The following is a 55,402-nucleotide window of genomic DNA, read 5'->3' on the forward strand; positions in this document are numbered from 1 at the left end:
CGTGATACTGCGCGATAACGCTCGAGTTGTTTTCCATGTCAGGGATTCCAAGGGCTAAAGGGAACAACGTCGTCGCCACCGTCTCTCACACCGTCATTCCAATTGTGAGCATGCGGACGAAGGCCATTGTGCACATGGTCGAAATCGAGGTCGATCACTGGCGCACCAGTGTCTCCGTACAAGCGCATTTGGCCGCTGCCGGGGTTCGTGTACCACGCCCACGAGTCCCCTGTGTTCGGCGTTTTTGTTTCCTGTGATGCGATGTCGAAGACATCGCTAGAGGCTGAACCGGGCCGATACTCGAAAGGCGCGGCGTCCCCGAGCGAATCATGTTCGACGTCCCGAAGACTCTGCAACATTGAACCGCCTTTTGCGCCGATGGCGGTGGCTATTCTGCCATCCGGAAGCACATCCCCGGGCCTGGCAAGCCACGCGGCCATGCAGTCGTCAGCGAAGAGCCTTATGGGTGCCGGGCGGTCGAAGGAGCCGGCGCTCGATATGCGCGGCGCGCCCTTGAAAAGTTGTGATGGCGTGAAAGTCACCGAACGCGGCTTCGGCATGTCGACGCCGTGACTACAACAGACGCCGCTGCGCCGTAGGTCGGGTACCGTCACGATCTCGCCTGTTTCGATAGCGCGTCGAATCTTCCAGCGTGCGTTCGAAGTGTCGGCCTCATCGATGCCCAGTAGCGCTCGCAGCTTCGCCATGATCGCCCGATCGCGCATCCAATCAGATGCGTCAGCCAGAAACCTGCGAGCGCTTTCGGCGGCGCGCTGCTTTTCGTCCGAGTTGACGAAACACCTGTCGCGCCTGAGGTACAACGTGAGCGACCACTTGTCCGCTCTGATTCCGCTTGGCAACTGTGCGTCCTCCCCAATATCGAATCAGAGAGAATTACCACGCCGCAGCAAGCGGACGGTAGGGCGTTATTCCGAAAGTTATTGCAGTGACGGCCAGTTCTAGCGCAACTGCGTACCTCGCCGGCTCAAACCACCCCCTCATCACACCGCGCCTCGCCCCACTGCGCGAGCCGCCCCACCTCCACCCGATTGCCGCCGCCCGCCTTCGCCGCATACAAGGCCCGATCCGCCGCGCCGAGCACATCGGCGAGCGCGCTCGCGGGCGTGCCGGACCGCGCGAGGCCGATGCTCACCGTCGCCCGCAACTCCGCGCCGTTCGCGCCGCGAGAGGTCGTCGCGGCGAAGCGTCCGACGACGTCCTCCGCGAGTTCTTTCGCGCGATCGCCGTGCGGCCCGGCGAGCACCGCCGCGAACTCTTCGCCGCCGATGCGCGCGAGAACCGCATCGGGTCCCAGCACGTTTCGCGCGATGAGCGCGAATGTCTTCAGCACTTCGTCGCCGGCCTGATGGCCGTATCGGTCATTGATGGTCTTGAAGTGGTCGAGGTCGATGGCGAGCACCGACACGTCGCGCCCCGCGGCCGCGCGCCCGCCTTCTTCGAAGAACGAGCGGCGATTGCCGAGTCCGGTCAGATAGTCGGTCTGCGATTGCCGCAAAAGCTGCGCGTGAGCTTCGTCGCGGACGAGCCGCAAGAGCGTCATCGGCAAGAGGACGGAATAGAGCACGCCCTCGTACATCGTGATCTTGGCGAGCAGCATCAAGAGCGGCGTGCCGAGCGCCGCCATCCACGGAAGAATGCACGCGCGCGCGGCGTAGAGGAGCGCATGCGCGGCACAGACGATCACCGCGATGCGCCGCGCCTGTCCCCAGTGCATGCGGTCGCTGCGCAGCAGTTCGCGCGATGTCATTGCGGCTGCGGCGGCGATAGGAAGCGCGCTCGCATAGCTCCACACGGTCTCCTGCCAGCGCGCGCCGCCGATCGCCCAGGCGAGCGCCTGCACGGCGAAAAGGCCGATCGAGAACCGCCGGCAACGCCGCCCGTTCAACGCCGCGACGCCGTGCAGGATCAACAGATACCCCGCCTCGATGACGAGGTTGCTCAACGCCGAGCCGAGCACGCCCGGCACCGCGTGCCGGAACGACGCCGCCGCGCAGCCGATGGCGAGCGTGCCGTATCCCGCCGCGAGGATCTTGAGTTCCCTGCTGCGTCCGGGGTTCGTGCGATGCTCCCAGAACGTCATCCCGCAACTGACGAGAAGCGTTCCGATAGCTAGGACGTAGAGGGTGATGAGGTCGACATGCATGCGCTCGCTTGCCTGATATCTGCGGAGAACGACGGTTTCATAGAACGCGTTAACGGCTGCGGCATGGAATGCTGAAGGCCGCGGGCAGCCGTGAATCGCCGCGTGGCGGTACCATGTCCGTTTCGCCGCTCGGCCGTCACATGGAACTGAAGCAGATCCAGTACTTCATCGCGCTATTCGAGGAAGGCACCGTCACGCGGGCGGCCAAGCGCCTCAATATTGCACAGCCTGCGTTGAGCATGCAGATCGCGAAGCTCGAAGCCGAACTGCGGCAGACGCTCTTCGAACGCGGGCCGCACGGCATGGCGCCGACCGAAGCCGCGCGCCTCATGTACCGGCTCTACACGCCGATCATGCGCGACATCGGTCATGCGCGCGAGCAGTTGAGCCGGCGCGATGTCATCGTGACGGGGCGCGTGTCGCTCGGGATGGTGTCGTCGGAGGCGCAGAGCGTCTTGCCCGAATCGCTCGCGCGCTTCGACGCCCTCTTTCCGCAAGTGGAAGTGTCGGTAGCGGACGGCTTCAGCGCGCAACTCATCGACGCCGTGGAATCCGGCCGGCTCGATGCCGCGATCATCAACAAGCCGCGCGGCCGCCTCGCGCTCGATGTCGAGCCGCTACTTGTCGAAGAAATGGTGCTTGTGACGAGCGCGGCGCACGGGCCGGATTTGCCGGAGACGATCGACCTCGTCGCGCAGTCCGACATCGAACTCGTGCTGCCCACGCGGCGCAACGGCCTGCGCGGCGCGCTCGACGCCGCGCTGATGGCGGCCGATGTCGTCATCAAGCCGAAGTTCGAAATCGATCTTCTCAGCACGATCGTGCAGTTCGTCGAGCAAAGCAGCGTCGCGACGATCCTGCCGCGCGTCGTCGTGCAATCGAAGGTGGACGAAGGGCGGCTGCGCGTTCGCACCATCGACAAGCCGCCGATCGTGCGTCACATCATTCAGGTCACGCATCCCAAGCGGCCCATCGGGCCGGCGGCGCAGGCGCTCATCGCCATCATCACCGAGGAGATCCGGCGCGTGACCACGGGCGCGCCGGCTCCTCCTGCATGATGCGAATCAGCCGCGACGCGCAGTGGAAGGCACCGTGCGCGGCGCATCGCTGCGCGTGCCGAACAGCGTGTCGCAGATCGGGAAGGTGAGATTGAAGTTCTGCGTCGCCATCTGCTCCGGATCGTGATGCGTCACATGCAGGCGCCGCACCGTGTTGACGAACGGCACGCGGTCTAGAAACGGACTGTCCGTGACGTGCGAGAGCGTGTGCAGCCCTTCGTACATCAGGTAGTACGCCGCCATCGTGAGAAGCGCGATATAGCCTGCGTTGCGCGTGAACACGAAGCCGATCAGCAACGCGAGCGGCGCGGCCGCGAGCACGAACGCGACCGGCGCGAACGGCGGAAACAGCAGCGCGCGCCAGTGCTTGTGGCCTTTGTACTCCAGCGTCACATGCGTGAAGAAGCGGTGATGCACCGCGCAGTGGCGCTTGTAGACCATGCTGAAATACTTCGTCGGCCGATGCAGCACATACCGGTGCGCGGCCCATTCCGCCCAGTTGCCGAAGAGAAAGAGCGGCACGACCGCGAGCCATTCCGCGAACGTCGGCGCGTGAAGCTGCGCGGCGCAATACACGATCACCGCCGTCGTGAAGACGAGCGTGAAGCCCAGATGCATCTCTCCGCGATACCACTTCGGCGTCGCTTCCACGTAATCGTCGCGAAACTTGTACGAGCGCGCGCGAACGTCCTCGTCATACTTCATGATGAGCGTCTCCAGTGTCTGTATTGAACGATGCGGGTGTGGGCGCGTGCGTCGCGCGCCCACCGGTGACTGCCTGCTTCAGGACGGATTGCGCGCCGCGCTGTTGTCCAGCTTGCCGAGCGTTTCCGGCACGACGAACGCGCCGACGAGGAAGATGATGCTGATCGCGCCGACGAAGATCGCGAGCGTCGACGGCAACTGGCTCGCGTCCTTCGCGACGAGCGAAACGAAGGTCGGCATCATCCCGCCGATCGCGAAGCCGATGTTCCACGAGAGACCGGTGCCGGTCGCGCGGATCGCGGTCGGGAAGCGTTCGTTCAGGAAGATCAGAATCGGCGCATAGCCCGCGCTGCCGAGCGCGGAGAGCAGCACCGCGTAGACGCCGATCATGGTGATGCTTTGCGCCGTCGGCAGCAGCAGGAACAGGCCGGGCAGCGCGACGAGCCGAATGAGGCCGATCCACACGAACGCGCTCTTGCGTCCGATGAATGTGGAGAGATGCCCCGCCGCGATCGATGCGAACACCACCGCGACGCTGCAGATCATCAGGATCGCGGCGGCCGCGCCGTTCGGCGCATGGCTCACGACCTTGAGGAACGTCGGCAGATAGCCCGAAGTGAGGTAATAGCCGCTGCCGCCGCCGATCGTGAGCAGCAGGTTCACGAACAGCACCCCGCGATACTCGCGCGAAAACAGCGTGCGAATGGGCGAGCGCACGACTTCGACCGGCGCGGTCTTGACCTGCGCAGCCGCCTTCGCCGCCTTCTCCGCCGCGAGCTTCTTCCAGAGCGGCGATTCTTCGAGGCTGTTGAACACGAAGAGCCCGAGCACCGAACTCACGATGCCGGTGAAGAACATGCAGCGCCAGCCCCACGCATCGAAGAGTTCGCCCGGAAAGATGGACGACATCGCCAGATACGTGAGCGAGGCGAGCAACGCGCCGAGGCCCGCGCCGCCGCCGCCGATCAGCCCCGACACCGCGCCGCGATACTTCGGCGCGACCGATTCGGTGCCGATGGTATGCGTCGATGCCACGACGCCGCCGACGAACACGCCCTGCACGAGACGCAGCAGCAGGAACAGGATCGGCGCGACGAGGCCGGCCTGCGCGACGGTCGGCAGCACGCCGAACGCCGCCGTCGAGATGCCGACGCCGACCACCGCGAAGATCATCGCGCCCTTGCGGCCGTGGCGGTCCGCGTAGGAGCCGAAGAGCGCGGAGCCGAGCGGACGCATGAGCAGCGTCACCGCGAACGACGCATACACCGCCGCGAGCGATAGCATCGCGTGTTCGGACGGGAAGAAGAGACGCCCGACCACCGGCGCGACGTACAACAACACGAAGAGGTCGAACAGATCGAGCGCCCAGCCCATGCACGAGGCCAGCACCGCGCCCATGATCTGCCGCTGATTCACCGGAAGCGCGGCGGCCCCGTCTTGTGCAGCTACGGACATGTGTATCTCCTAGTTTGTCACCGGGCCGTCTTTCGATCGCCCCGGTTTCGCAGGCACGTTTCTTATTGCGTGCTCTTGTCGAGGTTAAAAAAAATCGTTAGTGGGCGGCGGCGAGCGGCGGCGACCCCGATACATCGAGTTCCGCGCGTTCGCGCCGCGCCGCGACCATCGCGTCGGCAATCTTCTCGGCGATCATGATGGTCGGTATGTTCGTATTGGCCGATGGCAGCTTCGGCATCAGCGATGCATCCACCACGCGCAAGCCTCGCGCGCCATGCACGCGCCCTTGCCCGTCCGTGACGGCATCGCGGTCCTTTGCGCCGCCCATGCGGCAGGTGCCGCTCGCGTGCCACACGCCGAACACGTTCGCGCGGATAAAGTCCGCGAGCGCGCGGTCGTCGGCGAGCAGCGCGTTCATCTTCAGGCCGCGCGTGAAGAAGCGTTCGATCAACATCCGGCGCACGGGCGCGGGCGTGTCCAGCAGAAGCCCGAGCGCGGACGTCAAGAGCGCGTTGCCCTCGCCGACCTTGCTCAACGCCTTCACGCGCGGCGAGAAGGCAGCCGGGAAGAAGTCGCGTTCATCGCGGCTCAGACCCGACGCTTCCACGATGCGCGCAAGCATGCGCACGCCGACGGCGAGCCGCTCTACATCGCGTTCGTCGTCCAGCAGATTCAGATCGACGCGCGGCGCGGCGGCGGCATCGGCGGAAACGAGCTGCACGCGGCCGCGCGAATACGGCCGGTTGCACCACAGAAAGAACAGCCCCAGCCGGTTGCCGAGCGCATGCCATGCGGCGCGTGTCGCGCTCGACAGATACAGGTCCGACTCGTCGCAGCCCGCGACGCCCGAACTGAGACGCGCGGCCATCATGCTGGCGCGGCGTCGCGCGAGCGGCATGCGAAAGCGCGGCTCGAGAAAATGACAGAACGTGAGCGACGGATGATCCTGCAGATTGCGTCCGACGCCCGGCAGATCCACCGCGCACGCAATGCCGAGCGCCGCGAGTTCGCGCGCATCGCCGATGCCGGCGCGCATCAAAAGCGCCGGCGATTGCAGCGCGCCCGCGCTCACGACCACTTCGCCCGCATCGAAGCGCAGGCGCTCGCCGTCTTCGTCCACCGCGATTACGCCGCGCGCCGTCGCGCCTTCCATCACGATGCGCTCGACACGCAGCTTCGGGTACACCGCGAGATTGGGGCGCTTGCGCGTCGCTTCGTCCAGATAGGCGATGGCCGTGGACACGCGCTTGTCGTCCTCGTTCGAGAACGCGCCGGGAAAAAAGCCGTCGCCGAACTCGCCGTTTTGATCCTGCAACTCGGCGACGTCCTGCGCGCGCAAGCCCTGGCCGAACGCATGACAGAACGCCGGCCAGTCCTTCGGCATGATGCGGCGGATCGGCACCGGGCCGTCGCCGCCGTGCAGTTCGCCGCCGGGAAAGTCGAGGTCGCGTTCCAGCTTGCGAAAGTACGGCAGCACGTCGCGCCACGCCCAGCCGTCGGCGCCCGTCGCGGCCCAGTCGTCGTAATCGCGCGGCAAGCCGCGATTGGCCGACTGCACGTTGATGCTCGACCCGCCGCCCATCACGCGGCCCTGCTCGTACACGCGCGGCGCGGCCTGCTTCGTGGCTTTCGCTTTCAGGTCCGGCCAGATGTACGTGTCGCCGCAGAAGACCGGCATCGGATAGCTGTCGAGAATGGCCTCGGGCACCGCGCCCGGCGGCGTGTCCGCGCCCGCCTCGATCAGCGCGACACGCAGCGACGGCAACGCCGACAGCCGATGCGCGAGCACGCATCCCGCCGAACCGCCGCCCACGATCACGTAATCGAAGCGTCTCATGTCGTCTTCCTTTGTCTGCGTTGTCAGAAGCCGCGGAACACCGGCTTGCGCTTGCCGTGGAACGCCTCGACGCCTTCTCGGAAGTCGTCCGACGAGCGCAGGCGGCTATAGCAATGCCCTTCCAGTTCGATCGCGATGGAAAGCGGCGCGTCTTCCGAATCGTTCAGGAGCTTCTTCGCGGTGCGCTGCGCGAGCGGCGAGAACGCGCGCAGTTCGTCGACCAGCGCGTCCGTCGCGGCTTCGAGTTCGGCGTCGGGCACGCAGTCCACCGCAATGCCCCACTCGTACGCCTGCTTGCCGGGAATGCGGCGCGAGCGCATCACGATGTCCTTGGTCCGGCCGATGCCGACCATCGCCTGCAAGCGCGCCGAGCCGCCCGAGCCGGGAATCTGGCCGAGCTTCTGTTCGGGCAGCGCGTAGAACGTCGTATCCGTGACGATGCGGAAATCGCACGCGAGCGACAACTCGAAGCCCACGCCGAAGCAGAAGCCGCGATTGGCTGCGATCACCGGCTTCGAGCAGCGCGCGGGCGCCGCGATGTTCCATGCGAGCTTCGACACGTGTTCGGGCGACGCTTCCAGGAAGCCCTTGATGTCGCCGCCGCTCGAAAAGTGCTCGCCGTTCGCGCGCACGACGATCACGCGCACGCGCTCGTCGTCGTCCAGTGCTTCGAATGCGGCGCGCAACTGGTCGCGGGCGTGCATCGAAATGACGTTGAACGGCGGCCGGTGCAGGATGATGTCGGCACGTTCGCGTTCGGCGTCGATCTCGACCGAGAAGCCGTCGAGGTCTTGCAGCAGCGTCTGGCCGCGGTGGTTCAGGTCGGTCATGTGGGGTTACTCCTTCGTGGTTTCCATACGTTGTGCGAGCGGCGCGCTGTCGGGCGTAGCATCGGGCACGTACTCGCCCGCCGAGAGCTTGCGGCGCAGGATCTTGCCGACCGGCGACTTCGGAATGTCATCGACGAACACGTAGTCGCGCGGGCGCTTGAAGTTGACGAGGTCGGACTGGCGGCACCAGGCGTCGAGCCCTTCGGCATCGACATATTCGCGGCGCTTGATGAACGCGACCACGCGCTGGCCCCAGCGCTCGTCCTTCACGCCTGCGACCGCGACTTCATCGACGGCGGGATGCAGCGAGAGCACCGACTCGATATCCACGGGCGAAATGTTTTCGCCGCCGCTGATGATCATGTCGTCCACGCGGCCGGTCACGTAGAGGTCGCCGTCAGCGTCGAAATAGCCGGTGTCGCCGGTGAAGTACCAGCCGTCGCGCAGAGACTTCGCGTTCGCGTCCGGGCGGTTCCAGTAGCCTTCGAATGCTTCGTCGCCGAGCAGGTCCGCGATGATCTGCCCTTCCTCGCCGGCGGCCGCCGTCTGCTCGGGCGAGACGGCATCGAGCTTCACCACGCGCAGCCGCGTGTTGATGCCCGCGCGCCCCGCGCTGCCCGGCTTTCGGGTCGCGTCCTGATCGATGCTGAACGTGTAGACCTCGGACGAGCCGTAGTGATTGACGAACAGTTCCGGCTGGAACGCGGCCGAGAGGCGCTTGAGCAGGCCGTCGTTCATCGGCGCGCCCGCGAAGCCGAGCTTTCTGACCGACGACGTATCCGTGCTCGCGAAACCGCTGTCGGCGAGCAGGTCGTGATAGAGCGTCGGCACGAGATAGAGGCACGTCAGCCGGTGCGTTGCGATGGAGTCGAGCGCGAGCTTCGCGTTCCAGCGGCGCACGCAGACGAACACGCCATCGACGAGCGCCATCGCAAGCAGCGAGCGCACGCCCATCGTGTGATAGAGCGGCATCACGCCGAGCGTGCGTTCGCCGCGCCGGTACAGGTTCTGCGCGACGTGCGCGAGCGCGCCCGCGCGTTCGTGGCGGTGGCGGCGCGGCACGCCCTTCGGCTTGCCGGTGGTGCCCGACGTGTAGAGGATCAGCGAGATGTCGTCGGCGGTGGCATGGGCGCTGTCGTCGATGCGCCCGGCTGTGCAGTCGCTCGCGCATTCCGGCGCGCGCTCGGCGGTCAGCGCGTCGAACGTCAGCGTGCCGCCGGATACGTCGTCCAGTCCGATGCGCGGCAGGTTCTGCGCCGACGCGCTCTGCATCACGGCATCGGCGGAAACGGGTTCGTAGACGATCGCCTTCACGCCTGCGTCCGTCACGCAGTATTCGACTTCTTCCGGCTTCGCGCGCCAGTTGAGCGGCACGATCACGATGCCCGCGAACTGCCCTGCCCAATGCAGCGTCGCCATTTCCCAGCGGTTTTGCAGCACGACGAGCAGCCGGTCGCCGCGTCGCACGCCGAGCGCGCGCAGGCCATCCGCGACATTCAGGATCACGCGATGCCACGCCGCGTACGTGAGTTGCAGGTCGCCGTCGACCAGCGCGAGCGCATTCGGACTGCGCTCGACGCTTTGAAGGAAAGTGCGCCCGAGATCAAGCATGTTCGGTCTCCTTCGAGTTTGCCTTCGCCTGACGGCGCGCGGCGACATCGAGCACGGCCGCGACGATGGGCGTATAGCCCGTGCAGCGGCAGATGTGGCCCGAAAGCATCTCGCGCACCTGTTCCTCTGTCGGGTCCGGCACGCGTTGCAGATAATCCGCGCACGACATCAGAATGCCCGCCGTGCAAAAGCCGCACTGCAACGCGTGATGCCGCTGAAACGCCTGCTGCAAGTCGCCGAGCGTCTGCTCCGGCGCGAGACCTTCGACGGTGTCGATGCGCCGTCCGTCCGCCTGCAACGCGAGCATCAGGCACGAGCGCGCGGCGATGCCGTCGACATGCACCGTGCATGCGCCGCAGACGCCGTGCTCGCAGCCGACGTGCGTGCCCGTCGCGCCGAGTTCGTGCCGGATGAAATCCGACAGCAGTTCGCGCGGCTCGCAATAGCCGCTGCGTTCGCGGCCGTTGAGCGTCAGCGTGATGCGCTGCTGCTCGCCGTGCCGCATGATGTTCTCCGCCGTGTTGCTCACTTCGCCTCCTCGATCACGCGCCATCCCAGTTGCCGGACCAGATTCCGGCGATACTTCGCGCTGATGTGCGCGTCGTCCTGCGCGTTCAGTTTCCAGCTCAGGTCGTTCAATGCGCCGCGCAGGTCGTCGCCTGTCAGACGCGGCCAGGTCTCGGCAACCGGCCGGTCCGCGACGCCGCCTACCGCGATGCGGATCGCGTCGTCGGTCACGATCGCCGCGCACGCGACCACCGCGAAATCGCCATGCCGCGCCGAGAACTCGGCGAACCCGTGACGCTCGCCGGGCTTTCTCAACGGAAAGCGCACGGCTTCCACCACTTCGTCGGGCTCGCGCGCCGTCATCAGCATTCCCTGAAAGAAGTCCTGCGCGGCGAGCGTGCGGCGCTTCTTCTTCGAGCGCAGCACGACGTCGCCGCCGAGCGCGGCCAGCACGAGCGGCAGTTCCGCGCTCGGATCGGCATGCGCGATGGAACCGCACACCGTCCCGCGATTGCGGATCTGAAAATGCGAGATGTTCGGAAACGCCATCGCGAGCAACGGCACTTCGTCGCGCAACGAGCGGCGCCACTCGACGCCGCCTTGCGTCGCCGCCGCGCTCACGACGAGATGGCCCGTTTTGTCATCGACGCGCACGGCGTCCAGCTCGGCGGTGCGCGAGATATCGACCAACACGCGCGGCTGCGCGAGCCGCATGTTGAGCACCGCCATCAGCGACTGCCCGCCCGCCAGCACGCGGGCGTCTTCGCCGTGTTGCGCGAGCGCGTCGAGCGCGTGTTGCGTCGTCATCGCGCGTAGATAATCGAACGGCGCGGGTTTCATGCGTTCCTCCTGAAACGGCCGAGGAGCCGCGCGATCCACGAGCTGCGCTGCGCCACCGGCTTGCCCGCCGCCTGCCGGCCGAGCGATTCGAACAACTGCCTGAGCACCACTTTCGCCGCGCCTTCGAGCATGCGGCCGCCGACCGCCGCGACCTTGCCGGAGACCTGCGCTTCGTAGTCGTATGCGAGGCGCGTGCCGCCGCCATGCGGCGTCAGTTCGACGAGACCGTTGCCGCGCGCGCTGCCGAGCGGCGAGATGCCCGCGCCCGCGAGACGCAGGCGGCGCGGCGCGTCGATCTCCGACAAGCCGATGCGCGCCTCGAAACGCGCCTTGATCATGCCGACGCCCACCGTCACGTCCGCGCGATACTGGTTCGGCGCGGTCTCTTCCAGCGCGTGACAGCCGGGAATGACGTTGGCGAGCGCCTTCGGGTCGAGCAGCACGGCGAACACCGCTTCGGGCGTCGCGGGCAAATCGACCGTGCCTTGCGCCGTCAATGCCTTGCCGCCGCCCGGCGTCGCGGGCTTCGCCGGTGCTGCTTCGCGGTATTCGGGGCGCGACGGCTCCGGATCGTCGATGCCGATCAGCGCCATCACCTTCTGCGGCGTGAGCGGCAGTCGAATGTCGTCGACGCCGAGCGCATCCGCCACCGCATTCGCGATGCATGGCGGCGTGCTCATGTTGTTGCCTTCGCCGAGCCCTTTCGCGCCGAGCGGCGTGAACGGCGACGGCGTTTCGAGATGCACGATCACCGGATCGGGCACTTCGCAGGTCGTCGGCATCAGATAGTCGGCGAGCGTGCCCGACTGGAAGCTGCCGTCCGCGCCGTAGCGGAACTCTTCCATCAGCGCGGCGCCGAGCCCTTGCGCGAACGCGCCGCGAATCTGGCCGTCCGCGAGCGCGGGGTTCAAAAGCGTGCCGGCGTCGTGCGCGGTCACGTATCGGTCGATGCGCACGCGCCCCGTCGCGCGGTCCACTTCGACGGCGCACATGTCGAACGCGAAGCCATACGCCGCCGATGTATTGATGCGGTCCTCTTCATCGGGCGCGTCCATGTGCGGCGGCGACCAGAACACCGTCTCGCGCAGACCCGGCTCCTCGCCTTCGGGCAGAAGCGCGGGCGCCCAGTGCGGCGCGTTGCTCGCCGCGCGCGCGAACGGCAACGCGCGGTCTTCGGCATCTTTCGGGAAAATGCGCGCACGTTCGAAGCGCACGTCGTCGGCTGCGCAGCCGAACTGCTTCGCGAGAATGCGCGAGAGCTTCTCGCGCACGCGCGTTGCGGCGAGATGCACCGTGCCGGCCACCGCGCCCGCGAAGCGGCTCGAATAGTTGCCCGCCGCGACGGACCACGCGTCCTTGTGCGTGTCGAATTCCACGTTCACGACGATGTCCTTCGGGTCCAGCCCGAGCACATCGGCGACGACTTGCGCGCACACCGTCATGTGGCCCTGGCCCGCGGGCGTCGATGCAATCGTGACGACCACGCCGCCGAGCAGATCCACGCTCACGGTCGCGCTGGCTATCGCGCCGTTCTTCGGGCCGGCCTTCTTGCGCGCGTCGGGCGGCATGACGGTCGTGATATAGCCCATGTTCGATACGGACGGCTCGACGATCGCGGCAAAGCCGATGCCATAGAGACGCCCTTCCCTGCGAGCCGCGTCGCGCCGCGCGACGAGTTCTTCGTAGCCGCCCTGCGCGTTCGAAAGCCGCAGCGCCTCCTGATAGTTGCCCGAATCGAGCAGCGCGCCCGCTGCCGCGCGATACGGGAACGCATCGGCGGGAACGAAGTTGCGGCGGTACACGTCGAGCACATCGAGCTTCAGTTCGATGGCGATGCGCTGAATCAGCCGCTCCAGCGCGAAATACACCTGCGGTCCGCCGAAGCCGCGCACGAGGCCGGTCGGCGTCTTGTTGGTCAGCACCACGCGGTTGCGCACGGCGAGGTTCGGAATCGCATACGCGCCCGTCAGACAGCCATGCATCCGGTAGAAGGTCGCGGGCTCGGGCGCGCGCACGTAGCCGCCCACGTCTTCGAGTTGATCGTATGAAAGCGCAAGAATGCGGCCGTCGCTTTCCACGGCGGCTTCGATGGTGGACAGACGCGCGGTCGCGGAGGTCGCGGCGCTCAGGTGTTCGAGCCGGTCCTCGACCCATTTCACCGGCGCGCCGGCCTTGCGCGAGGCGAGGCACATCAAGACGACATACGGAAACACCGCCTGCTTCACGCCGAAGCTGCCGCCGGAATCGCGCGGGGCCTTGTGGCGCAAGCGGTTAGCGGGAACGTTGAGCGCCATCGCCATCACGGCGTGCAGCGAGAACGGACCCATGAAATTCGAGGTGACGTCGTAGCCTTCGTCGCCCGACAGGTATTCGGCAATCACCACGCCGCATTCGATCGGCGCGCACGTATTGCGCGGATAGTGCGCGACGAGTTTCACGCGATGCGGCGCGCGCTCGAACGCGGCTTGCGGATCGCCATAGCTGAAATGCCGGTCGCTGATCACGTTTGTGCCGACGCGTTCGTGCAGCACGGGCGAATCGCCCTGCACCGCTTGTTCGATGGACGTGACCGGATCGCGCAGCGCGTACTCGACCTTGATGAGGTCCATCGCGTCTTCGGCAATGGCGCGCGATTCCGCCATCACGACTGCAACCGGCTCGCCGACATAGCGCACGCGGTCCATTGCGAGCGCCCACTGTTCCATCGGCGACTTCACGCCGACCACGAACGGCCGCGACCACGGACGCAAGTCGTCGCGCGTGAGAATGGCGCGCACGCCGTGCAGCTTCGACGCGGCTTCGGTGTCGATGGACACGATATCCGCATGCGCATGCGGCGAGCGCAGAATGGCGGCTTGCAGCGTGCCGGGCTTCACGGCGAGGTCGTCGCCGTAGCGGCCACGGCCCGTCAGGATCGCCGGGTCTTCGAAACGAGGCATCGGACGGCCGACGTGGCGCTCGGGCGCGGCGGCACCGTTCTCAGCGACGCGTGCGTTGATATCCGCGAATCCTGTGTCGCGCTGGTTCATGGCGTCACTCCTTGCTTTCGGCGCGGCTGCCGAATTCGTCGGCGAGACCGCTCCAGCGGCGCGCAATCTCGCCGTGCTCGATGCCGAACAAATCCAGAATGCGTCCGACCGTGTGATCGACCACATCGTCGATGGTCTTCGGATGCGCGTAGAACGCGGGCACGGGCGGCATCACGATGGCGCCCATTTCGGTCGCGAGCGTCATGTTGCGCAGATGCGCGAGGTTGAGCGGCGTCTCGCGCGCGACCAGCACGAGGCGGCGGCGCTCTTTGAGCATGACGTCGGCGGCGCGCGTCAGCAGGTTGTCGGCGAAGCCGTTCGCAACCGCGGCGAGCGTCTTCATCGAACACGGCGCAATCACCATGCCGTCGCTCAGAAACGAACCGCTCGCCACCGCCGCGCCGATATCGCGCACGTTGTGCACGACGTCAGCGAGCGAATCGAGGTCGGCGCGCGCGAGGCCGAGTTCCTGCGCCGCCGTGACCGCGCCCGACGCCGAGACGATCAGATGCGTCTCGTGCGTGCCGAGCCGGCGCAGCGCGGCGATGAGACGCACGCCGATCACGGCGCCGCTCGCGCCCGAGATGCCGACGACGATGCGCTTCTTTCGCTCAGCCATGATCGCGCGTGAGGTAGGCGTCGAGCGCGCTGTTGTCATTCGCGACGAGCGCGTCGAGATCAACCGTGTCTTGCCCCGGAATCCGCACGCGCGTGAAGACGTGCGCCGGATAGACGACGGGCCGTGTGGCGTCGATGCCCATCTTCGCGCTCACGCCTTGCAGATGCGCGGGCGCGTCTTCAGGAAGGCCCACGGTCGTCGAAGGATCGAGCGGCGAGCCTTGCGCGCCCGCCACCACGACGAGATCGCGGTCTGCCTGAAAGCGCGTCGCGATCGCCCATTCGATTTCGGCGGGATCGTGCACGTCCACATCCGTATCGACGACGACGACCTGCTTGATGTCGTAGTGCGCGCCGAACGCGCAGAGAATCACATTCTTCGCCTCGCCTTCGCGCTTCTTGTCGAACTGCACCCACAGGTGATAGCGGCACACGCCGCCCACGGAAAGATGCACGTCCTTAACCGAAGGATGGCTGCGTTGAAGATGCGCAAGCAGCGTGGCTTCGCGCGGAATGGCGCCGAGCAGCAGATGCTCCATCTCCGCCGGCACGATGGTATGAAAAATCGGGTCGCGCCGATGCGTGACCGCCGTCACTTCGATGACTTCGCGCGATTCCTTCGCGCTGTAGTACTTCGGGAACTCGCCGAACGGGCCTTCCGGCTCGCGCACGTTCGGCAGAATGCGCCCTTCGATGATGATCTCCGCGAACGCCGGCACATGCACGCCGTTCGTCACGCACGACACGACCGGCAGCGGCGCGCCGTGCAGCGCGCCCGCGATTTCAAGCTCGTCGTGGTCGATCGGCGTGATGGCTTGGGACGCGAGCATCGTCAGCGGATCGACGCCGATGGCGACGGCCACGTCGAGCGCATCGCCCGCTTCTTCGGCGGCGCGCTGGAACGCGTACAGATGGCGCGGCAGCAGCAGAATCGCCATGCGGTCGCGGCCATGTACCTGAATGCGGTTGATGGAGACGTTCTGCACGCCCGTGCGCGGATTGCGCGCGATTACGAGACCCGCCGTGATGTACGGGCCGTTGTCGTGCTCGCTGTGCGTGGGAATCGGCAAGAGCGCGTGCAGGTCGATGCCGTTCGTATGCACCACTTGCTGGCACGGCGCGTCTTCGCGCGCAATCACCTTCGATTCGAGCGGCGCGGCGGCCGCAGCGGAAAATCGCGCGAGCAGCCCGGCTTCTTCGACGCCCATCGCTTCGGCGATCCACGCGCGCTTCGCCATGAAGCCGCTCACGACCGGCACCGGATGGCCGCCCGGACGCGTGAAGACGGCCGCTTGCGTGCCGTCGAGCCGCTTGGCGATGGCCGCGAGTTCATGTTCGAGCGCGACGGGCTTGTCGATCGTCGCGACGCGTCCGGTCTTCGCGAGATGCGCGAGCCAGTCGCGCAGCGAGAGCGAGCCCGCGTCGGCGCCCGGTCGGGCCCATGCAAATTTGGAAATGCCGTTCGTTGCGGCATCGCGTGAGTTCATTAGTGTCTCCATCCATTGCCTGCCGTTGACTGGAAATGCCGCAGCAAGCGCATGGTTGAAGCGTAGCGAGATCACTCCATAAGTTCTAATACTGTTTTCTGATGCGCCGGATCATCGGGTCTTATATCGGTGTTAGCCCCGATGACAGCGTTCTTACAGTTACGTATCAATAGATGCCTTTCGCACGCCGTCCAGCGGGGCGCGGCTTCACGTGATGCACTCAGGCCGCGTTTGACACACAGTGATAACTCGACGCAGGCCTATTAGCGTTGCTGATGAGGATGGGATCAATGGACCTCAAGCAAATCCAGTACTTCATCGCGCTCTTCGAAGACGGCTCGGTCACGCGCGCCGCCAAACGGCTCAACATCGTGCAGCCCGCGTTGAGCATGCAGATCGCCAAGCTCGAAGACGAACTGCATCAGCAACTCTTTGAACGGGGCGCGCACGGCATGGCGCCGACTGCGGCGGGGCGGCTCATGTATCGCCTCTTTCTGCCGATCATGCGCGATCTCGCGCACGCGCGGCAGCAGCTCGTGCAGCGCGACGAAGTCGTGACCGGGCATGTGGGCATCGGGCTGATCGCGTCGGTCACGGAGAGCGTGCTCGCCGACTCGCTCTCGCGCTTTCACGCGCGTTATCCGGATGTCGAAGTGACCGTCGCCGATGGCTACAGCGCGACTTTCATCGACTGGGTGGCGGGCGGCCAACTGGATGCGGCGATCATCAACAAGCCGCGCGCGCGCCTGTCGCTCGATTCGCGCCCGCTGCTCGACGAAGAGATGGTGCTCGCAACCAGCGCCGCGCACGGGCCCGACTTGCCGCACGCCATCGAACTGGCGCAGTTGCCGGAGCTCGAACTCGTGCTGCCGACCAAGCGCCACGGTCTGCGCGGCGTGCTCGACAGCGCCGCGCAACATGAAGACGTGCTGCTCGCGCCGCGCTTCGAAATCGACGTGCTCTCCACTATTCTCAAGCTCGTCGAGCACACGCGCTTTGCGACGATTCTTCCGCGCATCGTGGTCGAACGCGCCGCGCGGCACGGCACCCTGCGCGCGTGCCCGATTCTCGCGCCACGCATCGTGCGCCATATCGTGTGCGTGAGTCATCCGCGCCGGCCGTTGAGCGCGGCAGCGGAGGCGCTGATCGCGATCATCGGCGACGAACTGCATCAAGCATCGAATACTTCGGTGTCCGATACATTACCCCAATGAAGGAACGAACACGATGAACGCATTGCACTGGATCGGCGGCGAATGGACCGGCACGCCGACGCTCGACAGCATCGACCCCGCGACGGGCGAAGCCATCGGCCAATACGCCGACGGAGGCACGCACGAAGCGGACGCCGCCATTGCCGCCGCGCGCCATGTGTTCGACCGCACGACGTGGGCGCAGGATGCGCGCTTGCGCCAGGACGTGCTGCTCGCGTGGGCCGCGGCGCTCGAACAGCAGCGCGATTCGCTTGCGACGCTGCTCACGCGCGAGAATGGCAAGGCGATTGCGCAATCGCGCGGCGAGATTGCGGGCGCCATATCGGAGGTGCGCTATTACGCGGGGCTCGCGCGGCATATCGCGGGGCACGTGCTCGAACCGGAACCGGGCACCATTTCCACGATGTTGCGCGAAGCCGCTGGCGTCGCAACGATCATCGTGCCGTGGAACGCGCCGGCCGTGCTGCTCGTGCGCTCGCTCGCGCCCGCGCTCGCCGCGGGCTGCACGGCGGTCGTGAAGCCGGCCGCGCAGACGTCGCTCGTCACGGCCGCGATGCTGCGCTGCTTCGATCACACCGCGTTGCCCAAGGGCGCTGTCAACCTCGTGAACGAACAGGCGCACGCCGCCAGTCAGCGGCTCGCGGATTCGCACGGCGTGGACGTGGTGAGCTTCACGGGATCGACCGCGACCGGCAAGAGAATCATGGCCGCCGCGGCGGACAGCATGAAGAAGCTCTCGCTCGAACTCGGCGGCAAGTCGTGCTGCCTCGTGTTCGACGATGCCGACATCGCCGCTATTGCGCCGCGTCTCGCGCGCGCCGCGACCATCATCTCCGGTCAGCAATGCACGGCCGCGCGTCGCGTGCTGGTGCATGCGTCGCGCGCGGCCGAAATGCGCGAGCATCTCGCGGGCGCGCTCGCCGCGCTGAAAGTCGGACCCGGCATCGATCCGGCGACGGATATCGGCGCGCTTATCGATGCGCCCACGCGCGATGCGGTGGACCGCACTATCGAACGCGCAAGCGACATGGCGGATCGCGTGCTGTTGCGCGGCGCACGCTCGGGCCACGCGTTTCTTTCGCCGACGCTGGTGGAGCACGGCGACCCGAAGGCGTTCTTCTGCCAGGACGAAATCTTCGGGCCGTTCGTCACGCTGGAAGTATTCGAGAGCGAGCAGGAAGCGCTCGCGAAGGCGAATGACACGGTCTTCGGTCTGTCAGCGAGCGTATGGACCCACGACGGCCCGCGCGCCTTTCGCATGGCGCGTGCGTTGCGTAACGGCACCGTCTGGATCAACGACCACAACAAGCTCTTCGCGGAAGCGGAAACCGGCGGCTACCGGCAAAGCGGCCTCGGGCGTCTGCATGGCTACGACGCGCTCGCCGACTTCACCCAGATCAAGCACATCTGCATGCCGGCGGGTGTCGCGGAAGGCATCGCTCCGTTGCGCTGACACGCTACGGCAGCGATCGTCGTTCGCGCGCCCGCGCCTTCGTCATCCATGCGACGCAGACGGCCATGAACGCCAGCAGAATCAACGACGCCCACAGGCGGCTCATCGCGAGCCCGCCCTGCGCGACCGGTTTGTCGAAGAAGTCGCCGAGCGTCGCGCCGAGCGGCCGCGTCAGCACGAACGCCGCCCAAAACAGCAGCGTGCGGGACAGCGAGGTCCAGAAGTACAGCGCCGCGACGCACGCCAGCAGTCCGCCGAACAGGAGCGCGCCGCCTTCGTAGCCGAGCGCGAGGCCGCCGCGGTCGTCACCTGCGATCCAGTCGCCGAGGGCCGTGCCGAGCGTTTGCGAGAAGAGGATCGTCACCCAGTAGAACCATTCGACGCGCGGCGTGTTCACGGTGTCCACCGACACGCTGCCTTCCACGCGATACCACACTGCAAGGCTCAACAGCAGGCATGCGGAGACGATCGCCACGCCGCCCGGATAGCCTAAGCCGAGCGAACGGTCGGCGAAGTCGGCGAGCGTAGTGCCGAGCGTCGTCGTCGCGACGATGGTGGCCCAGTACAGGAACGGGTGAAAGCCGCGCGCCTTCACCTGCGCAGTCACGAAGCCGACGAACAACAGCGCGAAGATCGCCGAGCCGATCAGATAACCCAGGTTGAGCGACATGGACACCCAATCGCCGCCCGTTTCGCCGAGTGTCGTCGCGGCAATCTTGACGATCCAGAAGAAGAGCGTGATGTGCGGAACCTTGGATTTACTTTTCATTAGGATGCCTTTCTATAGCGAGTATTGCAGCATGCCTGGAGCGCCCGGCGTTACGCCGACATGTTCGCGCAGTCCTCGCGCGCGGCGCTTTTCGTGGTGCCGTGCGAGCGGCGCACGCGCTCGGCGACGGGCCACGATGCGAGCGCCAGCCCGCCTGAGAGCACTTCGCGCATGCGCTTGACGAGCGCGAGCGACAGCGCCGCCTCCGTGCCGATGCCGGCGAGCTGGCTCGTCAGCACGATGGCGGCATCCTGCACGCCGACGCCGAGCGGCACGAAAAAGGCCACATGCCGCGCGATTTGCGCGACGGCTTCGATGGCGACGGCATCCGAAAGCGTCACGGGCACGCCCATCGCCCAGAGCGCGAAGAAATTCTCGAGCGCGCCCGCGGCCTGCCCCGCGAGTTGCCACGCGAGCGCGCCGAGCCACGCGCGCGGACGTTGCGCGAGCGCGCGCAGTGCGGCATCGAGCCGTCGCGAATGACCCGCGCGCAGCAGCGGACTGTGGCCGAGCACGCGGCGCGCGAGCGCCATTAGCACATCGAACGGCGCGCCGCGGCGCAGCCACCAGGCGCATGCGGCGAGCGCCGCAAGCGTCGCCGCGCTCGCGGCTCCAAGCGGCCACAACGCGCGATGCAACGCGACCGAATGGGCAAGCGCCGCGATGCCGAATAGCGCGAATATTGCCTGCATGCCGAGCGTGACGAGCACTTCCACGATCACCGACGCGATGACCGCCGATGAATCGCGCAGCTTCCAGCACGCGAGCCGCACGCCGACCACTTCGCCGCCCACGCTCGCCACCGGCAGCAGGCGGCTCACGCCGTCGCGTACGGTCGCGATCCACCATACGAAGCGATACGGCAGGGCGCGCGCAAGCAGAATCCACCAGCCGAGCGCATCGAGCGCGAGTGGCAACGCGCGATATGGCACGAGCAGAAGCAACGGCAGCCATGCGTGCATGATCCGCTCGCTCGCGTGGCCGATGCTCTCGCGCAGCGTGTAGACGATCACGCTTGCCAGGACGAGCGCGAGCACGCCCGGCCACGCGGTGGCGGCGGCCTTGCGTAGCGACATCACGCGCGCTCCGCGCCGAATACGTCGGAGAAGCCGCCCAGCGCGACGCCGCGCGCACGCGCCGCCGCGAGCGCCTGGCTCACGCGTGGCGACAACAGCGCGTCGAGTTCGTCGGCGTGGCGGTAGTCGCGCATCGAAGCCGTGATGGGCGTGTCGCCCGCCACGGCAGGATGACAGTAGATCTCGCCGACTCGTCCATCGTTCGCGTCGATGCCGGCGAGCGCCGCGAGCCACGCGGCTTCATCCAGGCGCCCCGTTTGCGCCATGCCGACCACGTAGTCGTTATGTGCGATGCCCGCGCGCGCCAGACGCCGGCGCGTCAGCGCCATCCACGGCTTGAGCCACAACGGCGCGTTCGCTTCCGATGGCAGGCGCATCGCGCGCATGCCGTATTCGCGACCGATCGAGAGAATCAGCGAAAGCACCACGGGATGCACATGCAGATGCTTGTGCGTGTTCACGTGGTCGAGCGCAAGGCCGGTCCTGCGGAACGCGTCGAACTGCGCGCGGATTTCCTCGGCAAGCTGACGGCGCACATGGGGAAGCAACGCATAACGCAGGCCGTCTTTCAGCGGCGCATCGCGCATCCATCCGTTCTCGTCGGTCAATGCGGGAATTCGCGACGCGCCGAGCGTCGACAGTCCATCGGCCAGTACCACATGCAGCCCCACGCGAAGCGACGGACACTGCCGCGCGCGCTCGACGGCATCGCGCGCGGCGGGCGCCGCGACCATCAGGCTCGCGCAGGCGAGGACGCCATCGCGATGCGCGCGGATCACCGCCTCGTTGACGCGCTCGTGCAGGCCGAAGTCGTCGGCGGTGACGATCAACGCTCGCATGCGCTCATGCCTCATGCGCCCGCAGGAAGCGGAAGAATTCCACGCCTTCGCGCAAGCGGCGCTTCATCATGTCCCAGCTCGTCAGCATTTCGCGCACGATCTCCCAGATCTTCGACGGGCGGAAGTAGAACCGCTTGTAGAAGCGTTCGAGCTCGTGGTAGATGTCTTCGCGGGACAGATGCGGATAGCCGATTGCCGCGAGTTGCACGCCCTCCTTGCTGACGAGATTGATGACCTTGTTCTCGGCGAGCCAGCCGTTATCCACTGCCTGCTGGTAGAGCGTCGTGCCCGGATAAGGCGCGGCGAGCGAAACCTGAATCGTGTGTGGATTGATTTCCTTCGCATACCGAATCGTCTTCTCGATTGTCTCCTTCGTTTCGCCCGGCAAGCCGAGAATGAACGTGCCGTGTACCTTGATGCCGAGCCTGCGGCAATCGTCCGCGAAGCGTCGCGCAATGTCGGTGCGCAAGCCCTTCTTGATGTTGAGCAGAATCTGGTCGTCACCGGATTCATAACCCACGAGCAAAAGGCGCAGGCCGTTATCCTTCATGATTCTCAGCGTCGAATAGGGGACGTTGGCTTTCGCGTTGCACGACCACGTCACGCCGAGCTTGCCGAGACCGCGGGCAATCTCTTCCACGCGCGGCTTGAAATCCGTGAAGGTGTCGTCGTCGAACATGATCTCCTTTACTTCCGGCATGTTGTCGCGAATCCACTTCACTTCTTCGAGTACGTTCTCGACCGAACGCACGCGATAGCGATGCCCGCCCACCGTCTGCGGCCACAGGCAGAACGTGCAGCGTGAACGGCAGCCGCGCCCCGTATAAATGGACACATACGGATAGTTCAGATAGCCGATGAAGTAGTTCTTGATGTTCAGGTCGCGTTTGTAGACGGGTGCGACGAACGGCAGCTCGTCCATGTTTTCGAGGATAGGGCGCGCTTCGTTGTGCTCGATCGAGCCGTCCTCGTTGCGCCACGAGAGCCCCTTGATCGACGCGAACGGCAGGCCCTCGGCGACTTCCTTGCAGGTGTAGTCGAATTCCTCGCGGCACACGAAATCGATCGCCTCGCTCGCGGTCAGCGAATGATGCGGATCGACCGCCACCTTCGCGCCGACCATGCCGATCAGCACCGACGGCTTGCGCGCTTTCAGATGCTCGGCGAAGAGCGCATCCGTCGGAAAGGACGGCGTGCTCGTGTGGATGATGACGAGGTCGTATTGCGCGGCAATCGCGAGCGCTTCCTCGACGGACAAGCCGTCGGCGGGCGCGTCGAGCACGCGGCTTTGCGGCACGAGCGCGGCGGGTTGGGCAAGCCATGTCGGATACCAGAACGAGCGAATCTCGCGCTTGGCCTGATAGCGCGATCCCGCGCCGCCGTCGAAGCCGTCGAAGGACGGAGCCTGAAGAAAGAGCGTCTGCTTCATGATGCGAAGTCCTGTGAATTCATGACGGGTCGTATGGGCTGTCGGACGAGCTGGTCTCGTACGCATCGCGCTTTGCGGCCGACGCATCGAGCGGCACGCGCACGCCGCGCCACATCACGCTCGAACCGAACAGCGCAGCGAACCAGGCGAGCCACATCAGCGCGTCGCGCAGTGGAATGAGCGGCAGGTCGCGCCAGAACGCGCGCCACGACCGCGCGCTGCGCGAGTGCAGCAAGAGGCGCGCGCTGATACCGAGCGACGTGCTGATATCGACGATAGCATCAGCAGTGGATTGCGCGAGGTCCGTGCCGCTCGTGTCGAAAGAGATCCCGAGAATCGCGCTCGTCAGAAGCCAGGGCGATGCAAACGTAATGCACAAGAAAGCGAAACCCAAGGGATTGATCGAACGGATGGTGCGCAGCCAGCGCGTCTCGCGCCGCCACAACGAAGACAGATCGTCTTCGATGACATCGGTCGTGACGACGACATCGGACAGCACCGTGCGCAAGCCGATGACGCGCGCGCGCTCGGCGAGCCAGAAATCGTCGGCAAGGCAGTCGCGCAAGGCTTCGAGGCCGCCTATCTTCCGAAGCGTCTCGCGTGTCAGCGCGAGCGTCGCGCCGAAGCCGAAGCGTCCGTAGCCGAGCGCGTTGGCGACATACACGGACGGCGCGAACCATTCGTCGATAAAGAGGCCGCCGAGTCTCGCCCAGATGCCTCCGACGCAGCGCGCCCGATAGAGGCAGGTCACGACGCCCACGCCAGGATCGGCGAGCGGCACGGTCACGCGCATCAGGTAGTCCGGTTCCACAGCGATATCGCTGTCCGCGATCACGATCACATCATGCTTCGCGTGTCGCGACAGATTGATGAGATTCGCGACCTTGCGGTTGCTGCCATGCGCCGTTGCGTCGATGACGAGTTCGATGTCGCGCTCGGGATACGCCCGCGCGAGTCGCCGCACGACACTCGCCGCGGCATCGGACGCGCGCGCGACGCCAAAAAGAAGTTGATATGAGGGATGAGTTTGCGCGCAAAACGTTTGAAGGTTCGCGTACAGACGTGGTTCCGCGCCGCACAGCGGCTTCAGGATACTGACCGGCACGACGTGATCGGCGGTCGTGGAATCGTCGCTTCGCAAAGGCACTGCGGTGCGCCGGCCGCCATGCAGAAGCGCAGCGAGCGCCGCATGACACGTCGCCGCGCAACACAGGCCGATGATCAGCCACATCCATGCGGGAATGAGATGCGCTGTCATGCGTGTCTCGGCCGCATTGAGCGAAGTACGGATCGTCGCATGGCGGCTGTGACCATTGAATGACCGGTAGGCGTGGTTGAACTCGGCACCGCCCGAGCGGCTTCACCGGGACGCTTTTCGTCTGAGTGAAATCGGCAGGCTCCCCGGGATATAGTGCGTGGCTCAACCTTATGCAATGCTTAAGTAACAGCGGCTGCATGTGACCGATACCAGACGAACGGTTCGCATGCCTGGACGCGGCACGACGCTTGCACGCAATGCTCCCGTATGCATCCAGTGGGAGATCCGAAATGAAATCGAGACTTGCAGTGACTGCGCTCCTGATCGCACTGTCAGCCGGCGTTAATGTGGCCGGCGCGGCCGGCGCGGGTGGCGGCATGATCGGCGGCGCGGCGGGCGGCGCCGTGGGCGGAACGAGCGGTGCGGGCACGGGGACGAACGGCGTCAACGGACTGTCCGGCGCGACCGGCGCGAACACGTCGGGGCCGAGCAACGGCGCCGGCATGGCGCGCGGCGGCGGCATCGGCGGCGCGAACGACGGCACCATGAACGCTGCGCCGGGCCAGGGCGGCATGCAGCCGCCGGGTGCGACGCGCAACATGTCCTCCGGCGTGACGAGTCCGCAGAACACGCCTTCGCCCGGCGGCGGCGGATCACGCGGCGGATGGTAAGGACGCGCTTCTAAGCTTTGGGCCAGCGCGGTTCGCGCCGCGCTGGCGCAACGCATCTTCGCTTCATCGGGGTCTCAATAGAGAGCCGCCAGCGGGTAGAATAGTCTGAAGTTCTCCCGCCCGACCGGGCATCCGCAAGCCGTTGCCGACACCGATGCTTGTCCCTATTAAGCCTGCGAACGAAAACGAGCGCATCGCCGCGCTCCGCGCACTGAATATCCTCGATACCGCGCCGGAAGAGCGCTTCGACCGTTTGACGCGGCTCGCCAAGCGCCTGTTCGACGTGCCCATCGCACTGGTGAGTCTTGTCGACGAGAATCGCCAGTGGTTTAAGTCATGCACTGGCCTCAAGACGCGTCAAACGTCGCGCGATGTTTCGTTCTGCGCACATGCCATCGGCGGCAGCGACGTGTTGATCGTGCCCGATGCCCGCGCCGACGCGCGCTTCGACGACAATCCGCTCGTCATCGGCCCGCCGTTCATCCGCTTTTATGCGGGGTATCCGCTGAGCCTGCCCAATGGCGCGAAGCTCGGCACGCTGTGTCTCATCGACCAGCAGCCGCGCGCATTCGGCGAGGAAGACCGCCGGCTCTTGCGCGACCTCGGCCGCATGGCGGAACAGGAAATGGCCGCGCTGCAACTCGCGACCATCGACGAACTTACGTTGCTGTCCAACCGGCGCGGCTTCGAGATGCTCGCGCAGCATTCGCTGAATGTCTGCGAGCGGCTTTCGCGCGCCGCGACGCTGCTTTTGATCGACCTCGACGGGTTCCGCGAGATCAACGATACCTACGGGCACGCCGAAGGAGACCGCGCGTTGCAGACCTTCTCCGACGTGCTGCGCGATGTGCTCGCCGAAAGCGACGTAATCGCGCGACTGAGCGGAGACAAGTTCGCCGTGCTGCTCACCGACACGAGCGCCGAAGACACCGACGAACTGATCGAGCGGCTGCGCCACGCGCTGCGTCAGCGGGAAGCGCGCGTGCATCGCGGCTACGCGATCGGCTTCAACGCGCGGCAGACGCAGTTCGATCCGGCGCTTCATCACGGCGTGGTGGACCTGCTCGCCGAAAGCGGCTTCGACGAGTAGGCCGCAGCCTGTCAGCCGTTTTGTTTCATGCCGTTCAACTCGGACACGACATCGAACATATGCGGCACGTATTCGTCGCCGTGGCCGAGGTTGATGCCCAGCACGTAGATCTGGCGCACGGCTTCGGCCAGAATGGCGGTCGATGAGTACGAAGCCGCAAGCTGACTATACGAGCGCATGTCCTTTGCGGCATTTCGGATTGCGAACTGTTGTCCGCTGTCGTCGCCTTCGAGCAGATACGGAATGATGCGGTCGAAAGTCTTGCTATGCGCGCCGCTCAGACGGCACACCGCCGCGAACTCATGGAGGTTCAACTGCGCTTTCGCGGCCGTGCCGAACGCTTCAGCGAGAATCGCGCCGTTCGCCTGCGCAATGAAGTTGTGAATGAGCTTCGCGCGATAGCCCGATCCGTGCGCGCCCAGATGATGCACCGTCTCCCCGTACGCAGCCAGGAGCGGCCGCACGCGATCGAGCACCGCTGCATCACCGCCTACCAGCACGTTGAGCCGGCCCTCGCGCGCTTCCTTCGGCGTGCGGTTCACGGGCGCATCGAGGAACGCCGCGCCCTTCTCGCCGAATGCGCTGGCCGCTTCGGCGGCGAAGTCGGCATCGGCCGTCGTGCTGTCGATCACGATCAGACCGTCGTGCGCGCCCGCAAGCAGGCCATCTTCGCGAAACACGGCATCACGCACGTGGGGCGTGCCCGTGACGCATACGATCACCACATCGACGTTGCGCGCGAGCTCGGCGGCGCTGCCGAGTTCGGTCGCGCCCTGCGCGACCAGTTCTTCGAGCGCCTGACGGCTGCGGTGCCCGACCACCGAGAGCTTGAATCCTTTCTTCATCACCTGTGAGGCGATGGCGCTGCCCATCAGTCCCAGTCCGATCATGCCGACGCGTTCGATGCGCGCCGCAGATGCCGTTTCGTTCAGGCTCATGTTGTTCGTGTCCATTGACGTTACGCTCAGAGGGTGACAGCTTCCTGGATCGGTTGCGGCGCGCGTGCCTGCATCGGCTCTGCGTTGCGCCGGGTCCATTGCAGATAGCGCGTATCCAGTTCGTCCATGCTCTTGCAACCCAGTAGACCGATGACGCGATCCACTTCCGTCTTCAATATTTCGATGGCGCGGTCCACGCCCGCGCGACCGCCCGCCGCGAGGCCCCACGTCGTCGCGCGACCGAGGAGTACCGCATCCGCGCCGAGCGCCATCGCCTTCACGATGTCGGAGCCGCGCCGGAAGCCGCCATCGAGCATCACGGCAAGACGCCCGTTCACTTCGGCGACGACTTCGGGCAGCACTTCCAGCGCCGCCACCGATCCGTCGAGTTGCCGCCCGCCGTGATTCGAGAGCACGATGCCGTCCGCGCCCACCGACACGGCGCGCGCCGCGTCTTCCGGATGAATGAGACCCTTGATGATGAGCCGCCCCGGCCAGCGATCACGCAGCCAGCGGATATCGTTCCACGACAGCGAAGGATCGAGTTCCTTCGCGAGCGCCGAGGCCGCGCCGCGCACGCTGTCCTGCCCCGGCGGCAGCAGATCGCCGAGATTCGCGAACTTCGGCATGCCGCCGGGCCACAGCACATCCATCATCCAGCGCGGATGCGCGAGCACGTCGAGCGTATTGCGCAGATCGAGCTTCAGCGGACGCGCGTAGTTGCGCAGGTCCCATTCACGCTTGCCATAGATCGCGCTGTCGGTGGTGACGACGAGCGCCTCGACTTGCGCATGCTTCGCGCGTTCGGCCAGCTTCGCGACGAAGTCCCGCGTGCGATACATGTACACCTGCATCCACACGCGCCCGCCTGCACTGGCCACCACGCGTTCGAGCGGCACCGTCGAGGCATTGCTGAGAATGAATGGAATGCCTGCGGCGGCAGCCGCGCTTGCAAGCGCGATATCGCCTTCGCGCGAGAGCAGACCGCTGAAACCCGTCGGCCCGATCATGAACGGCGCAGCGCTGCGTCGCCCGAAGAGATCGATTCCGATGTCCCGCTTCGATACATCCACCAGTGAACGCGGCCTGAAAGCGATATCCGCGAACACCGAGCGATTGCGCAGCAGCGTGGCTTCCTCTTCCGCGCCGCCTTCCACGTACTCGAAACAGAAGTTGGGCACGCGCCGCTGCGCCATGCCGCGAAGCTCCTCGATGCTGTGCGCGCGGCGCGGATCGTTACCCGTATAAAGACGACGTTGCACTACTGCTCTCCTGCTTCATTCCCGGTTATACCGGCAGCTTGCGTTGATAGTTGATGTTGAGTACCGACAGCACCTGGAACACGGCCACCGCAACGAAGAACATCAACGCGAGGAAATACGAGCCCGTCGTCTGCACGATATAGCCGATGAAGATCGGCACGAAGATGCCCGCGATATTGCCCACGAAGTTCATGATGCCGTTGAGCGTGCCGGTGCGCGCACGCGTCGCGAGCATCGCGGGCGTCGCCCAGTTGCAGCCGCCGTTCCAGCGCAGGAAGAACAGCGCGACGCACAGCAGCGTCACGACCAGGAACGGTGTCTTCACGAAGGCGACGCCGAGCATCGACAACGCGACGGCCGCCGCGCCGATAATCATCATCGAGCGATACACGACGTTCGCGCCCGCGCCCGACGCCTTCCACTTGTCGGCGAGCTGACCGCCAAGCACTTCGCCCACGAAGCCGCAGAAGAAGATCAGGAACGTCGCGCCACCCAGCGACTTCAGATCGAAGCCGTGGACCTTGAAGAGATACGTCGGCAGCCAGGTCATCAGCCCGAAGAAAATCAGGTTGGTGCAGGTATGGCTCAGGCACATGCCCCACACGGACCGGTACGCGAAGAAGCGAAACAGCGATCCGCCCGCCGCGACCTTCGGCTCGTTCGCGTCTTCCTCGGCGTGCGCGCGCTCGATGTACGCGGCCTCTTCCTCGCTGATCGACGGATGCTCGCGCGGCGTATTGCGGATATACCACCACGCCCACACGCCGCACAGTATCGTGCCGACGCCCGCGACCACGAAGGCTGCGCGCCAGGAGCCGAGCACCGTCATCAGCGTTGCCACGACGATTGCGCCGACGCCCGAACCGAGCGCGCTGCCGCCATCCAGCAGCGCCGCGCCGCGCGTCTTTTCGTTCTGCGTGAGCCACAGCGCATTCAGCTTGCCGCCGCCCGGATAGATCGGCGCTTCCGTCACGCCGAGGCCGAGGCGCGTCAACAGCAGCAGGAACCAGCCGGTACTGAGCGCGCCGAGCGCCTGAAAAAAGCCCCAGCCGACGGTGGCGACCGCGATCAGCGCGCGCGGCTTCAGGCGGTCCGCCAGCATGCCCGACGGGACCTGCATGAACAGATACGTCCAGAAAAAGGAGCTCAGGATGAGACCCTGCCGTTCCGGCGTCAGGCTGAACTCCTGCGAGATGGCGGGCATCGCGACCGAAAGCGCCGCACGGTCGATGTAGTTGATGGACACGAGCGTCAGCAGCAGAAGGAAAATCCTCCACCGCACATTCGTCATCTTCACGGCTTGCACACGACTACTGCTGGACACATCCATTGTCCGTCTCCTAACCAGTCTTATATTTCAGGCGAGCGGAATCGCTCGCTCGTCTTGCGTGAATGCTTCAGTGGCCCCAGCGCAGCACCAGCGGATCGAGCCGGCGCGCGACTTCGAGCAAGCCTTCGCGCGTCTTCGGATGCACGGACGCAAACGGGTGACGCACCGCGTCGGAGCCGATCACGCCGCCTTCCTTCATCAAGACCTTGCAGGCCGCGAGTCCGCACTGGCGGTTCTCGTAGTTGATGAGCGGAAGCCACTGCTGATACAGCAATGCCGCCTGTTCCTTGTCGCCGCTCACGTACGCATCGACGATCTTGCGGATGCCGTCCGGATAGCCGCCGCCTGTCATCGAGCCGGTCGCGCCCGCTTCGAGGTCGGGCATCAGCGTGATGGCTTCTTCGCCGTCCCACGGACCCACGACGCTGTCGCCGCCGAGTTCGATCAGCTCGCGCAGCTTCGAGGCTGCCTGCGCCGTTTCGATCTTGAAGTACGCGACGTTCTCGATCTCGCGCGCCATGCGTGCGAGAAACGGCGCGGACAGCGGCGTGCCCGCCACCGGCGCGTCCTGAATCATGATCGGAATGCCGATCGCATCCGACACCTTGCCGAAGAACTCGAAGATGCCCTTTTCGGTCACGCGGATGGTCGCGCCGTGATACGGCGGCATGATCATGACCATCGCCGCGCCCGCATCCTGCGCAGCGCGGCTGCGGCGCGCGCAAACGTCGGTGCTGAAATGCGTCGTCGTGACGATCACCGGCACGCGGCCGGCCACATGCTCCAGCACAACGCGCATCACCGTGTCGCGCTCGTCATCGGACAAAGCGAACTGCTCGGAGAAGTTGGCCAGAATGCACAGGCCGTTGGAACCGGCATCGATCATGAAATCGACGCAACGCTTCTGACCTTCGAGATCGAGTTGTCCCGACTCGTCGAAAATCGTAGGAACAACGGGAAAGACACCGCGGTATGAGGTCGTATTGTTCATAGTTAGGAATGCGATGGTTAAGGGTTGAGTACCGGATGTACCGGACTTCCATGCGCCTTCAGGTGATCGCGCCGATTTGCCAGGGCACGAATTCGTTCTGGCCGTAGCCGTGATTCTCGCTGCGGGTGCGCTCGCCCGATGCCGTGTCGAGCATCAGCTTGAAGAGGGCTTCGCCCATTTCCTCGATGCTCTTCTCGCCGCTCAGGATCGGGCCGCAGTTCAGGTCCATGTCTTCCTGCTGGCGGTTCCAGAGCGCGTCGTTCGTCGCGATCTTGAGCGAAGGCGACGGCGCGCAGCCGTAGGCCGAGCCGCGTCCCGTCGTGAAGCAGATGAGGTTCGCGCCGCCTGCGACCTGCCCTGTCGCGGAGATCGGGTCGTAGCCGGGCGTGTCCATGAACACAAGGCCCTTTGCGTCGACGCGTTGTGCGTATTCGTAGACTTCGACGAGATTCGTATTGCCCGCCTTCGCGATGCCGCCGAGCGACTTTTCGAGCACGGTCGTCAAGCCGCCGGCCTTGTTGCCCGCCGACGGATTGTTGTTCATCGCGGCGCGGTTGCGCGCGCAATAGTCTTCCCACCAGTGGATGCGCGCGACGAGCTGCTCGCCGACCTCGCGATTGATCGCGCGGCGCGTGAGCAGATGCTCCGCGCCGTAGATCTCGGGCGTTTCGGAGAGAATCGCCGTGCCGCCGTGCGCCACGAGCAAGTCCACGGCTGCGCCGAGCGCGGGATTCGCGGAGATGCCCGAATAGCCATCCGAGCCGCCGCATTGCAGTCCGACGATCAGGTGCGATGCCGGCACCGGCTGGCGCTCCACGCGGTTCGCGGAAGCCAGCATGCCCTTCACCACCTCGATGCCGTGCGCGACCGTCTTCGCGGTGCCGCCGGTTTCCTGAATACTGAACGTCTGCAGAAACGGCGCTTCGCTGAGGCCCTGCGTCTCCAGAATGCGCGAAATCTGGTTGGTCTCGCAACCGAGCCCGATCACGAGGACGCCCGCGAAGTTCGCGTGCGTCGCATAGCCGCCGAGCGTTCGCTGGAGCATCGCGAGCCCTTCGCCTTCGGGGTCCACCGCGCAGCCCGCGCCGTGCGTCAACGCGACGACGCCGTCCACGTTCGGATACGCTGCGAGGCTCTCGGGGTTCGTGTCGCGGCGAAAGTGGTCGGCAATCGCGCGGGCGACGGTCGCCGAGCAGTTGACCGAGGTGAGAATGCCGATGTAATTGCGCGTCGCCACGCGCCCGTCCGGACGCACGATGCCGTCGAACGTGGCGGGCGTCTGCGCGTGCTGCGTGGCGCGGGCGCTTGCGCTGAATGCGTAGTCGCGATCGAATTCGCCCATCGCGACGTTATGCGTGTGAACGTGTTCGCCCGGCGCAATGGCACGGCTCGCGAAGCCGATGATCTGGCCGTAGCGCCGCACCGCTTCGCCTTCATTGATGGCGCGCGTCGCGATCTTGTGGCCCGGCGGAATGAGTCCGGATACGGTGATGCCTTCGTCGGGGAGGCGCGCCCCGCCGACCAGTTGCTCTCGCGCGATGACTACGTCGTCGTCACGGTGCAGGCGAATAACGGGGGATCGCGGCCGGGCTTCGTCGAGCCGGCCAGTGATGTTCTGGCTTGCGTTCTGCATGATGTGAACCCGTTACGGGTTTCTCGAGTGTCGTCTCCGAGACCGACTATACGGTTGCCGGACGCGGCATGTATATTGAATTGTTTCCATCCCCCGATCACTTCTCCTACTTGCCCCGCGACTCGCCGATGAACACGGTCCAGATGCTGCTGTCGAGACTCAGAATGAAACAGCTTCAATTGCTGATTGCGCTCGACGAACACAAGTCGCTGCACAAGGCCGCGGCGGTGCTGGCCGTCACGCAGTCGGCCGCGAGCAAGGCGTTGCACGAACTGGAGGCGCTATTCGACACGCCCCTCTTCGAGCGCTCGGCGAGCGGCATGCTGCCGAATCAGTACGGGCATCGCGTGATTCAATACGCGCGGCTGCTGACCACGGATTTGACGCTTCTGTGTGAGGACATTGCGGAGATTCAGTCGGGGCGCGGCGGACGTCTTGCCATCGGCGCGATCATGGGCGCGATTCCGGCTGTCGTCGTGCCCGCGCTCGATGCCTTGCACGCGGACCAGCCGCATGTGTCCGTGGAAATCGTCGAGGACACGAGCGCGCGCATGCTGCTGCAACTCGACGAAGGCGTTCTCGACCTCGTGATCGGCAGATCGGCGGTCAGTGAACAGCCTTCGAAATATCGCTACTGGAAGCTCGCGGACGAGCCGCTCTCGGTGGTGGTCGGCTACCGGCACGCGACGAAGTCGCGCAGCCACATGGAGATGCGCGATCTCGCGCATTGCCGCTGGGTCACGTACCCGAGCCAGATGCCATTGCGGGAACTGCTGGAACGCGAGATGGACCTCGCGGGCGTGGCCATGCCCGCCAACACCATCTCGACGGCATCCACGTTCGTCACGGTCGCGCTGCTCAACCAGAGCAAGGACCTCGTGTCCGTGCTGCCCACCGATATCGCCAACTTCTTCGCGCAGCACAAGATGCTGCGCATTCTTCCGGTGACGTTGCGCTCGCCTTCGCAGACGTATGGCATCGTGACGCGCAAGACCGGCGTGCTCTCCCCGATGGCGGAACGGTTCATCGCGCTGCTGACTAGCCGAACGCGCGTTTCGAACGCCTCATACGACGGCGGGACCGGGGTTTGCTCGGCTCGTTCGGGCCACTGTAGAGAAGCCGAGGAGCCCCCGCCGTGACGCCCTTTGAGACAGCCATTCTTGTCCGACGCGAAGACCCGTGGTCGCTGGAAGCGCAGGCCCTGCTCGACGAACTGAGCGCCATGCTCGCCGTGTTCTCCGGCGACAGCGGGCAGAGCCGCTTTTCTCCGGAGGATGCGTGTTCGGCGCGCGGTGCATTCGTCGTCGCACGGACAACGCAGGGCCTCGCCCTCGGATGCGGCGCGTTCCAGCGCTTCGATTACGGGGTGGCCGAACTCAAGCGGATTTACAGCCGGCCGAATACGTGCGGCGTGGGCAAAGCGATTTTGTCGCAGCTCGAAGCGGATGCGGCCGCGGTCGGCTATCACACGCTGCTGCTCGAAACGCGCTCATTCAACCGGCGCGCCATTGCCTTCTATCAACGTAACGGCTTCACGCCGACGGGCCGCTACGGCATCTACGTTCATCAGCCCGACGCCTGCTGCTTCAAGAAAACCATCGGCGTCAAGGCTGATTAGTGCGCTACCTACGCGCCTCGCTTAGACGAGATTGATTTCGACTTCGATGTTGCCGCGCGTCGCTTTCGAATACGGGCAGGTTTCGTGAGCGGCATCGACGAGCGCGCGCGCCACGTCGGGTTGCACGCCGGGCAGGCTCACATTCAGGCGCGCGCCGAGCAAGTAGGCGTCGCCTGTCGTGCCGAGATCCACTTCCGCGTCCACGGACAAGTCAGGCGGCAGCGTCACCTTCAACTTGCGCGCCGCGAGCCCCATTGCGCCGATGAAGCACGCAGACCAGCCCGCCGCAAAGAGTTGCTCCGGGTTGGTGCCCTTGCCCGCGCTGCCGGGCGACGACAAGTCGATATCCAGGCGGCCGTCGGAGCTGCGCGCCGTGCCGTCGCGCCCGCCGGATGTGTGCGTCTTTGCCGTGTACAGCACCTTTTCGATCTTGGACATGATGTTTTCCTCAATGAATGGAAGGCCGCGGTTTAGATCGCATGCGATCTAATCGGTTGCGCCATACTGCTTGATGGTTTCGGCGGTGTCAATTGCTTTTGCGTAAGCCGGCAATAGCCGCCTCTTGTTCCTCCTGTTCCTCTTGTTCCCGATACGCAATAGTGTTTGTCCGTCGTGGGTGTTCGCGGCGCGGCGGCGCGCGCCTACAGTGAGCCTCCATCGGATCCGTCGATTCGAACGGCAAGACAGCCGACACTCCCACCAACAGAGGCTCATCATGAATGCAAGCAAAGTGGTCATCGTCACCGGCGCGTCGCAAGGCATTGGCGCCCAGACCGTGAAGGCTTTCCGCGAACGCGGCCATCGTGTCATTGCGACTTCGCGTTCCATCGGCGAATCAGCCGACGAAAATCTCATCACGATCGGAGGCGATATCGCCGATGCCGGCACGGCCGAGCGCATCGTCGCGACCGCCATCGAACGATTCGGGCGCATCGACACGCTGGTCAACAACGCGGGCATATTCATAGCCAAGCCGTTCACGCAGTACACGGCGAAGGACTACGCAGCGATCCAGCGCGTGAACGTGGACGGCTTCTTTCACATCACGCAGCGCGTCATCGCGCACATGCAGCAAGCAGGCAGCGGGCATATCGTCACTGTGACGACGAGTCTCGTCGATCACCCGATCAGCGGCGTGCCCTCGGTGCTCGCTTCGCTCACGAAAGGCGGCCTGAACGCGGCGACGAAATCGCTCGCCATCGAGTACGCTCGTTCGGGCGTGCGGGTGAACGCGGTATCGCCCGGCGTGATCAAATCGCCGATGCACCCCGAGCAGACGCACGCCGCGTTGTCGGCGCTGCATCCGGTCGGCCGCATGGGCGAGATGAGCGATGTCGTCAATGCAATCCTCTTTCTCGACGATGCCCCGTTCGTCACGGGCGAAATTCTGCACGTCGATGGCGGCCAGAGCGCGGGGCATTGAGTAGCCATTTCACGGGAGTCTGATATGCCTATCGTCACCATTCAGGTCACGCGCGAAGGGACGCAGCCCGGCGCGAATGCGATTACCGCCGACGAAAAGGCGCGGCTGATCGCGGGCGCGAGCCAGCTATTGCTCGACGTGTTGCACAAGCCGCTCGAAGCGACGTTCGTCGTGATAGAGGAAGTCGAGCTGGAGAACTGGGGCTGGGGCGGACTACCGGTGCAGGACTACCGCAAGAAGCTCGCGGACAAGGCCGGTTGACGCTTCACTGCGCCGCTCGATCGGCGCATGCGCGCGGCAGGTGTTCGAAGAGAAAGTCGACGAACACCCTGACGCGCGACGACAAGTGCCGCGCGTGCGGATAGAGCAGGATGAACGGACGCGTGGTGCGGTAGCCGGACAGCACTTCGATAAGACGTCCCGCGCGCAGGTCCTCTTCGACGATGAAGCGGTAAGTCTGAAAGAGGCCCGCGCCCGCTCGCGCAAGCGTGACGCCCGCGAGCGCGTCTCCCGACGAGCCATAGGCGCCTCGCGTGACGATATCGGTGTCGCCCGATGCATCGCGAAATGTCCAGGAGATATTGCGCCCGCTGCTCGGCCGCTCGAACTGAATGCACTCGTGCGTTGCAAGGTCGTCGGGCGACTCGGGCGCGCCCTTGCGCTTCAGATACGCGGGCGTCGCGACGACGACCATCTCCGCGTCTTCGAGCTTGCGGGCAATGAGCGAGGAATCTTCCGGCGCACGGCCGCGTATCGCGAGATCGAAGCCGTCTTCCGCAAACTCGATGTTGCGGTTGCTAAGATGCGTCTCGACGCTGACATCCGGATAGCGCTCGCGAAACGCAGGCAGAAGCGGCAACACGCGGTAATGCCCGTACGGCGTCGGCATGCTGATGCGCAGCACGCCCGCAGGCGTAGTTTGCTGACCGGTCACTTCGCGTTCGGCGTCGACCAGTTCGCCGAGCGCTTGCCGACACCGTTCGTAGTAGCGCCGGCCCGAATCGGTCAGACGAATTTGCCGTGTCGTGCGCACGAAAAGCCGTACGCCGAGGCGCTCTTCGAGCCGCGCGACCGACCGGCTCACCGCGGCCGGATTCACGCTCGCGGCATTCGCGGCGAGCGTGAAGCTCTCCAGCTCGGCAGCGAGGCAGAAGAGCTCGATACTGCCGAGCAGCAAGTCGTCGAACCTTCGTTGCATGCGTGCTCTTTCGGGTTGGCGCCGCCGTACGTCAGGCCGTTTCGTTGACCGAGCGGATGAGGTTCTCGCGCAGCGTGACGATCGCCTTCTGCACCTTCACGAATTCGGCGGCCTTGAGACCGGTGGCCGCGACGAGATCCATTTTGCCGCCCTTTTCGCGCAGTCGGCGGCCTTCCCTCGTCAGGCTCACGCGCACCTGGCGCTCGTCGGCGGGGTCGCGTTGTCTTTGGACGTAGCCCATCGCTTCGAGCTTCTTCAGGATCGGCGTCAGTGTGTTGGATTCGAGAAAGAGCTTCTCGCCGAGCCTTCCGACGGTCTGATCGTCTTCTTCCCAGAGCGCGATGATGGTGATGTATTGCGTGTAGGTCAGGCCGAGTTCTTCGAGAATGGGCTTGTACGCCTTGCCGAACGCGAGATTCGCCGAGTACACGGCAAAGCACAGAAAGTCAGACAACGACGGTGCGCAAGACGACGGTTCCGTCGATTTCATGATGCTCTCCGGGGCGAGACTTAGATAGGGCATTATAGATCGCGCGCGATGGAATCGCTTCCGTCGAATCTCGCATTGATCCCGCATTAACCTCGAACGAGACGGGGAATCCTGCGCAGCGGCTTTGTCTCGTGATACCGTACCTCCGTTCTTCGATCACACGAAGGACACGTTCTCGGGGCGGGGTGCAATTCCCCACCGGCGGTAATCGTCCCATGCGGACGTAGCCCGCGAGCTGCTCGGCCCGAATCATCGAAAGATGGCATGGGGCGATGTCGGCAGACCCGGTTGGATTCCGGGGCCGACGGTATAGTCCGGATGAAAGAGAACAGGACGGTGCGCGCGCCTTTTTCGGGAGGCGCGCGGCCGCCCTTCGCCCTGTTCACACAAACAGGCTGAAGTCCATGAACACATCCATTTTCAACGAATCACAGGCAGTACAGGCTGCGGGCGCTCGCCGTCCTCGCATTGCGTTCGTTCAGGCTTGCTGGCATCGCGATATCGTCGATCAGTGCAAGACGTCCTTTCTCCAGGCGATCGAAGAACAGGGCTATGCGCGCGACGACATCGATCTCTTCGAAGTCGCCGGCGCGTTCGAGATCCCGCTGCACGCAAAGCGGCTCGCGCAGAGCGGGCGTTATGCGGGCATCGTGGCGGCGGGATTGGTGGTCGATGGCGGCATCTACCGGCACGAATTCGTCGCGCAGGCCGTGATTAACGGGTTGATGCAGGTGCAGCTCGAAACGGGCACGCCCGTGTTTTCCGCCGTGCTTACGCCGCATCATTTCCATCACGGCGAGGAGCACGTCGGCTTCTTCCGCGATCATTTCCTGGTGAAAGGAAGAGAAGCCGCGCATGCGTGCGCGGATACCATTGGCAAGCTCAGCGCGCTGCCGGTTCTGTAAGCCTCAGCGAAGTCGCGGTCATGGGCGCTCGACCGTGACCGCTTTGCGGATGTGGCATCGGAAGACCGTTAGTTGCATCGAGACGGCGTAAGCAGAGGTTGCTTGCTTTCCGAAGCTATATTCTTGTCACGCGGGCGTAATTGGTCGATCGAACGCAGCTAATCCCACAAGCCCTTCGCGCACGCTTCTCTTCGCTTAAACCTGATGGCCCGACGCAACTCACCCTCTCCGTGGACGGACTCCGCGCGGCACAAGCGCAGCGGCCTATTGCGCGGCCTGTTCGCGCTGCGGCACTCGTGGAACGGCCTGGTCGTGACCTGGCGCGAGGAAAGCGCGTTTCGCCAGGAGGTTTGCGTGGCCGTCGTCCTGCTGCCAGTCGCGTTCATCGTGCCTGTGGCTGCGGCCGAGCGCGTGCTGCTGGCGGCGTCGGTGCTGCTTGTGTTGCTGGTCGAACTGATCAACTCGAGCATCGAGGCGGCCATCGATCGCATTTCGCTTGAACGTCATGAACTCTCGCGTCGGGCGAAGGATTGCGGCAGCGCGGCTGTCACTGTCGCGATCCTTATCTGCGTGCTGACGTGGGGCATCATCTGCGGGCCGATGGCGTGGCATTGGGCGCGCACGCTCACGTAAAGCGGCCGTACAGGTATCAGAACTCGACGAGCGCGAAGTCGTCTTTGCCGACGTCGCAGAGTGGACAGCGCCAGTCATCCGGCACGTCGCGCCAGCGCGTACCCGCTGGAATGCCGTGCTCGGGATCGCCCGCGGCTTCGTCGTAAATCCATCCGCATATCAGGCAGACCCATTGGGTGAACTTGGACGCCGCCGATTCGTGCGCGACGGGCCGGCCATCCGATTCGCGGGATTCGCCCTGCACGTCTTCGTCGAGCGAGACGATGAGCGGACCCGCCTGCGCATCGATGCCTTTCGCCAGGAACGCGCCGAGTTCGGCGTGCAGCCGCACGGCTTCCTGCGCAGTCAGATCGATCCAGAGCGGATCGCCTGCACCGTTGTTCAGCCGCGCCGATGAGAACTGCAATTCGAGCGCGGCGCCCTTCTTGTACATGCCTTCGGCCCTCGTGTTTATTCGCATACTTGCCGGAATTCAGATACCGTAGAGTATCCGAATGCTAACACGGATGCTTTCCGTCGCTGCCCTTACTTGCTAGCATCGGACGTTGGCAAATTTGACATCGAGAGGATTCGAACATGGCAAGGCTTTCGCGCGAGGAAACTCAGGCGCTCACGCGGCAGCGGTTACTGTCGGTGGCGAAAGAGCACTTTGCCCGCGATGGCTACTTGGCCGCCTCGCTCGACCGCATCGCCGACGAAGCCGGTTTCAGCAAGGGCGCGGTCTATTCGAATTTCGCGGGAAAGGACGAGCTCTTTCTCGGCGTGCTGGAAGAGCACGGGCGCGTAAGTCTCGATCAGATACTGGCCGATTTACAGGGCGCGCACAGCATCGAAAAGGCCATCGACCGTATCGCGGCGTGGGCCACGCGCAGTTCGCGGCTTGGCAACTGGCCGATGCTGATCCTCGAATACTCGCGCGCGACGAAGCCCGCGGACACCTTCCGCAAGTCGCAGGAGAAGGTGCTGCGCGCGCAGTGGAAGGCGCTCGGCGAGGTGCTGCTTGAGTTCGATCCCGAGCTCGACGTCAAGCCCGAAGTGCTCGGCGCGCTCGTGTTCGAGCTGACCTATGCGCCCGCGATGAGCTTCGTCAGCAAGCCCACATCGGGCGATTTGTTGCGCACTGCCCTGCGAGGTCTGTTCGGCACGCTGCGCGAGTCCGGTTGATCCGCGCTCACCATCCCTGCGAACCACCGGCATCGTGCTTCGTCACGGGCGAGGGCTTGCCGCTTTGCGCGCCGGAGGTCATCGCGCCGCCCATGTCGCGGCTCATGCCGCTTCCCTGGCCGCCCTTCGACACCGTGCCCGGCGACACGTTGGACGACCGCTGCGTACCGGACGCATCCGCCGATTGTCCTGCCGGCGTACCCGCGCCGCCCGACGTGCTGCCGCCCTGTCCGTTGTTCACGCAGCCGCCTCCGCCGCAGCCGAGTCCTCCGCCGGCCGCATGAACGTCGCCGGCTATTACGAGCATCGAGCCCAGGATGATGTTGCGTGTCGTTGCGTGCATGGCGACTCCTTTCTTCATCGAGGTTAATGCAGACGATGCAATCCACATGCCCCTCCGCCAGGCAGAGCCGGTCAGAGCGGCTTCGCCGCGGGACTGTGGATTGCTCTTTCGCCACGCCGACATCGCAACGTGAAGCAGGAGTCCTCATGCTCGCCTATCCGTCCCCGAAGCAATGGTCGCTCGCGCGGCGCGCGTCTTGTTCTCCGGCGTGCCTCGCGAGCGTCTGCGCGAGCCTCTCGATCATCCCGCTCGCCTTCGCAACCGCGATGCACGCGCTCAACGGCAGCGTCGTGTTCTACGGGTTAGCACTCCTGCACGCGGGCGTCATCTGGTCCTGCTTCTTCCGGCACGCAAGACACGCGCTGGACGGCGACATCGTGACCTTGCAGGGCCACACGCTCGTCATCGAATCGGCGCGCGGGCGCGACACGCATACGCGGCGAATCGATGCGCGCTGGGCGGTGCTTCTCGTCGCGCAGACAGGCGCGCGCACGCGATTGTCGCTGCGCTTCGCCGGTGAGACGCTGGAACTCGGACGGTTCGCGACGCAGAGCGGCCGTCTCCGCTTTCTCGCCGACTTTCAGCAGGTCGCGCGCTGCGAGATGAACGCACTGGCTCACTAGTCACCTAGCCATCACCAAGCACCCGGACTCACCGAATTTGCAGTCGAGCATCATGGACACCTCCCTCGTTTTATTGAAGGCGACCGCGGCCCCGGGAAAGCCCGGCCGCGTGACGCTGGCCGTAGCAAACCGGAGCGACGCGCGCATCGAAATCGTACGCAGCCTGTTCGAACTAAAGCGAACGTATCGCGACGCACGGCATGCGCTGCCGAGAGCGGGCTGGGGCTATACGGTCACCTCCGTCATCACGAAGGGCACGCTGCTCGACGCCAGCGCCGAGTGGTGGGCCTGGTTCCACGGCGATACGCGCACGACCTTCGGCGGCGCCATTCCCGCGCACGCCCCCGCGCCCGGGGAGCCACAGTTGTATCTCGCGGGGCGCATCTTTTATCGACGCACGAAAGGGGAACTGATGGAAACCGCGTTCTATCGCAGGCTCGACTATGCGGACATGTCGTTCAGCGGTATCGAACCGCTCGATGCCGCGCTCAACTACGCCGGCAGGGTGCTGATTCCGGGCGCGCTCGAAGCGCAGCATTAGGTTCGCGGCTCGCGCCGGCACGGCGAATGCAGTGGACAACTTCCAAGGCGGGCGTGGCGGCCCTAGAATCGAACTGCGCGCAGCGCGCCCACTTCACAGGACGAGAGAATGTCGAGCACACCGGACCACGAGGACGACGATGCACGCGACGCGATGACGCGTGAAGCCCTCGAACAGCGCATTCGCACGCTGGCCTATTACATGTGGGAGGCCGAAGGCCGGCAAGCCGGCCGGGCCGACGAGTACTATCACCGCGCGCGCGAGCAGCTGAACGCAGACAATCCGGATGCGGCTCGCGAACGCTCGGTCAATTCGAAGGGCAAGAGCAAGCCGCCCTCGTGAGCACGACGGCGGGCATCACAGGCTGCGTGCGTTCGTTCAGAGCGCAAGCGCCTCGTGTTCGTCGACCCACGCCATCGCGCGTTCGCGTGCGAAGGCGATCGCCTCGTTTTCATCGACGAAGGCGAGATGGAAGTCCATGTCGTGCGATTCGATGTCGTCGCCTTCGTTCGCCGGCGGCATATAGATACGCGCATTGCCGACGATGCTTCCGTCCTCGATGCTCGCCGACGTGTGAATCTTGCATGAACGATACTCGAATTCCATGGTGTGCCTCCGCGTGTGGGTGTGATGTTTGAAGGAGGGCACAGCATGTAGCGTGCCGCGCGCGGCGCTCGCACGTTCAAGACGAAAATCGGATAATGCGCGCCGGCGCGTCACAATCGACGACAACCGACCACAACCACACACAGCATCTATGCGTATTCCGCCGCTAAAGGCCATCGTCGCGTTCGAAAGCGTCGCGCGCACGAAAAGCGTGAATCGCGCGGCAGAGGAGATGGGCTTGTCGGCGTCGGCGGTGAGCCATCAGATCGCGAATCTGGAAAGCATCATCGGGCAGCCGCTCTTTCAGCGCTCCGGACGCGGCCTCGTGCTCACGCCCGCCGGCGAACGCTATCTGTCCGACGTCACCGGCCTGCTCGCGGACCTGAGCCGCGCGACCGAGCGCGCGTCGAGCCAGAAGGAAGTGGACATTCTGCGCGTGCATTCGAGCCCGAGCTTCGGGCTCATGTGGCTCTTGCCGCGCCTATCGTCGTTTCAGGAGGACAACGGCGACATCCAGCTCAACCTCGCGTGCTCGTACGAAAACGTGTCGTTCTCCAACGGCTATTACGACATCGACATTCGCCACGGCTACGGCAACTGGACCAATCTCGAAGTGCGGACCTTGCGCGGCGAATTCATCGCGCCGCTCGCCTCGCCGAAGTACCTCGAACGCCATCCGGTGAAGACGCCGGACGACCTGCTCTCGCATCGTCTGATCTATTCGGAGACGCCGCTCGTGCAGTGGAAGCAATGGTTCGGCAGAACCGGCGTTTCCGCGCCGCAGAAGACCTTCGACTTTTCGTTCGACCGCTCGTACATGTCGATCGAAACGGCGGCGCTCGGGCTCGGCATCGCGCTGGAAAGCCTGATGCTCGCGTCCGTCAAAATCAGCGAAGGCGTGCTCGTGCCGGTGTTCGACGCGAGCCACGCGGTCGAAGTCGGCGCGCATCACCTCGTCTATCCGAGCCAGAACGCCGACTTGCCGCGCGTCGAGCGGTTTCTCGCATGGATCGAACGCGAGGCCGCGCGCGACATCCAGCCCGCGCGCCAGCCTCGCCAGTAGCGCTTACGCCGACAGGGCGGGATCGCTCATGCTGTCGCAACCAGTCTCGACGTGCCCGGCGAAACGGCGCGCGAACGTGCTGTCCGTATCCACCGTCACGCGCACGTCGTACCACCCGTGCGACGCGCGCAGGTCCAGATACAACTGCGCGGTCTCGCCGCCCGCCACGCGCCGCTTCACGGTCTTCGAAGGCTCGTAGTCGTTCGTCACGCTGAACGTGCACGGCCCGCTGCCGTTGTTCTTCAGGCGCAATTGCAGATTGCCGTTCGCGACATCGTAGCCTTCGGCAACTTCGGGCAACGCCTCTTCGCGCGACCACCAGCTATGCGATGCCGCCGCCTTGCCCGCCACCCGGCGCAGGAACCCGTTCGGCCCGTGCACGACAAAGTCGTAGCTGCCGTCGGCGTTCGTCGCGACGTGATCGGCGAGGCGCTTGTTGGCCTCCACCGTGTAGGTGCGCGGCGCATCGGTGCTGCCCTGCCGATACAGCAGGAACACCGCGCCCGCCGCGCCCGTGTTCACGAAGTCGAACGCCACCGTGCGCTGGCTCGCGTTTGCGTGCGTGCGCACGAAGAGCTCGTACGGCAGCGCGCGCGCGGGACGAACGCCCGGTTCCTGCTTCGGCATCGCGCCGACGACGGGCGGCACCGGCACGTAGTCGGGATGACGCGCCTTGTCGGGCGGCGCGTACGACGACGTGCCGGGCAGCGTCGGCATGCCGCGATTCGGGTTGCGGAAGTCGAACGCGGAGGTCAGATCGCCGCAAACGGCGCGGCGCCACGGCGTGATGTTCGGCTCGGGAAGCCCGTGCGACGCGCCGAAGCGCTTTTGAATGAAGCGGATGACCGACGTGTGATCGAACGTTTCGGAGCACACCCAGCCGCCGCGCGACCACGGTGACACGACGATCATCGGCACGCGCGCGCCGAGGCCGTACGGACCCGCCGCGTACTTCTGGCTGCCGGGGAAAATTTCGAGGCTGGTATCGACGGTCGAGAGGCCGTTCGCGCTCGATGTCGGCGGAAACGGCGGCACGATGTGATCGAAGAAGCCGTCGTTCTCGTCGTAGTTGATGAGGAGCGCCGTCTTGCTCCAGATGTCCGGGTTGGAAGTGAGCACCTGCAACACCTGATCGACGTACCACGCGCCGTAGTTTGCCGGCCAGTTCGGATGCTCGGAATACGCTTCCGGCGCGACGATCCACGAAACCTGCGGCAGCGTGCCTGCCTGCACGTCCTGCCTGAGCTTGGTGAAGTAGTCTTCGCCCGCCGCGGCGTTGGTGCCGCGACGCGCCTTCTCGTAGAGCGGGCTGCCCGGCTGCGCGTTCTGATACTGCGTGAAGTAGAGCAGCGAGTTGTCGCCGTAATTGCCGATGTACGGGTCCTGCGTCCAGCCCCACGAGCCCTTCGCGTCGAGCCCGGTGCCGACGTCCTGATAGATCTTCCACGAGATGCCTGCGCGCTCCAGCACTTCGGGGAACGTGGACCAGCCATAGCCCGCTTCCGCGTTATCGACGACCGGACCGCCGCCCTTTCCGTTATTGCCCACGTAGCCGGTCCACATGTAGTAGCGGTTCGGATCGGTCGACGTGTTGGTCGAGCAGTGGTATGCGTCGCAGATCGTGAAGGCGTCGGCGAGCTGATAGTGGAACGGGATGTCGTCGCGCTTCAGGTACGCCATCGTCGTCGTGCCCTTGAACGGCACCCATTGATCGTAGCGGCCGCCGTTAAACGCGCCCTGGCCGCTCACCCAGTCGTGCGGCAGGTCTTGCAGGAACTGCATCCCGAGGTTGGATGCGCCCGGATGAAACGGCAGCACGTCGCCCGCGCCGGCGGCAATCGGCTGGTGATACACGGTGTTGCCGTTCGCGAGCCGCACGGCGCGGGTATCGCCGAAGCCGCGCACGCCGCGCAGCGTGCCGAAGTAGTGATCGAAGGAGCGGTTTTCCTGCATCAGCACGACAATGTGCTCGATATCCTCCATCGAACCGTGACGGTTGTTCGCGGGAATGGCGAGCGCCTGGCGAATGCCGAGAGGAACGATATTGAGTGCGGTGGCCGCGCCAGCGGTCTGCATGGCCGCGCGCAGGAATTCACGTCTGTTCTGGATTGTCATCCGTGTGCCTGGGAAGAGAGGGGAAGGCGTCAGTCGACCGTGTGTATGACCGGCGGCGCGAGCGCATCGGACGATGCCTGCGCGGAGACGGCTTGCGCGGATAGCGCTTGCGACGGACGGGGCGTGCCAGTGGACGTGGCCGAAATCGCCCAGTTCTCCAGTTCGCTCGTTCCCGCCGTCGCGGCATCCGCTTGCGCGCTCGCGCGCGCCGGTGCGGCCGCAGCAGGGTCGGCTGCCGTTTCGCTATTGCTGTTGCTATTGCTGTCGCTGTTGCAGCCGCCAACGGTTGCGCACGCGAATACGGCGATGCCCACCGCTACGTGGCGGCGTCTTTCGGCTCTCTTCATGCGTCCTCTCGGGCAAGTGGGCAGTTGCACTCAGCGCACGAAAGCGTATCGGGGGGATGTGTAAGCAGTGTGACCGGCGCGCGACGGGCCGGCGCATGGCATCTGCAAGAAGTTGCCGCGTTCAGCTAGCCGCGGTCTGTTCGGTGTCTGCGGCGGCGCCGGTGTCCGTGGCGGTCGACCGCTCGACGGGCACTCGCACGGCGGACTCCCACCGCTCGTAGCCGCACGCCTCGCACGGCCGGTCCGGACGCTCGTCCGACTGCACCGTGACGCCGCAGCTCCAGCACGAGAAATAGCCCTTCGCGCCGATGGCGTCGAGCAGCGACTGCTCCATGTCCGGCCGCACGGTAAGCCCCGGCAAAGGCTCCTTTCGCCACACGATGCTGATGGCCCCCGACGCCTCCATGTACACGCGGCGCAGTTGCCCGAGATGCGCGACGTTCGCCGCCCTCAACTCGGAAGCGAGCATCTCGCGCGAGACCTGGCTGGCTTTGAGTTCATCGAGCAGTATGCGGCCGTCTTTCACGAGAATCGTGACGTCGCCCTGCTCCAGCACTTCGAATCTGCGCCAGCGAAGGCCGGCTCTCGCGCTGAGGCGTTGCAGCGCGACCACCGCGAGCAGCACGACGGCGGCCGGCAGCACGCCCTGCGACGACACCTGAATCGGCACGCCGATGGCCGCGCCCAGCATCAGAATGACGGCGAGTTCCGTAATGCTCAGCTGCGCCGCGACGCGCTTGCCCATCATGCGCATGGCGACGAGCAGCATCAGGTACATGACCACCGCTCGCGGGATGACCTCGATGAGAAAGGCCCACGGCCCGTCGCCGATCAGCAGTCGCTCGATGAAAGGCATCAGCGCTCCACTTCGGTCACGGCATAGGTCCACTCGCGCGATCCGCAGTTGTCGCAGCGCAGATCGTCGGCGTGGCCGCTTTCGTCGGTCCGGACCGTGTTGCCGCACTGGAGGCACGCGGAGCAGCCCGGCACGCGGGCTTCGTCGCGCAATTCCTCGTCGATGGCGGGCAGCACCGACAACCCCGGTTTCGCGGGCCGCGCGGGGATCAACGAGAACGCGCCCGAAGGCTCCATGTAGAGGCGGCTGATCTGGCCGAGATGCTGCCAGCCCGCGAGCCGCATCGCTTCGTAGACCTTCTCGCGGGGCATCGCGGCGCGCGCCAGCTCGGCGCGTTCGAGCCGCCCTTCGCGCGCGAGCAGCGTGACATCGGTCGATATCAGCGTCTCCACGCGCCGATGCGTGATGCCCGCCGACGCGATGATGCGCTGGAGCGCGACCGCGACGAGCGCGATCAGAAACGGCGGCAGCATGCCGCGATTCGCGGCTTGCAACGGCACGCCGATGGCCGCGGCCAGCGTCACGACGATCGAGATCTCGAAGAGCGTGAACTGCGCGGCGACGCGCCGGCCCAGCAAGCGCATCGCGATGACGAGCAGCACGTAAGTCGCGCAGGTTCGGAGCAGCACTTCCAGCAGAAAGTGCCATGACGCGTTGCCGAACAGGAAGCGATGCCAGTCGGTCAGTCTGAACGGAGGGGATTGCAAAGCGGCACCTGACAGCATGTCGAGTGCGGAGCAAGGCGCATTTGGCGTGCCTGAAACGCGGGCGCATCGAGGTGACGAGCGCGTCAGGCACACGTCCTGCGATGCACTGCAAAAAAACCGCGCGCGCCGCGCCTCGCTGCGCGCCACCGAACCCGCAAGACGATTCATGCCCAAGCCATCCAAGCAAAAAGTACCCGAATTCGAGAGCCGGCAGGAAATACTCACGGCCCGACGCAACGCCAAGATGGCCCGCTCGACGCACGCCTATGTGCGCGGTAACACCTCGAAGTTCTACGACTGGCTCGAACAGGCGGAGATACGCGGCTTGCCGCAAGGCCCGGCCATCTGGATTTGCGGCGACTGCCACACCGGCAATCTAGGCCCCGTGGCGGACGCCAACAAGCGCATCGAGATTCAGATACGCGATCTGGACCAGACGGTCATTGGCAATCCGGTGCATGACCTGATCCGGCTCGGCCTCTCGCTCGCGACCACGGCGCGCGGCTCTGCGCTGCCGGGCGTCACCACTATCAACATGATCGAAGCGCTGTTCGAAGGCTACGCGCTCGCCTTCGACTTCGACACCGACAGCGACGCCGACGACATTTGCCGCAAGCCCGAAGTCGTGCGCGTGGTCATGCGCGAAGCGGTGCGCCGTTCGTGGAAGCATCTGGCGCTGGAACGTCTCGATGACACGCAGCCGACCATCCCGTACGGAAGCCGCTTCTGGCCCGTCAACAAGGACGAGCGCGCGGAGATCGAAGCGCTCTTTCAGAAGGAGACGCTCGCCAAGCTCGCGACGAGCCTTCGCGGTCGTCCGGATACCGGCAAAGTCACCGTGCTCGACGCCGCCTACTGGGTGAAAGGCTGCAGTTCGCTCGGACGCCTGCGTTACGCCGTGCTGCTCGATGTGGACGGCGGCGTGGTCGAAGGCGACGATCTGTGCCTCATCGACATCAAGGAAGGCGTGAAGGCCGCCGCGCCGCGCTATCCCGGCACGAACATGCCGCGCGACAACGCGGAACGCGTGGTCGAAGGCGCGCGCAACCTGTCGCCGCATCTCGGCGAGCGCATGCGATCCGCGACCTTGCAAGGACGTCCCGTGATTCTGCGCGAACTGCTGCCGCAGGACCTGAAACTCGAAATCGAGCACATCGGGCCAACGGAAGCGATGGAAGTGGCGCGCTATCTCGCGTTCGTCGTGGGTCAGGCGCACGCCCGGCAGATGGACCGCGCCACGCGCAAAAGCTGGCTCGCCGAACTCAAGCGCACGAAGCCCAAATCCATCGACGCGCCGTTGTGGCTGTGGAGCAGCATCGTGGAACTGGTCGGGAGCCACGAGGTGGGCTATCTCGAACACTGCCGGCGCTACGCGCTCGCGGCGGCCTGACCTGCGCCCGGGCACGCGAAATGCGGCGCTACATCACATCGAGCAATTTGGATTAGACGAGGACGCAATGCAGAACGCAGAAGGCAATCCGTCACAGCAACAGCAAAAGGAAATGGCGGCGAAGAGCCCCGCCAAAACGCCCGCGACCGGCACGGCTTCTCCCGACGCCGCAACGCAGGCGAAAGAGTTCGGCAGCACGAAACACGCGGGCTCGGCCGAACCGGGCCCGGCCGACGAGAACGGCGCGCTGCCGTCGATAGACGATCGCGCGGCCAGCAACGGCTCGCGCGACCCGGTGCAGGAAGCGGCGAGCCGCATCCGCGCGGTCGACGACGAAGGCATGGAGTCCACCGACGACACCGTAGACGCTGACGCGAAGTCGATCGAGGCGAGCCGCGATATGTCCGGCTGGCACGACAACGTGATCTCGTCGAACGCGACGCTGTCCAATAACGTGCGCGCGCCGGCACGCGGACTCGGCGGCATCGACAGCCGTCCGACCGGCAATGTGCCGCCCATTCTGCCCAAGCGCGGCTATCGCGTGGTGTTCAGCGAGACGCTTTACGAGCAGGAGATGAACGGCTCGAAGACATCGCATGTGTTCAGCTTCGAGCGTGTCGGGGATGCCTGAGCGCTAATGAGCGCGGCGATTCGAACCATCGACTTTGGTGAAGGAGAAGAAAGTGGGCTTGTTCAAACGTCATCGTGAGCAAGGCGGCGTCTCGACCGGCCTGTATGTATCCGAGTTCGAGCAGTTCCTCAACCGGCTCAAAGAGGACCATCCGGACATGGACCGGAACCAGATGCTCGGGCGCGCGCTCCTGTGGGACAAGCTGCCGCGCCTGCCGGACTCGCCCGATTCGGTCGGCAAGGAAGGCAAGCTGCGCCAGCCCTCGTACGTCTATTACAGCGACCTCGACTAGCGTCCGGCGGGTCTGAACCCGCCATGCGCGCTTGCCATGCGCGCGCCCGGATTGTCCTGGGCGATGCGCAGTCGCTCGCGCGTCTGAAGCCGCGGCCTCCCCTTGCCCGGCGCATGCCTATCGCGCAACCTCGCTGCGCGTCTTCTCACGCATCTTCCGCCTGTTTCTCGCGCTTTTCCGCAGCCGGTCGGGCGTCATTCGACGCCGGGCAAGCAAGCCGCTAGAATGGTCCGTTCGGAGACGCCCCACCAAAATCATGCTCATTGCCGCTTTCTGGTCAGCGGGGTCAGCGAGCCAAAAGAACCGATGACGAATGTCATGCGCAATAGCGAGAACCCGCCAGGCGGCATCCGCCCCGACTGGGCACGCGTCTGGATCGATTCCACGACCAATCTGGCGGCGTTCTGCCTGACGCCGGAAGGCTACGTGTCGACCTGGAATCCGGGCGGCACGGCCATTTACGGCTATGCGCCCGAAGAAATCATCGGACAGCACTACTCGGTCTTTTTCCCGGAAGACGGCCGCGACAGCGCGACGCTCGAAAACGAATTGCGCGAAGCGCGCGCGCACCACAGCTTCGAAACGGAAGGATGGCGCAGGCGCAAGGACGGGTCCGTGTTCTGGGCGAGCGTGCTCACCACGGCGCTCGTCGAGGCGGACGGGTCGCTCATCGGCTTCGTGAAGATTGTCCGCGACGAAAGCGACAAGCGAAAGGCGCACGACGCGGTAATCGAAAGCGAGCGTCGCTTTCGTCTGCTCGTCGAGGGCGTGACGGACTACTCCATCTTCATGCTCTCGCCCGAAGGGCTCGTGACCAACTGGAACAGCGGCGCGCGGCGCATCAAGGGCTATACCGCCGAGGAAATCATCGGCTCGCACTTTTCGCGCTTCTATTCGCCGGAAGATGCGGCGGCCGGCCTGCCGCAGCGCGCGCTGCGCATTGCCGCCCGCGAGGGACGGTTCGAATCCGAAGGCTGGCGCCTGCGCCGCGACGGCACGCGCTTCTGGGCGCACGTGATCGTGGACGCCATCCGCGACGAAACCGGCACGCTGATCGGCTTCGCGAAGATCACGCGCGATGTCACGGAAAAGCGCGAAGCGGATCAGCTTCTCGAAGAGACGCGCGCCGCGCTGTTGCAGGCGCAAAAGATGGAAGCCATCGGCAAACTGACGGGCGGCGTCGCGCACGACTTCAACAACGTTTTGCAAGTGCTGCGCGGCAATCTCGAACTCCTGCGCAGCCGTTGCCTGGGCGACAACTGGAGCATGGACCGCTTAAGCAATGCGATCGATGCCGTCGAGCGCGGCGCGAAGCTCGCGTCGCAATTGCTCGCGTTCGGCCGCAGACAAGCGCTGCGGCCCGTGTCCGTGAATCTCGCCTCGATGGTGCGCGGCATGGACGACCTGCTGCGCCGCGCGCTCGGCGAAACCATTCAGGTGGAGACGGTGGTCTCCGGCGGGCTATGGAATGCGTACGTCGACTTGCATCAACTGGAGAACGTGCTGCTCAACCTGGCCATCAACGCGCGCGACGCGATGCCGGACGGCGGCAAGCTCACGCTCGAACTCGCCAATGCGATGCTCGACGACCGCTACGTGCGCACGCTTTCCGACGTGCCGGCGGGACAGTACGTGATGCTCGGCGTGACCGATACGGGCGTCGGCATGCCGCCCGAAGTATTGGAGCGCGCATTCGATCCTTTCTTCAGCACGAAGCCGGAAGGCGAAGGCACCGGGCTCGGCCTCAGCATGGCATATGGCTTCATCAAGCAGAGCGGCGGGCATATCCGCATCTACAGCGAAGTCGGGCACGGCACCACGGTGCGGGTCTACTTGCCGCGATCGCTGGTGGAAGCGCTCGAACCCACCACGTGGCGCAACGCGCCGGTGAGGGGCGGCACGGAAACGATACTCGTCGTCGAGGACGACCAGAAGGTGCAGTCGACCGTCATCGAGATGCTGACGGACCTGGGCTACCACGTGCTCAAGGCCGACAATGCCGATCAGGCGCTCGTCGTGTTGAGCAGCGGCGTGCACATCGATCTCGTCTTCACCGATGTCGTGATGCCCGGCTCGCTCAAGAGCCCCGAGATGGCGCGCCGCGCCGTGAAGATGCAGCCGAATCTGCGCGTGCTCTTCACGTCCGGCTACACGCACAATGCGATCGTTCACGGGGGACGCCTCGATCCCGGCGTCGAACTGTTGAGCAAGCCCTACAGCCGCGAAGATCTGGCCTCGAAGATTCGGCAGATGCTCGGGACTCCGAATCAATCGCCCGAAACAAGTCGTGCCGAACCCGCACCTTCCGCCACGCCGGCTGCTGCTAAACGCGTGCTCGTGGTTGAAGACGACCGCTTCGCACGCGAAGCCGTGAGCGAGCTGCTCGTGATGCTCGGTCATCGCGCGGTGAGCACGGCCAATGTGAGCGAGGCGCTCGAAGCGCTGTCGCACGACGCTTTCGACGTGCTGCTGACCGACGTCAATCTGCCCGATATGGCGGGCACCGAACTGGCGCGGCGCGCCGTCGAACGCTGCCCCGGCATGCGCGTGATCTTCGCCTCCGGAGACAGCGTGCTCGACAACGAAGCGCAGGGGTTCGAGTGGCAGGCGCTGCGCAAGCCGTACACGCTCGAACAACTCGAAGCAGCGTTGCGCGACGAAGGCCGCGCGAGCGGCCAGCAATGAATGAACGGGCCGGCGCTGCGCCGGCCCGTTCACCGCATCACGACCTTACGCGGCCGTGACTTCGATGCGCCGTGGCTTGGCTTCCTCGCGGCGCGGCAGCGTCAGCTTCAGCACGCCGTCCTTGAGCGTCGCTTCGATTTTCGACGTATCGAAGTCTTCGCTCACGGTGAACGTGCGCGAGAAGTACGGCGCGCGCACTTCCGCATGCGCGAGGCGCAGACTGGGCGGCACCGGCACGACCGACTCGCCTTCGATGACGAGACTGCCGTCGTGCACCTTCACATCGAGCCGGTCCTTCGAGACGCCCGGCAGGTCCGCCCACAATGTGACGCCCTGCACGTCCTCGACGATATCGACATTCGGCGCGAGCGTCGTGCGGCGCCGTTCCTGGCTGGACTCCTGACGAGCCACAGCGCCTTTTTCGCGTTCCGCGATCTGAGTGTTGTCGCTCATGATGTCACCTCTTGTTTCGCTCATTGAACAGTGATCGCACGCGGCTTCGATGCCTCGCGCTTGCCGACCGAGATCAGCAAGCAACCATCGACATAACGCGCCTGCACCTTGTCCGGATCGGCCTGCTGCGGCAGTTCGATCACGCGACGGAAGGCGCCGTTGAAGCGCTCCTGCGCGTACTCGCGTGCGCCTTCGGGCAGGTCGCGCTCGCGCGTCGCGCGTTCGCCGGCAATGTTGAGCAAGCCCTTGTCGATGGACACGTCGAGCTTCGTGGTGTCGAGGCCCGGCGCGAACGCGACGATCTCGATGGTGTCATCGGTCGAACCGATGTTGACGGGCGGGAACACGCCGGGACGGCTCGATCGCAGGCTTCTCGGGAAGCCGTCGAACACGCTGGACAGTTGCCGCTGCACTCTCTCCAGTTCGCTGAAGAGATCGGCCGCAGTGAATGCTTCGTTCATTTTCGCTCTCCTCCGGCGGCAAGAGGGAAGCTGCATGCGCTTCAGCTTTAGCTGCCCCATGCCGCGGACAATTAAGGTTGAAACACGCAGCGCTCATGGCGAGCGGCTGCCTTTACGAGGCCAATATATGAAACGCCGCAAAATTTTCAAGGGGCCGGGCGTGCGCTTAGACGCTTGAAAACAGGGGCGTCGCCCATACCATCCGCGCACCAGGTCACAAGGAGAATGTCGTGGAATTCGATACCGACTGGAGAACGCTCGGACGGCATCGCATCAAGCTGCGTTCCACCCGGGGCTTTCCCACCGAGATCATGAATCAGCTCGCCGAAGTGGCCCGCCTCGCGGTGGATCACAATATGAGCGCCCGGGCGCGGATCGTCGAGATCGTCTTTCGGCACGAGAAGGTGCACGACATCACCGTGGGAACGACGATCGCCGAAGACCGCGTCTGCGCGCCGCAACTGGAAGCTGCCATCGCCGCCGTGTTCGGACTCATGCCGGAACAGATCAATCTCTTCGTGCAGACGGTCACGCAGGAGGAAGTGGACCTGCACTTCGGCGTCTACGAAAGGATGCTCGCGGAGAAGCTCGGGACGGTCGCGCCGATACATTGACTCCCTGCCCACCGGCTTGCGCTCGCTCGCGAGCGGCACAGTGCTTGCGCGGTCCGTTGTTCGGATGGCCGTCGCGCAACCCGCGCGAAGGCGGCCGTCTTCGAGCGGACGAATCAGCGTGCCGCGAATCTGCGATGGAGAAGCCGATGAACTCAGACGATACCCCGGCCAATGTCACGCCGCCGTCGGAAGAAGTGCGCCTGTCCGCGGTACAGGAAGAACTCGCGGTCGGCGTGCGCACGACCGAGACCGGCTCGGTGCGCGTGCGCAAGGTCGTGCATGAGGAAATGCAACCCGTTTCGATGCGCCTCTCCACGCAGCAAGTGGAAGTGAGGCGCGTGGCAGTGAATCGGCCTGTCGAGGAGCGCAGCGAACCGCGTCGCGAAGGCGATACGCTCGTCATACCGGTATACGAATATGTGCCGGTGGTCAGGATGCAACTGACGTTGAAAGAAGAGGTGTACGTGCAGACGACCGAGACGCAACACGACGTCGTGCACCAGGTTCTTGTGAATTCTGAGGAACTCGTCGTAGAGCGGCGCGAGGGGCCGGACGGCGAATGGAAGCGCGATCCGCAGGCAGGCTGATGCACGCGCGGGAACGCGCGTTGCGATCCTCATCGCACGCGCTTCAACCCCGGCTTGCGTACGCCTTTTTCTCGGAGATGCTGCTATGACTCAGACTATCATTGGTGTATTCAATACGCTTCAGGACGCCGAACTCGCTCAGACCCGCCTCGAAGCAGAAGGCATCGCGCGCGCGGACATGAGCGTGCATTCGAATGATGCCGGCTCGTCGATGACGACCGGCACCGCCACGAGCGATGTTGCGACGGACCGTCCGATCGGCGAAGCGCATGAAGGCGCGATGGGCCGCATCGAACACTTCTTCAAGAACCTCTTCGGCGACGACGACCGCCCGGAAGAGATCGGTCATTATCAGGAAGCGGTACGCCGTGGCAGCGCGTTGCTGTCGGTGGACGTGCCCGACGGAATGGAAACCGAACGCGTGCGCGACGCGCTGTATGCGGCCGGCGCAATCGACATCGACTCGCGCGTGGCGCAATGGCGCAATACGGGTTACACGGGCTATGACCGCAACGCACCCGCCTACACCGCGGATGAAGTTGCAGCGGAACGCCAGGCTTTCCCGGTCGTGCAGGAGTCGCTCGAAGTCGGCAAGCGTGAAGTGCAAACGGGCGGCGTGCGCGTGTACTCGCGCCTGACCGAAACGCCGGTCAGCGAGTCGGTGAACCTGCATGAAGAACACGCGAGCATCGAGCGCCGCGCAGTGGACCGTCCCGCGACGGCGGCGGACCTGAAGGAAGGCTTCGTCGAGATCAAGGAAACGGCTGAACAGCCGGTCGTCGCGAAGACGGCGCGCGTGGTCGAGGAAGTGGTCGTCGGCAAGGAAAGCTCCAACCGCACGGAGACGATCACGGATACCGTCCGCGGCACCGAAGTGGAAGTGGAACGCACCGCGGGCGTGGAAGGCACGACCACGGGCATCGAAGGGACCACGGGCGTGACCGGTACCAAGAAGAACCCGCTGTAACGTCAGCATGACGTCGGCCCGGTCGCGTCATGCACGCGGCCGGGCGTCCTTGTCGAATCAGATGCAAGAAATAGTTGACTGATTCGATTGGGATTGGCATAATGGCCCTTGAAGTACAAGAAGTCGATTGCTGCTCATCAATAGTCCGATTTTCCTCCGGTATTCGTTGTCCACTCCCTCCTTGCCGCTTCACCCCGCTCGATTCGAGCATCTTCAATTTTTATTTCAGGATTTTCATGGACACCGGTACCGTCAAGTGGTTCAACGACACTAAGGGCTTCGGCTTCATCACCCCCGACAATGGCGGCGACGACCTCTTCGCGCACTTCTCGGAGATTCGCGCCGACGGCTTCAAGACCCTGGCCGAAGGCCAAAAGGTGAGCTTCGAAACGAAGCGCGGCCCGAAGGGCATGCAGGCTTCGAACATCAAGCCGCTGTAAGTCTTGATTCAGTAGTTCGCAGTAATTCGCAGCATGCGCGGGGGCCACGAGGCCCCCGCGTTTTATCCGCGCTTTTTCCGCTTCCCTCGCTTCGCCTCTCTCCGTCCCCCGCTTATCTCTCGGCCCTCTCCGGCCAGATCTTTCGGCCCAGACGAT

The 55,402-nt window shown here is 65.0% G+C and carries 59 protein-coding genes and 1 riboswitch (1 of these 60 only partly in view); of the genes, 24 read left to right on the plus strand and 35 right to left on the minus strand.

Going from position 1 to position 55,402, the window contains the following annotated elements; genetic code table 11:
• From NCR37_RS27150 to NCR37_RS27160, 3 genes are all read right to left on the minus strand, one after another.
• On the minus strand, positions 1-37 hold the start of the coding sequence (locus tag NCR37_RS27150; RefSeq protein ID WP_250475893.1) for a hypothetical protein. The gene continues 341 nt to the left of window position 1, outside the view; the window shows 37 of its 378 coding nt (coding positions 1-37); its start codon is at positions 35-37; the stop codon falls past the left edge of the window.
• Position 38: 1 nt separating this feature from the next.
• Positions 39-860, minus strand: a complete 822-nt coding sequence (locus NCR37_RS27155; protein ID WP_250475894.1) for a hypothetical protein — start codon at positions 858-860, stop codon at positions 39-41.
• Positions 861-985: 125 nt separating this feature from the next.
• A complete protein-coding gene (locus NCR37_RS27160) occupies positions 986-2,164 on the minus strand; it encodes a GGDEF domain-containing protein (RefSeq protein WP_250475895.1) in 1,179 nt (392 codons plus the stop codon).
• 140 nt (positions 2,165-2,304) lie between these two features.
• Here NCR37_RS27160 and NCR37_RS27165 point away from each other — a divergent pair, with 140 nt between their 5' ends.
• Positions 2,305-3,222: a LysR family transcriptional regulator gene (locus NCR37_RS27165; RefSeq protein WP_250475988.1), complete on the plus strand. Its 918-nt coding sequence runs from the start codon at positions 2,305-2,307 to the stop codon at positions 3,220-3,222.
• Between the two features lie 6 nt (positions 3,223-3,228).
• On the opposite strand, the gene NCR37_RS27170 is transcribed toward NCR37_RS27165, so the two are convergent.
• The 10 genes from NCR37_RS27170 to NCR37_RS27215 form a co-directional block, all read right to left on the minus strand.
• Positions 3,229-3,927 carry a sterol desaturase family protein gene (locus NCR37_RS27170; RefSeq protein WP_250475896.1) on the minus strand — a complete coding sequence of 233 codons (699 nt, stop codon included), beginning with the start codon at positions 3,925-3,927 and terminating at the stop codon, positions 3,229-3,231.
• 78 nt (positions 3,928-4,005) lie between these two features.
• Positions 4,006-5,382: an MFS transporter gene (locus tag NCR37_RS27175; RefSeq protein ID WP_250475897.1), complete on the minus strand. Its 1,377-nt coding sequence runs from the start codon at positions 5,380-5,382 to the stop codon at positions 4,006-4,008.
• 97 nt (positions 5,383-5,479) lie between these two features.
• Positions 5,480-7,219: a GMC family oxidoreductase gene (locus NCR37_RS27180; protein WP_250475898.1), complete on the minus strand. Its 1,740-nt coding sequence runs from the start codon at positions 7,217-7,219 to the stop codon at positions 5,480-5,482.
• Positions 7,220-7,242: 23 nt separating this feature from the next.
• Entirely contained in the window at positions 7,243-8,049 is an 807-nt protein-coding gene (locus NCR37_RS27185; protein WP_244851207.1) for an enoyl-CoA hydratase/isomerase family protein, read from the minus strand.
• A gap of 6 nt (positions 8,050-8,055) precedes the next feature.
• Positions 8,056-9,660 (minus strand): AMP-binding protein, encoded by a 1,605-nt coding sequence (locus NCR37_RS27190; RefSeq protein ID WP_250475899.1) that lies wholly within the window; start codon positions 9,658-9,660, stop codon positions 8,056-8,058.
• On the minus strand, positions 9,653-10,189 hold the full coding sequence (locus NCR37_RS27195; RefSeq protein ID WP_250475900.1) for a (2Fe-2S)-binding protein: 537 nt from the start codon (positions 10,187-10,189) through the stop codon (positions 9,653-9,655). Before NCR37_RS27195 ends, NCR37_RS27190 begins: the two co-directional genes overlap by 8 nt.
• Entirely contained in the window at positions 10,186-11,007 is an 822-nt protein-coding gene (locus tag NCR37_RS27200) for an FAD binding domain-containing protein (protein WP_250475901.1), read from the minus strand. Before NCR37_RS27200 ends, NCR37_RS27195 begins: the two co-directional genes overlap by 4 nt.
• The gene (locus NCR37_RS27205) at positions 11,004-14,036 is read right to left on the minus strand and encodes a xanthine dehydrogenase family protein molybdopterin-binding subunit (protein ID WP_250475902.1); all 3,033 of its coding nucleotides are present in this window, start codon (positions 14,034-14,036) and stop codon (positions 11,004-11,006) included. The genes NCR37_RS27200 and NCR37_RS27205 overlap by 4 nt, the downstream gene beginning before the upstream one ends.
• 4 nt (positions 14,037-14,040) lie before the next feature.
• Positions 14,041-14,655: a UbiX family flavin prenyltransferase gene (locus NCR37_RS27210; RefSeq protein WP_250475903.1), complete on the minus strand. Its 615-nt coding sequence runs from the start codon at positions 14,653-14,655 to the stop codon at positions 14,041-14,043.
• A complete protein-coding gene (locus tag NCR37_RS27215; protein ID WP_250475904.1) occupies positions 14,648-16,141 on the minus strand; it encodes a UbiD family decarboxylase in 1,494 nt (497 codons plus the stop codon). Before NCR37_RS27215 ends, NCR37_RS27210 begins: the two co-directional genes overlap by 8 nt.
• Before the next feature lie 290 nt (positions 16,142-16,431).
• On the opposite strand from NCR37_RS27215, the gene NCR37_RS27220 reads away from it, so the two are divergent.
• Together NCR37_RS27220 and NCR37_RS27225 are read left to right on the plus strand one after the other, a co-directional pair.
• Positions 16,432-17,355 carry a LysR family transcriptional regulator gene (locus tag NCR37_RS27220; protein WP_175943578.1) on the plus strand — a complete coding sequence of 308 codons (924 nt, stop codon included), beginning with the start codon at positions 16,432-16,434 and terminating at the stop codon, positions 17,353-17,355.
• Positions 17,356-17,368: 13 nt separating this feature from the next.
• Entirely contained in the window at positions 17,369-18,808 is a 1,440-nt protein-coding gene (locus NCR37_RS27225) for an aldehyde dehydrogenase family protein (protein ID WP_250475905.1), read from the plus strand.
• A gap of 4 nt (positions 18,809-18,812) precedes the next feature.
• On the opposite strand, the gene NCR37_RS27230 is transcribed toward NCR37_RS27225, so the two are convergent.
• Genes NCR37_RS27230 through hpnI form a run of 5 tightly spaced genes read right to left on the minus strand, consistent with a single transcriptional unit; the run spans position 18,813 to position 24,179 of the window.
• Entirely contained in the window at positions 18,813-19,577 is a 765-nt protein-coding gene (locus tag NCR37_RS27230; RefSeq protein WP_250475906.1) for a COG4705 family protein, read from the minus strand.
• Positions 19,578-19,627: 50 nt separating this feature from the next.
• A complete protein-coding gene (locus NCR37_RS27235) occupies positions 19,628-20,653 on the minus strand; it encodes a lysylphosphatidylglycerol synthase domain-containing protein (RefSeq protein WP_250475908.1) in 1,026 nt (341 codons plus the stop codon).
• A complete protein-coding gene (hpnK, locus tag NCR37_RS27240; protein ID WP_250475909.1) occupies positions 20,653-21,492 on the minus strand; it encodes a hopanoid biosynthesis-associated protein HpnK in 840 nt (279 codons plus the stop codon). The genes NCR37_RS27235 and hpnK overlap by 1 nt, the downstream gene beginning before the upstream one ends.
• A 4-nt stretch (positions 21,493-21,496) precedes the next feature.
• Positions 21,497-22,921, minus strand: coding sequence for a hopanoid biosynthesis associated radical SAM protein HpnJ (hpnJ, locus tag NCR37_RS27245; protein WP_250475910.1), 1,425 nt, complete (start codon positions 22,919-22,921; stop codon positions 21,497-21,499).
• Positions 22,922-22,940: 19 nt separating this feature from the next.
• On the minus strand, positions 22,941-24,179 hold the full coding sequence (gene hpnI / locus NCR37_RS27250) for a bacteriohopanetetrol glucosamine biosynthesis glycosyltransferase HpnI (RefSeq protein WP_250475911.1): 1,239 nt from the start codon (positions 24,177-24,179) through the stop codon (positions 22,941-22,943).
• A gap of 290 nt (positions 24,180-24,469) precedes the next feature.
• Between hpnI and NCR37_RS27255 the strand changes: the two genes are divergently transcribed.
• The gene (locus NCR37_RS27255; RefSeq protein ID WP_250475912.1) at positions 24,470-24,850 is read left to right on the plus strand and encodes a hypothetical protein; all 381 of its coding nucleotides are present in this window, start codon (positions 24,470-24,472) and stop codon (positions 24,848-24,850) included.
• A gap of 154 nt (positions 24,851-25,004) precedes the next feature.
• A complete protein-coding gene (locus NCR37_RS27260) occupies positions 25,005-25,940 on the plus strand; it encodes a GGDEF domain-containing protein (RefSeq protein WP_250475914.1) in 936 nt (311 codons plus the stop codon).
• Between the two features lie 11 nt (positions 25,941-25,951).
• On the opposite strand, the gene NCR37_RS27265 is transcribed toward NCR37_RS27260, so the two are convergent.
• The 5 genes from NCR37_RS27265 to NCR37_RS27285 form a co-directional block, all read right to left on the minus strand.
• The gene (locus tag NCR37_RS27265; protein ID WP_250475915.1) at positions 25,952-26,878 is read right to left on the minus strand and encodes an NAD(P)-dependent oxidoreductase; all 927 of its coding nucleotides are present in this window, start codon (positions 26,876-26,878) and stop codon (positions 25,952-25,954) included.
• A gap of 26 nt (positions 26,879-26,904) precedes the next feature.
• Complete coding sequence (locus tag NCR37_RS27270) at positions 26,905-28,140, minus strand: alpha-hydroxy acid oxidase (protein ID WP_250475916.1); 1,236 nt, start codon at positions 28,138-28,140, stop codon at positions 26,905-26,907.
• A 25-nt stretch (positions 28,141-28,165) separates the two neighbouring features.
• On the minus strand, positions 28,166-29,470 hold the full coding sequence (locus tag NCR37_RS27275; protein ID WP_250475917.1) for an MFS transporter: 1,305 nt from the start codon (positions 29,468-29,470) through the stop codon (positions 28,166-28,168).
• 67 nt (positions 29,471-29,537) lie between these two features.
• A complete protein-coding gene (locus NCR37_RS27280) occupies positions 29,538-30,461 on the minus strand; it encodes a dihydrodipicolinate synthase family protein (protein ID WP_250475918.1) in 924 nt (307 codons plus the stop codon).
• A gap of 58 nt (positions 30,462-30,519) precedes the next feature.
• Positions 30,520-32,094: a UxaA family hydrolase gene (locus NCR37_RS27285; RefSeq protein ID WP_250475919.1), complete on the minus strand. Its 1,575-nt coding sequence runs from the start codon at positions 32,092-32,094 to the stop codon at positions 30,520-30,522.
• A gap of 164 nt (positions 32,095-32,258) precedes the next feature.
• On the opposite strand from NCR37_RS27285, the gene NCR37_RS27290 reads away from it, so the two are divergent.
• The gene (locus NCR37_RS27290; RefSeq protein ID WP_250475920.1) at positions 32,259-33,233 is read left to right on the plus strand and encodes a LysR family transcriptional regulator; all 975 of its coding nucleotides are present in this window, start codon (positions 32,259-32,261) and stop codon (positions 33,231-33,233) included.
• Between the two features lie 83 nt (positions 33,234-33,316).
• Positions 33,317-33,712: a GNAT family N-acetyltransferase gene (locus NCR37_RS27295; RefSeq protein ID WP_250475921.1), complete on the plus strand. Its 396-nt coding sequence runs from the start codon at positions 33,317-33,319 to the stop codon at positions 33,710-33,712.
• 21 nt (positions 33,713-33,733) lie between these two features.
• Here the strand turns inward: NCR37_RS27295 and NCR37_RS27300 are convergent, their stop codons facing one another.
• Entirely contained in the window at positions 33,734-34,150 is a 417-nt protein-coding gene (locus tag NCR37_RS27300; RefSeq protein ID WP_250475922.1) for an organic hydroperoxide resistance protein, read from the minus strand.
• A gap of 277 nt (positions 34,151-34,427) precedes the next feature.
• On the opposite strand from NCR37_RS27300, the gene NCR37_RS27305 reads away from it, so the two are divergent.
• Complete coding sequence (locus NCR37_RS27305; RefSeq protein WP_250475923.1) at positions 34,428-35,135, plus strand: SDR family NAD(P)-dependent oxidoreductase; 708 nt, start codon at positions 34,428-34,430, stop codon at positions 35,133-35,135.
• Positions 35,136-35,159: 24 nt separating this feature from the next.
• Positions 35,160-35,396: a tautomerase family protein gene (locus NCR37_RS27310; RefSeq protein WP_250475924.1), complete on the plus strand. Its 237-nt coding sequence runs from the start codon at positions 35,160-35,162 to the stop codon at positions 35,394-35,396.
• A gap of 4 nt (positions 35,397-35,400) precedes the next feature.
• Here the strand turns inward: NCR37_RS27310 and NCR37_RS27315 are convergent, their stop codons facing one another.
• Together NCR37_RS27315 and NCR37_RS27320 are read right to left on the minus strand one after the other, a co-directional pair.
• Positions 35,401-36,333 (minus strand): LysR family transcriptional regulator, encoded by a 933-nt coding sequence (locus NCR37_RS27315; protein WP_250475925.1) that lies wholly within the window; start codon positions 36,331-36,333, stop codon positions 35,401-35,403.
• A 31-nt stretch (positions 36,334-36,364) separates the two neighbouring features.
• Positions 36,365-36,823, minus strand: coding sequence for a MarR family winged helix-turn-helix transcriptional regulator (locus tag NCR37_RS27320; RefSeq protein ID WP_250475926.1), 459 nt, complete (start codon positions 36,821-36,823; stop codon positions 36,365-36,367).
• Positions 36,824-36,990: 167 nt separating this feature from the next.
• Positions 36,991-37,157: riboswitch (FMN riboswitch) on the plus strand.
• A 70-nt stretch (positions 37,158-37,227) separates the two neighbouring features.
• On the opposite strand from NCR37_RS27320, the gene NCR37_RS27325 reads away from it, so the two are divergent.
• On the plus strand, positions 37,228-37,728 hold the full coding sequence (locus NCR37_RS27325) for a 6,7-dimethyl-8-ribityllumazine synthase (RefSeq protein WP_250475927.1): 501 nt from the start codon (positions 37,228-37,230) through the stop codon (positions 37,726-37,728).
• 204 nt (positions 37,729-37,932) lie between these two features.
• Entirely contained in the window at positions 37,933-38,361 is a 429-nt protein-coding gene (locus tag NCR37_RS27330) for a diacylglycerol kinase (RefSeq protein WP_250475928.1), read from the plus strand.
• Positions 38,362-38,377: 16 nt separating this feature from the next.
• Here the strand turns inward: NCR37_RS27330 and NCR37_RS28460 are convergent, their stop codons facing one another.
• A complete protein-coding gene (locus NCR37_RS28460; protein ID WP_284507039.1) occupies positions 38,378-38,794 on the minus strand; it encodes a rubredoxin in 417 nt (138 codons plus the stop codon).
• A gap of 143 nt (positions 38,795-38,937) precedes the next feature.
• On the opposite strand from NCR37_RS28460, the gene NCR37_RS27340 reads away from it, so the two are divergent.
• Positions 38,938-39,525, plus strand: a complete 588-nt coding sequence (locus NCR37_RS27340) for a TetR/AcrR family transcriptional regulator (RefSeq protein ID WP_250475929.1) — start codon at positions 38,938-38,940, stop codon at positions 39,523-39,525.
• A gap of 7 nt (positions 39,526-39,532) precedes the next feature.
• Here NCR37_RS27340 and NCR37_RS27345 read toward each other — a convergent pair whose 3' ends face one another.
• Entirely contained in the window at positions 39,533-39,868 is a 336-nt protein-coding gene (locus NCR37_RS27345) for a hypothetical protein (RefSeq protein ID WP_250475930.1), read from the minus strand.
• Positions 39,869-40,014: 146 nt separating this feature from the next.
• On the opposite strand from NCR37_RS27345, the gene NCR37_RS27350 reads away from it, so the two are divergent.
• The 3 genes from NCR37_RS27350 (at position 40,015) to NCR37_RS27360 (ending at position 41,374) form a co-directional block, all read left to right on the plus strand.
• Positions 40,015-40,491: a DUF2244 domain-containing protein gene (locus NCR37_RS27350; RefSeq protein ID WP_250475931.1), complete on the plus strand. Its 477-nt coding sequence runs from the start codon at positions 40,015-40,017 to the stop codon at positions 40,489-40,491.
• Between the two features lie 52 nt (positions 40,492-40,543).
• Positions 40,544-41,032, plus strand: a complete 489-nt coding sequence (locus NCR37_RS27355) for a hypothetical protein (protein ID WP_250475932.1) — start codon at positions 40,544-40,546, stop codon at positions 41,030-41,032.
• Between the two features lie 108 nt (positions 41,033-41,140).
• Positions 41,141-41,374, plus strand: a complete 234-nt coding sequence (locus NCR37_RS27360) for a DUF2934 domain-containing protein (protein ID WP_250475934.1) — start codon at positions 41,141-41,143, stop codon at positions 41,372-41,374.
• Between the two features lie 36 nt (positions 41,375-41,410).
• Here the strand turns inward: NCR37_RS27360 and NCR37_RS27365 are convergent, their stop codons facing one another.
• Positions 41,411-41,638 carry a hypothetical protein gene (locus tag NCR37_RS27365; protein WP_250475935.1) on the minus strand — a complete coding sequence of 76 codons (228 nt, stop codon included), beginning with the start codon at positions 41,636-41,638 and terminating at the stop codon, positions 41,411-41,413.
• A 151-nt stretch (positions 41,639-41,789) separates the two neighbouring features.
• On the opposite strand from NCR37_RS27365, the gene NCR37_RS27370 reads away from it, so the two are divergent.
• The gene (locus NCR37_RS27370; RefSeq protein ID WP_250475936.1) at positions 41,790-42,701 is read left to right on the plus strand and encodes a LysR substrate-binding domain-containing protein; all 912 of its coding nucleotides are present in this window, start codon (positions 41,790-41,792) and stop codon (positions 42,699-42,701) included.
• A 3-nt stretch (positions 42,702-42,704) separates the two neighbouring features.
• Here the strand turns inward: NCR37_RS27370 and NCR37_RS27375 are convergent, their stop codons facing one another.
• The 4 genes from NCR37_RS27375 to NCR37_RS27390 all read right to left on the minus strand — a co-directional run bounded on the left by NCR37_RS27375 (position 42,705) and on the right by NCR37_RS27390 (position 46,726).
• Positions 42,705-44,816: a phosphocholine-specific phospholipase C gene (locus tag NCR37_RS27375; protein WP_250475937.1), complete on the minus strand. Its 2,112-nt coding sequence runs from the start codon at positions 44,814-44,816 to the stop codon at positions 42,705-42,707.
• Positions 44,817-44,845: 29 nt separating this feature from the next.
• Positions 44,846-45,163: a hypothetical protein gene (locus NCR37_RS27380; RefSeq protein ID WP_250475938.1), complete on the minus strand. Its 318-nt coding sequence runs from the start codon at positions 45,161-45,163 to the stop codon at positions 44,846-44,848.
• Between the two features lie 121 nt (positions 45,164-45,284).
• A complete protein-coding gene (locus NCR37_RS27385) occupies positions 45,285-46,019 on the minus strand; it encodes a DUF421 domain-containing protein (RefSeq protein ID WP_250475939.1) in 735 nt (244 codons plus the stop codon).
• Positions 46,019-46,726 carry a YetF domain-containing protein gene (locus NCR37_RS27390; protein ID WP_250475940.1) on the minus strand — a complete coding sequence of 236 codons (708 nt, stop codon included), beginning with the start codon at positions 46,724-46,726 and terminating at the stop codon, positions 46,019-46,021. Before NCR37_RS27390 ends, NCR37_RS27385 begins: the two co-directional genes overlap by 1 nt.
• 166 nt (positions 46,727-46,892) lie before the next feature.
• On the opposite strand from NCR37_RS27390, the gene NCR37_RS27395 reads away from it, so the two are divergent.
• The 4 genes from NCR37_RS27395 to NCR37_RS27410 all read left to right on the plus strand — a co-directional run bounded on the left by NCR37_RS27395 (position 46,893) and on the right by NCR37_RS27410 (position 51,724).
• Positions 46,893-48,116, plus strand: coding sequence for a DUF2252 domain-containing protein (locus tag NCR37_RS27395; RefSeq protein WP_250475941.1), 1,224 nt, complete (start codon positions 46,893-46,895; stop codon positions 48,114-48,116).
• Positions 48,117-48,183: 67 nt separating this feature from the next.
• Positions 48,184-48,747, plus strand: coding sequence for a DUF3005 domain-containing protein (locus tag NCR37_RS27400; protein WP_250475942.1), 564 nt, complete (start codon positions 48,184-48,186; stop codon positions 48,745-48,747).
• Between the two features lie 52 nt (positions 48,748-48,799).
• Positions 48,800-49,039: a DUF3460 family protein gene (locus NCR37_RS27405; protein ID WP_244851245.1), complete on the plus strand. Its 240-nt coding sequence runs from the start codon at positions 48,800-48,802 to the stop codon at positions 49,037-49,039.
• Between the two features lie 306 nt (positions 49,040-49,345).
• Entirely contained in the window at positions 49,346-51,724 is a 2,379-nt protein-coding gene (locus NCR37_RS27410) for a hybrid sensor histidine kinase/response regulator (protein ID WP_250475943.1), read from the plus strand.
• A 45-nt stretch (positions 51,725-51,769) separates the two neighbouring features.
• Here the strand turns inward: NCR37_RS27410 and NCR37_RS27415 are convergent, their stop codons facing one another.
• Both NCR37_RS27415 and NCR37_RS27420 read right to left on the minus strand, forming a co-directional pair.
• Positions 51,770-52,177, minus strand: a complete 408-nt coding sequence (locus NCR37_RS27415) for an Hsp20/alpha crystallin family protein (RefSeq protein ID WP_250475944.1) — start codon at positions 52,175-52,177, stop codon at positions 51,770-51,772.
• Between the two features lie 20 nt (positions 52,178-52,197).
• Positions 52,198-52,638, minus strand: coding sequence for an Hsp20/alpha crystallin family protein (locus tag NCR37_RS27420; RefSeq protein WP_250475945.1), 441 nt, complete (start codon positions 52,636-52,638; stop codon positions 52,198-52,200).
• A gap of 230 nt (positions 52,639-52,868) precedes the next feature.
• Between NCR37_RS27420 and NCR37_RS27425 the strand changes: the two genes are divergently transcribed.
• From NCR37_RS27425 to NCR37_RS27440, 4 genes are all read left to right on the plus strand, one after another.
• Entirely contained in the window at positions 52,869-53,252 is a 384-nt protein-coding gene (locus NCR37_RS27425; protein ID WP_250475946.1) for a hypothetical protein, read from the plus strand.
• Positions 53,253-53,398: 146 nt separating this feature from the next.
• Complete coding sequence (locus tag NCR37_RS27430; protein WP_250475947.1) at positions 53,399-53,839, plus strand: YsnF/AvaK domain-containing protein; 441 nt, start codon at positions 53,399-53,401, stop codon at positions 53,837-53,839.
• A gap of 85 nt (positions 53,840-53,924) precedes the next feature.
• Positions 53,925-54,806: a YsnF/AvaK domain-containing protein gene (locus NCR37_RS27435; protein WP_250475948.1), complete on the plus strand. Its 882-nt coding sequence runs from the start codon at positions 53,925-53,927 to the stop codon at positions 54,804-54,806.
• A 236-nt stretch (positions 54,807-55,042) separates the two neighbouring features.
• Entirely contained in the window at positions 55,043-55,246 is a 204-nt protein-coding gene (locus NCR37_RS27440; protein WP_159834819.1) for a cold-shock protein, read from the plus strand.
• Positions 55,247-55,402 lie beyond the last annotated feature (156 nt).

It is taken from the genome of Caballeronia sp. GAFFF1 (assembly GCF_023630705.1).
Taxonomy (GTDB): domain Bacteria; phylum Pseudomonadota; class Gammaproteobacteria; order Burkholderiales; family Burkholderiaceae; genus Caballeronia.

Coding starts and splice junctions, on each gene's coding strand:
- NCR37_RS27290 (WP_250475920.1), top strand. CDS start 32,259: ATGAAACAGCTTCAATTGCTGATTGCGCTCGACGAACACAAGTCGCTG.
- NCR37_RS27285 (WP_250475919.1), bottom strand. CDS start 32,094: ATGCAGAACGCAAGCCAGAACATCACTGGCCGGCTCGACGAAGCCCGG.
- NCR37_RS27385 (WP_250475939.1), bottom strand. CDS start 46,019: ATGCCTTTCATCGAGCGACTGCTGATCGGCGACGGGCCGTGGGCCTTT.
- NCR37_RS27325 (WP_250475927.1), top strand. CDS start 37,228: ATGAACACATCCATTTTCAACGAATCACAGGCAGTACAGGCTGCGGGC.
- NCR37_RS27200 (WP_250475901.1), bottom strand. CDS start 11,007: ATGAAACCCGCGCCGTTCGATTATCTACGCGCGATGACGACGCAACAC.
- NCR37_RS27370 (WP_250475936.1), top strand. CDS start 41,790: ATGCGTATTCCGCCGCTAAAGGCCATCGTCGCGTTCGAAAGCGTCGCG.
- NCR37_RS27430 (WP_250475947.1), top strand. CDS start 53,399: ATGAACTCAGACGATACCCCGGCCAATGTCACGCCGCCGTCGGAAGAA.
- NCR37_RS27210 (WP_250475903.1), bottom strand. CDS start 14,655: ATGGCTGAGCGAAAGAAGCGCATCGTCGTCGGCATCTCGGGCGCGAGC.
- NCR37_RS27440 (WP_159834819.1), top strand. CDS start 55,043: ATGGACACCGGTACCGTCAAGTGGTTCAACGACACTAAGGGCTTCGGC.
- NCR37_RS27235 (WP_250475908.1), bottom strand. CDS start 20,653: ATGTCGCTACGCAAGGCCGCCGCCACCGCGTGGCCGGGCGTGCTCGCG.
- NCR37_RS27215 (WP_250475904.1), bottom strand. CDS start 16,141: ATGAACTCACGCGATGCCGCAACGAACGGCATTTCCAAATTTGCATGG.
- NCR37_RS27305 (WP_250475923.1), top strand. CDS start 34,428: ATGAATGCAAGCAAAGTGGTCATCGTCACCGGCGCGTCGCAAGGCATT.
- hpnI (WP_250475911.1), bottom strand. CDS start 24,179: ATGACAGCGCATCTCATTCCCGCATGGATGTGGCTGATCATCGGCCTG.
- NCR37_RS27165 (WP_250475988.1), top strand. CDS start 2,305: ATGGAACTGAAGCAGATCCAGTACTTCATCGCGCTATTCGAGGAAGGC.
- NCR37_RS27375 (WP_250475937.1), bottom strand. CDS start 44,816: ATGACAATCCAGAACAGACGTGAATTCCTGCGCGCGGCCATGCAGACC.
- NCR37_RS27350 (WP_250475931.1), top strand. CDS start 40,015: ATGCTCGCCTATCCGTCCCCGAAGCAATGGTCGCTCGCGCGGCGCGCG.
- NCR37_RS27315 (WP_250475925.1), bottom strand. CDS start 36,333: ATGCAACGAAGGTTCGACGACTTGCTGCTCGGCAGTATCGAGCTCTTC.
- NCR37_RS27265 (WP_250475915.1), bottom strand. CDS start 26,878: ATGAGCCTGAACGAAACGGCATCTGCGGCGCGCATCGAACGCGTCGGC.
- NCR37_RS27220 (WP_175943578.1), top strand. CDS start 16,432: ATGGACCTCAAGCAAATCCAGTACTTCATCGCGCTCTTCGAAGACGGC.
- NCR37_RS27435 (WP_250475948.1), top strand. CDS start 53,925: ATGACTCAGACTATCATTGGTGTATTCAATACGCTTCAGGACGCCGAA.
- NCR37_RS27345 (WP_250475930.1), bottom strand. CDS start 39,868: ATGCACGCAACGACACGCAACATCATCCTGGGCTCGATGCTCGTAATA.
- NCR37_RS27205 (WP_250475902.1), bottom strand. CDS start 14,036: ATGAACCAGCGCGACACAGGATTCGCGGATATCAACGCACGCGTCGCT.
- NCR37_RS27255 (WP_250475912.1), top strand. CDS start 24,470: ATGAAATCGAGACTTGCAGTGACTGCGCTCCTGATCGCACTGTCAGCC.
- NCR37_RS27415 (WP_250475944.1), bottom strand. CDS start 52,177: ATGAGCGACAACACTCAGATCGCGGAACGCGAAAAAGGCGCTGTGGCT.
- NCR37_RS27310 (WP_250475924.1), top strand. CDS start 35,160: ATGCCTATCGTCACCATTCAGGTCACGCGCGAAGGGACGCAGCCCGGC.
- NCR37_RS27340 (WP_250475929.1), top strand. CDS start 38,938: ATGGCAAGGCTTTCGCGCGAGGAAACTCAGGCGCTCACGCGGCAGCGG.
- NCR37_RS28460 (WP_284507039.1), bottom strand. CDS start 38,794: ATGTACAAGAAGGGCGCCGCGCTCGAATTGCAGTTCTCATCGGCGCGG.
- NCR37_RS27260 (WP_250475914.1), top strand. CDS start 25,005: ATGCTTGTCCCTATTAAGCCTGCGAACGAAAACGAGCGCATCGCCGCG.
- NCR37_RS27355 (WP_250475932.1), top strand. CDS start 40,544: ATGGACACCTCCCTCGTTTTATTGAAGGCGACCGCGGCCCCGGGAAAG.
- NCR37_RS27160 (WP_250475895.1), bottom strand. CDS start 2,164: ATGCATGTCGACCTCATCACCCTCTACGTCCTAGCTATCGGAACGCTT.
- NCR37_RS27170 (WP_250475896.1), bottom strand. CDS start 3,927: ATGAAGTATGACGAGGACGTTCGCGCGCGCTCGTACAAGTTTCGCGAC.
- NCR37_RS27380 (WP_250475938.1), bottom strand. CDS start 45,163: ATGAAGAGAGCCGAAAGACGCCGCCACGTAGCGGTGGGCATCGCCGTA.
- NCR37_RS27330 (WP_250475928.1), top strand. CDS start 37,933: ATGGCCCGACGCAACTCACCCTCTCCGTGGACGGACTCCGCGCGGCAC.
- NCR37_RS27320 (WP_250475926.1), bottom strand. CDS start 36,823: ATGAAATCGACGGAACCGTCGTCTTGCGCACCGTCGTTGTCTGACTTT.
- NCR37_RS27365 (WP_250475935.1), bottom strand. CDS start 41,638: ATGGAATTCGAGTATCGTTCATGCAAGATTCACACGTCGGCGAGCATC.
- hpnJ (WP_250475910.1), bottom strand. CDS start 22,921: ATGAAGCAGACGCTCTTTCTTCAGGCTCCGTCCTTCGACGGCTTCGAC.
- NCR37_RS27185 (WP_244851207.1), bottom strand. CDS start 8,049: ATGACCGACCTGAACCACCGCGGCCAGACGCTGCTGCAAGACCTCGAC.
- NCR37_RS27360 (WP_250475934.1), top strand. CDS start 41,141: ATGTCGAGCACACCGGACCACGAGGACGACGATGCACGCGACGCGATG.
- NCR37_RS27420 (WP_250475945.1), bottom strand. CDS start 52,638: ATGAACGAAGCATTCACTGCGGCCGATCTCTTCAGCGAACTGGAGAGA.
- NCR37_RS27300 (WP_250475922.1), bottom strand. CDS start 34,150: ATGTCCAAGATCGAAAAGGTGCTGTACACGGCAAAGACGCACACATCC.
- hpnK (WP_250475909.1), bottom strand. CDS start 21,492: ATGCGAGCGTTGATCGTCACCGCCGACGACTTCGGCCTGCACGAGCGC.
- NCR37_RS27175 (WP_250475897.1), bottom strand. CDS start 5,382: ATGTCCGTAGCTGCACAAGACGGGGCCGCCGCGCTTCCGGTGAATCAG.
- NCR37_RS27395 (WP_250475941.1), top strand. CDS start 46,893: ATGCCCAAGCCATCCAAGCAAAAAGTACCCGAATTCGAGAGCCGGCAG.
- NCR37_RS27280 (WP_250475918.1), bottom strand. CDS start 30,461: ATGAACAATACGACCTCATACCGCGGTGTCTTTCCCGTTGTTCCTACG.
- NCR37_RS27275 (WP_250475917.1), bottom strand. CDS start 29,470: ATGGATGTGTCCAGCAGTAGTCGTGTGCAAGCCGTGAAGATGACGAAT.
- NCR37_RS27400 (WP_250475942.1), top strand. CDS start 48,184: ATGCAGAACGCAGAAGGCAATCCGTCACAGCAACAGCAAAAGGAAATG.
- NCR37_RS27230 (WP_250475906.1), bottom strand. CDS start 19,577: ATGAAAAGTAAATCCAAGGTTCCGCACATCACGCTCTTCTTCTGGATC.
- NCR37_RS27180 (WP_250475898.1), bottom strand. CDS start 7,219: ATGAGACGCTTCGATTACGTGATCGTGGGCGGCGGTTCGGCGGGATGC.
- NCR37_RS27225 (WP_250475905.1), top strand. CDS start 17,369: ATGAACGCATTGCACTGGATCGGCGGCGAATGGACCGGCACGCCGACG.
- NCR37_RS27410 (WP_250475943.1), top strand. CDS start 49,346: ATGACGAATGTCATGCGCAATAGCGAGAACCCGCCAGGCGGCATCCGC.
- NCR37_RS27190 (WP_250475899.1), bottom strand. CDS start 9,660: ATGCTTGATCTCGGGCGCACTTTCCTTCAAAGCGTCGAGCGCAGTCCG.
- NCR37_RS27295 (WP_250475921.1), top strand. CDS start 33,317: ATGCTCGCCGTGTTCTCCGGCGACAGCGGGCAGAGCCGCTTTTCTCCG.